Origin of the sequence: Brucella pseudogrignonensis, assembly GCF_002252525.1 — a bacterium.
GTDB classification, from domain to species: Bacteria; Pseudomonadota; Alphaproteobacteria; order Rhizobiales; family Rhizobiaceae; genus Brucella; species Brucella pseudogrignonensis.
Window position 1 is genome coordinate 227,753 of the sequence record NZ_NNRM01000022.1, and the last position, 57,671, is coordinate 285,423.

A 57,671-nucleotide genomic window follows, 5' to 3' on the forward strand; every position below is an offset into this window, starting at 1 on the left:
CTTGCGGCAAATGCTTCACTGTGACCAGCAAGCGTATCGCTTGTCTTGGTTGCGGTATCAGCAATGCTGCTTTCGATCTGCGACAGACGTTCTGCAATCGCATTTGCGCGTTCGCCGAGGCGTTCTTCAGTGCCGGAGAGGTTCGCGATGAGATCGGCGCTGAAGCTCTGACCAAAGCCGTCGAGAGCCTGACCAGCCTTCGCTGCTTCAGCGGAAAGCGTGCTGGCTGCTTCCGTGATCTTCTCACGCAGCGAGCCTGCGACGACACCAGCACTCTGTTCGAGTGCGCGACGAACATTGTCGACGCCAATCGAAAGCGCCTTTTCCATGGTCTGGGTGCGTTCTTCGATAATGCCGGTCTGGCCTTCGAAAGCGCGGCTGATCGCATCGCTGCTGTTCTCAATCGCGTTGTGCAGATTGGTCGTGCGCTGCGAAAGGATATCGCCATGATCCTGAAGGGTCTGGCTGAGCGACGCAGTGCTTTCAGTCAGAGTTTCGCGGATCGCAGCGGTGCGGCCTTCAATCGTCTGTTCATGCCCATCAAGGATATGGACGAGGGCGCTGTTGTGATCGTTGAGAACCGAGCGCAGTCCATTCGTGCGTTCTTCGACGTGCTGAACGTGATCATTGAACGTTGCTTCAAAGGCAGAACGGCTTGCGCCGATTGTTTGGCTAAGTGTCTGCGAGCGTTCGTCGAATACGCGTGCCAGCTCCTGCTGATTGTCAGCAATAAGAGACTGCAGCGAATTGACCCGTTCATCAAAAGTACGAGCGATCAGTTCACGATTTTCGTTGAAATTATCGCGCAATACGCTTGTACGTTCATCCATCAGCTGAGCAAGCATTGCCTGATTGCCAGCGATGACACCCTGCAGAGAGGCTGCACGCTCTTCCAGCGAACGCGAGTGATCTGCGAAGGTCGCATCGAGGCGCGAAGCGCTGTTTGCCATTTCTTCCTGAAGAACACTTGTTCTGTCAGCAAGAATAGCCGCGTGCCGCTCAGCAGCCGAATCCAGAGCCGAAGCGCTGTTGTTAATTGCGTTTTCGATATCGCTTGTGCGTGCGGCAAGCGTATCAGCATGGCCACGGATAACCGCTGAAACGCGTTCAGTTTCACCTTCAAGCGAAGACGCCAGAACATCGCGGCTTTCTGCAAGCTTGCCAGCAAAAGCCGAAGCTTTTTCGTTGAGAACGTTACCAACGCTTTCGCTGATCGAAGTCAGATCATCGCTGATCTTGGTCTTCGTTTCATCGATCATTGCGCTCAGTGCATTGCGGCCACCAGAGAAGGTTTCTGCAATTTCACGAGTACGTGCAATGAGATTTTCGTTGATCTGACGCGAACGGGTTTCAAGAGCCGCGTTCAGCTTTTCAGTGCTGCTATCAAGCGCATGGGCGCGTGTTTCAAACTCGGAAAGGAGCGAGCGGCCACGTTCGTTCAGCGTTGTGTCGAGCTGGGTCAGGCGTGCGTCGAACTCGCTGACCATCGACTGCGTGGCGCCGCCAAGCAGAGTTGCGATGCCAGCTGTACGCTCATCAAGCGCCGAGCTTACGCGTTCCGAAATTTCACGCGACTGCTGATCGAGCGTCGCAATACGTGTATCCAGTTCGCTTGCAAAAGCTTCGCCGGAAGTCGTGATGCGTGTTGCAATATCGCCGGTACGCTTTTCAATGGCGTCAGCAATTGCGCCGCCGCTTTCGTTGATGCTGCCGATCAGACGTTCGCCAGAATCGCCGAGAAGCGAGCTGAGCTGCTGAGATGCAGATACAACATTATCGCGTATGATATTGGCAGCGCTCGACAATTCTTCCTTGAGCTGCTCATGAGCGCCAGTAATGGAAGAGCGAACGCGTTCGGCATGGCTGACAACAGCTTCGCGCTCATTGCCCAGATCGCTGACAAGCGAGCGAATGCGCACTTCATTGTCGCTATAAGCGCGTTCAAGCTGATTAACTTCGGATTGAACGAGTGTTTCAAGTTCGACAGCGCGTGCGAGCGTGCGCTCGATGCCTTCGTTCATCGCTGCAACTTCGCGGCGAACAGCCTGGCTCAGCGTGGAAACGCGGTCGCCTGCAGCGGCTTCAGGCTGCAAAAGCTTGAGCGCTGCTTCCGACATGCTGCGTGCTGCAACGTGCATTTCCTGCGCACGACGCACCAGATGCGCGAAGCCCCAGAACATGATGACGGGCAGCGCGACGCCAGCTGTTACGCCGAGACCGGCAGGGGATGTGAAGAAGTCTTTTGTTGCCTGAAGGCTGGAGAATACATCAGGGCTGATTGCCTTGCTGATCGCAACGCCGCCGGCGGCCCAAAGGACGCTCATGGCAGTCGTTGTCCAGAAAAGCTTGGACGAGCGTTCGGTAATGCGACGCGGTGCTGCAGCAACGGCTCTGCCATTGCGCGAATCGTCGTTGGCAGGCGTAAGAGCGGCGGCAGGCGTGGCGGCTACAACGGATGGCGCAGGAGAAACAGGAGCTGTTGCAGCTTTTGGTGCTGCGTCCTGAACTGGCGCCTTGGCTTTGTTGACTGGCTTCGATGCAGTGTTAGCGGCTTCCGGCGTGGCGGATGGAAGCACTGCACTGACGACTGGAGGCACAGGTGGCGCAGCAGGGCTCGCAATGACTGAAACGGTAGAAATCGTTTCCGCCTTCGCTGTTCCTTCGGTGGTAATGTTTACAGGAGAGACTTTCGCGGCTTCGACCACTTTCGTGTTCTGCTCTGCGACCAGTTCTTCGGCCGCACGCGAAATCTGCTCTTCAAGGTCATCGACGGAGAATTCTTCGTCAATTGCACTCAGGTCCATATCAATATCGAAATCGTCACCGAAATCGATGTCGAGTGCCTGTTCAAGTGCCTGTTCAACCTCGTGGTCGAGCTTTTGCGCCTTGGATTTAGAAGCCATAGCCTTGCCTACCTCGTACTCATTACTGCGACGGCCGGATCAACATAGAGCCGTTACAAAACTTACTCCGCCATTTTTCATCGTATCGGCTCGGGCTTGTTAAGGAAATAGGTGCCCGCGCCGGATGTCTAAAACTTTAAATACAAGGTTAACAAAAAAGGGTTCAGTTTAAAAAAATCCCGGTTTTCCGGCGCTTTCAAGTTAACGATCATTCTGTGGAAATCAAACCGAAACGACAAACCACTATAATGCATCTGCTACAAATCGTTAACAAAAATGCACGTTAAAAGAGAGCTGTTATTTTTATTCTACCAATAGTTTGATTCATGCGGCAAAAAAATAACGCTACACGGACTGATAATTTCAACTTGATGATAATGCCTATATCACCCATGCAGCAAGAGCTCTCGTCCAAATAGGTGATCTAGGGCAGGAACGTTGAAAAGGAACGGCATTTTGGCGCAGTTTTCCGTCCAAAGCGCTGCAATGGTTGAACTTGAACCGATTACACCGTATCTGCCTCAGCAAGATATTCAAGAAGCCTGTTGTTTCCTTCAAGGAAGTCGGAACAAAAGCTATCAATAGCGCCGTGTAAGGTGCGCAGGAACTGACAATGACAAAAATTATCTTCGTGTCCGCTGACGGCGCTTCGCGAACTGAAGTCGAAGCCGATAATGGATCGAGCGTGATGGAAGCAGCCATTCGCAACGGCATTCCCGGCATTGATGCTGAATGCGGCGGTGCCTGCGCCTGCGCCACATGCCATGTCTATGTGGATGAAGACTGGACTGAAACTGTTGGCGGTCCGGATGCGATGGAAGAAGACATGCTGGATTTCGCTTATGAAGTGCAGCCAAACTCACGTCTTTCATGCCAGATCCGTGTAAGCGATGAGATCGACGGTCTAGTCGTTAAGGTGCCTGAGCGCCAGAACTAGAATAAAAGGAAAGAGCGGCGATACATTAGGGAGCGCAGATGGAAGTCGAACGTCATTCAGACATCGCTATCATCGGCACCGGGCCTGTCGCTCTTTTTTCAGTTTTTCAGCTGGGCCTGTTCGGCCTTACGTGCCGTTTGTTTGATTCAGCGAGCCGAGCAGGCGGTCAGTGTACTGCGCTTTATGCAGACAAGCCCATTTTTGATGTTCCAGCTTTTGCAAAGATCATGGGTGAAGAGCTTATTGAGCGGCTATTGACTCAAATAGAGCCTTACAAGCCTGCCTTTGAATTCGATCAGCTTGTGATCGACGTTTCAGCTAGTGAAAACGGTATTCAGCTCAAAACGGTCAGCGGAACATCATTCAGCTCAAAATGCCTGGTGATTGCTTCGGGGCTTGGGGCATTTACCTCAGAAGGCCAGATCGTTCGTCCAGATCCACTTGGCACATTTGATCTGCAGCGTTTCGGCAATTCAATTGTCGTGAATACTGAAACGTTTTGCACGTCGCAGCCAAAAATCTATGCGATTGGCGATGTTTGCCATTACCCCGGAAAACTGAAACTCATTCTTTCAGGTTTCCACGAGGCTGCCCTGATGACACAAGCCATCAGGAAAAATTTGCAACAAGCTAAATAGACCCTGGCGTTACTGGGTCATTTTCTCAAGTCGATAAGTCAAAAGACGCTCAAAGCGTCGTTCAAAGTTGATCGTCTCAACACGATCAAAACGCTCCTGCGCTTTATCATGCGCTGCCATAAGCCGTTCCGTCACCTTATCGATGTCTGCACGCAACGTGGCGCAGTCTGTTCGGCTCCGCAATGAGCGTATCTGACGTTCCATTTCACTCGCATGGCTGCGTGCGATAACGATATGGCTTTCCTCGTGACGACGAATATCCTGATACAAAGTATCCCAGATCAATGCGAGTTCAGGGCCAGCCTTGCGGCGCTGTTTCCAGCGCGGCAGCATGACCTTTGCATGAACATTCACATAAACGCCCTGAACCTTGCAGGCGCGATCACCCGTAGCACGCCCATAGCGTACCTTGGCATCGAAGCGGATTTCTGCAGCGCCAGGATGATGCTGACCGGTCTTCTTGAGAAACGGGCCACTGCGCGACAGTGCCTTGTCGAGATCTGCAGCTGTCTTCCCGTTGACATTATAATAGCTGAACGTCCGGAAAATGGAGGCAGCTTCTGCCTGTGGAGCAACAACAGCGAGGGCTAAGCCCAAAGCCAGAACTCGTTTTTTAAAGGACATGTTCTGGCACCTCTTCATAAAACCAGAAAGAAACTCGTACATTCACTGATGTGCAACATGGCATGCAATCGTCAAGAGAACTATAACGACCATCAATAAACGCCATATCGCCCGTTTGGCTGCATAAAGTCCGACAGAAAAGACAATTGGAATATTCTTCAATGATAAAACAATGGCAACTTGCCCATGGTCGTAACCTCCAATTGGGCGCAAAATCTGTCATTATGGGCATTTTAAACGTCACACCGGATTCATTTTCCGATGGTGGACATCACAATGATCTGGATAAGGCATTGATTGTTGCGAAAACCATGCTGGACGATGGCGCAACGATTATCGACGTCGGAGGGGAATCGACTCGCCCTGGTGCTGCTTTAGTTGATGCCGAAACAGAATCCGCACGTGTTGTTCCAGTCATACGTGCGCTTGCGAAAGAGTTTGGCTGCACAATCTCAATCGATACCTATCGCGCATCAACAGCTAGGCTTGCGGTAGAGGCGGGCGCCCATATCGTCAATGATGTATGGGGGCTTCAGCGAGAACCGGAAATCGCTCAGGTTGCGAAAGATACTGGTGCCGGACTGGTCATCATGCATACGAGCCGCGATAGAAATACCGACCCCGATGTGATTGCTGATCAGTTCGCCTTTCTCGATGTATCTCTGGAAATTGCGAGCAGGGCAGGTATTGATGCTGGCAGTATCGTGCTTGATCCGGGCTTTGGCTTTGGCAAAAACAAGGATGAAGACATCGCTTTGATGGCACGCATGGAAGAATTGCAGCGTTTCAGCTATCCTCTATTGGTGGGAACGTCGCGCAAACGTTTCATTGGTGCCATCACAGAACAGGCTGATCCATTGATGCGGGATATCGGAACGGCTGCGACGTCGGTTGCAATGCGATTGGCAGGAGCCGACATCTTCCGTGTTCACAATGTCGCTTTTAATAGGGACGCACTTGCAGTTGCCGATGCTATCCTGCAAAGCAGATTAAAGAATTAATAGGAAACAGGGCCGTGTACACCATCCGCATCATGAACTGCGCATTTTTCGCGCATCACGGCGTCTTTGACGAAGAACATAAACTTGGTCAGCGTTTCTACGTTGATGCGATCCTGGATGTCGATCCCGGTGACTCGCTTGAAAATGACGACATCGAAGGCACGGTCCATTATGGCATCGCCTTCACAGTCATTCAGGACATCATCACCGGCAGCCAGCGCTATCTCATTGAAACATTGGCACTTGATGTCGGCAAGGCACTGACTGCGCGTTTCCCGCAGATCAAACGTGCTGAAATCACCATTCGCAAGCCTAACGCACCAGTTCCAGGTGTGCTTGATCATGTTGAAGTAACGGTGGTTTATCCACGCTGATGAGCATTGCTTTGCCTTATCGCGCCTGGCTTGGGCTTGGCGGCAATATCGATGATCCTGTCGCTTCGATGGCCAAGGCGCTGAAACTCCTTGATGCGCGCACCGATACCAATGTTATCGCGGTTTCTCAGGTCTATCGCACACCGCCATGGGGAAAGACCGATCAGGCCTGGTTTCACAATGCCTGTGCGCAGATCGAAACCGCACTTGCACCGCTTCAGCTCATCGATACCTGTCTTGATGTAGAGCGTTCGCTCAAACGCGTTCGGCTGGAGCGATGGGGGCCGCGTATCATCGATATTGATATTCTCGCGATGCAGGATGATGCAGGCGAGGCGATTATCATGAACGAACCTGCACTGGAGCTTCCACACCCGCGTATTCAGGAGCGCGCATTTGTGCTCGTGCCGCTCAATGATATTGCGCCGTCACTTCAGATTGCGGGTAAAACTGTTTCGGAGTGGGAAAAGGCCTGTGCCACTTTTGAAATAGAAAAAGCCCGCACTGATGCGGGCTGGTGGCTGGATTAGATTGTAACCGCTCTAATCCCTATTTTTACACAGAGCCGCTTAATTTTTGGCGATGCTGCCAACAGCGATATTATCGATGCGCTTGAGGCTCATACCGATTACCGGAACAAGTTCCTTCTCAACGCGGACCGAAACAGTCACATTCATAGTGTTCTTGTCGGCAACGCGAGCAAGCATCGCGCCATTGAGCTCTTTACGGTTAAGACCGAGAACCACCTTGTTGCCGGTTACGGAGCCAGAGGTAACGTTGAGGCCTTTACCTTCAGCGCCGTCATTAAACTTGCCCGAATAGTTGGAGCCGACGCGCGTCACGGTTGCCTTCATAGGCTGCGAGAAAACACCAACGCGGCAAGAACCATCAAGCGTCATTCCAACCGCATTGTCAGGGGTAGTGCCTGCGAGCGTGCAGACAAATTTTGTGCCCTTGTATTTTCCGGCAACAATTTCGCCCGGACCGGACCATTGGCCTTCAATCGTCTGAAAAAACTGTTCATCCTTGTCTGCAGCCAGAGCTGGCGCAGCAAAAAGCGATGCGGGCAGTAGCGTAAGGCATGCAGCGATGTAGTTTTTCATATTCAGCTCTGTCCCGGAATCTCGACCGCTAGGCACCATTCCAATAGATGATCTACAAACACTCCGCAACCGAACGTCAGGGTGTTTTGTTGGCGCAAGGATCACAGATTCGAGCACCTGATAGTGAAGCTTATAATCGTTTCGAATGGTTAACGCTTCGTTTTCATGGCGGCTGAAGTCACAGAGATTATTGGGAAGAGCTCATTATTTTCGGTCAGTCGGCTTGTTGACCTTTTCACCATTGATGCGGGCAATATCACCAATAAAGTCGCCTACGCCGGGACGTTTTTCAGCATTGAACGGGAAGGGGCGTACAACATCCATCGCTGCAATCCCGATACGCGCAGTCATTAGGCCATTGACCACGCCTTCACCCAGTTTTGCGGAAAGACGCGATGCCAGACCATGACCTATCAGCTGCTGGATAACGCTATCTCCCATAGCAATCGTTCCGGTAACGGCCAAATGCGCTACGACACGTCGCGCAAGCTTGAGAAAGCCCAATGTGCCGGGACGGCCACCATAGAGCTGTGACAATCGGCGTATAAGGCGTGCAGATTCAAAGATCACATAGCCAATATCAACAAGAGCCCGCGGGCTGATAGCTGTTACGATGGAAACACGCTTGGAAGCATTGAGAATGAGTGCGCGTGCCTCGCGATCAAGTGGTTTCAGAATTTCCGTTTCGGCAAGACGAATAAGATTACGGCCATCGATGATTTCATCGGTCAGTCCATCAAGCATCTGACGGCCGCGAGCGGTTTCCGGCAAGCCGGCCGCTATTGTCCGTAATTCATCGACCGCCTTTCGCGCAGCGGCCATATCATCACGTTCCGCTGCATCGGCCGCGTCTTTGCGCAAATGTTGAACAGAGGCGAGCCGTCTTAATGCGATCAGCTCGCGCACGATGATGGCGACGAAAGAAGCAAGCGCAATCATTGCAACGCCAAGCGCCGTCCAGCCGAGCCAGTCTGCGCGCGTGAAGAGCGCCTGAATGAGATCTTCGGTCCAGATGCCGATCGCAAATGAAACAAGGATGCCCAACGCACCAAACAATATTTTGCTCAACGACCATCGCCGGCGAGGCGGAGCTTCAAATGAAGGGTCCAGAACTTCCAGCTCTGCAGCCTCTTCATCCGTCAGGGCGAAGACATCGACCTCGGGAATGACCTTCTCAAGATCGGTAACCGCACGCGGGCGGCGCGGCGCATCATTCGGTGCTCCAGAGGGCGAAATCGTATCCGTCGGCTTTTGAACGGTAAATGCTGCGGGTTTGCGTGGAGGCTGTTCACTCATGCCAGACGATCCCCGATTAGAAACTGCAATGCACGATCAAGCCGAATATGCGGCAACGAAAGCGTTATGCCTTCCGCCGTGCGCTCCAGCCGCGGAGGTCGGAAACGAACAAATCGAATGGCTGGTTCATCACTCGAAATCGATGGTTCGAATATTACATTAGGATTTTTTGGTAAATCACCGGGAAATATAGCTGTTTCTGTTTCACCGTCGAATATTTCAGCGTCGATACGCTCGCCTTCCAGCGGTGTTCCGATAATGACAGGCAAGGTATCCTTGCCTTCCTTTACTGTCGCCTCACGCGTGGCGCGGACAGCCGCCATAGCCAATACGTCGATATCGGCACCCGAAAAATCAGCGCGTTCAATCGCCCGCTCAACAAGACGGCGAACGATTGCCTGCAACCGGTCGTGGCTTTCGTGGTGAAGATGATCGGCCTTTGTAGCAGCAACCAGAATGCGTCCGATACGCCGCTGAATGAGCCCGGTCAGCAGATTTGCCCGCCCCGGACGGAAACAGGAGAGAATATCGGTCAGCGCACGCTCCAGATCGGCAACCACAGCGCCACCGGCATTCATGGCCTGCATGGCATCGATGAGGATAATCTGTCGATCAAGCCGCGCGATATGTTCCCGAAAAAATGGTTTGATCACATGCGTCTTATAGGCCTCGTAGCGACGCTCCATCATTGCGGCCAGACTGCCGGTTTTAAAATCGTCAGGTTTTAGGTCGGGTAGAGGGGCAAAAGTAAGCGCTGGCGAACCTTCAAGATCGCCAGGCATCAAAAAGCGCCCCGGAGGCAGAGTGGAGAGCGCACGCTCATCAGCTTTGCCTGCGCGCAGATAGGCAGTGAAGCTTTTGGCCAGCCTTTGCGCTGTCAGCTCATCTGCGTTTTCAGAGGGAACAATTGCTTTTGCTTCATTAATCCAAGCTTGAGCAAGATCGATATGCGTCGGCTCATGAGCCAGAGCGAAGGAGTCTGCACTGAACTCACCATAGGTTTTGCCCAGCAAGGGCAGATCAAGCAGCCATTCGCCGGGGTAGTCGACAATATCTACCGAAAGTCGCCCCGGTGATAGCCAGCGCCCCCAGACAGAAGCTGTTTCATATTCGATTGTCAGACGGAGTTGTGAAATGGCACGCGTAGAATCCGGCCAGATACGCTCGTCAAGCAGTGCCGAAAGATGCTCTTCATATTGAAAACGCGGAACTGCATCATCGGGCTGCGGCTCAAGCATGGAACGCGAGATGCGTCCCGACTTGTAAGCTTCAAACAGGGGCAGGCGACCGCCATGCACCATATTATGCACCAGAGCCGTGATGAAAACCGTTTTACCAGCGCGAGAAAGCCCTGTTACCCCCAATCTCAGCGACGGAGACATCAAGCCTGTGGCTCGGTCTGTCAGCGTGTCGAGCGCGATCCTTGCTTCATCGCCGAAACTGGTCAGTTTTGCCAATTGTTTCCTCGTGAAAATTACGTCCTGTCACAGCCATAGATAGGAATTCATGAGCCGTATCAACAAGGAGGCCGCAGATAGAATGATGAAGCGTCTTAACGCGGCAAAGGAAAATTCTCCAGAAAACCACGATCACGCGCGATTTCCGATAGCGGCCCATCGAAGGTTATTGTCGCAAGAGCAGCGGTAGGAAAGCCAGCTTCAAGACGCGAAAGGCTCGAAGGTTCACCGTCGCCACATAGCGCCAAAGCCAAATCTTCTATGCTGGGATTATGCCCAACAAGCATGAGTTGATCAGAGGCGGCATTGTTCTTGATGGCCTTCATGTATTCTCCTGCGCCACCGCTATAGATTGTTTCATCGACAACGGTTTCAACATCAATACCAAGCCGCTCAATAAGCCCAAACGCCGTTTCGCGTGTCCGACAGGAGGCGGAGAGCACAACCCTGTCAGGCAAAATACCAGACATCTTCATAGCTTGTGCCAACTGGTCCAGTGAGGAAATACCTTCCTCATCCAGCGGCCTGTCGAAGTCTTTCATCGCGGGCTTGGCCCAAATTGCCTTGGCATGACGGAGTAGAAAAAGGCGACTCATGAAAGGCTCCAAACAACATTTTGAGGCTTCTGAAGCGTAATCCATGCCACAATTTCTGCAAGATTGCTCCCACCACCTGCAGTTTCAGACGATTTTTCGACGAACACTCACAATATACACAGGTAGTTTTGCTGCAATAATGGGCAAAAACGAGAGCATAGGCTATGCTAATTCGGCAATTATATTTCTTAAGCAGCAACCGATCTAAAATATTGAAGTTTTTTACGAAAACAAAATTGAATTAATTATCTGTGTTTTAAAAAATGCTTATTTTTTCATCAAAATCACACAATTTTGATGAATTAAAAAGTAGTGAGACGCGTGTGTTTGATGTTGTGTCCTTGTTGCGATCGACTTATATAACCGCTCGCGTCTCCTAGATGTGGGGTGATTCAGAATGAGTGAATTGATCGACCTTGACTATAGGCCCACTGAAGACGAGCCGTTCATGAATGAACGGCAGAAGTCTTACTTTCGTGCAAAACTTGTTGCATGGAAGAATGATATTCTGCGCGAAGCGCGCGAAACATTAGAAGCGCTGCAGCAGGAAAATGCAAATCACCCGGACCTGGCGGATAGGGCATCCTCCGAAACGGATCGGGCAATTGAACTTCGCGCTCGCGACAGACAGCGCAAACTGATTTCCAAAATCGATGCAGCTCTCGGCCGTATTGACGAGGGGACCTATGGTTTTTGTGAGGAGACCGGCGATCCTATCAGTTTAAAACGACTTGATGCACGACCAATCGCAACGCTTTCTATTGAAGCACAAGAGCGCCACGAGCGCCGCGAAAAGGTCTATCGCGACGATTGATCTTCATCCAGTCGAATAAGAAATTTCAAGGCTGCGGTTTACCGCAGCCTTTTTTATTGGTTGGTTCTACTGCTGAAAAGAAAAAGTCACCGGTCTATTCGACGGATTGTCGTCATTCTTGAACCTAGCTCGGATGGCATCAATTAAGGCGCCAGCAGTGCTAACTGCTTTCCGATTTTACTTTTCATCATCGCTCACTTATCAGCCCTTACCCGTTCAATCTCTTCGGGAGAAAATACGGATTAATCCGGCAACTGCGCTTCGATTACTGAATAATACACGTCCCCGGCCAATCGCGGCATGATCGATTGGCACAGCCAGTAACGACAGCCGTAAACGCGATTAGGCAAATAAGGATTGTTATTCTTTTCATATATGCTGCCCCGCTAAATTCTCGTCGCTCCAACACAGATTTATATCAGGGATACGTGTAGATTGCCGGTGCTGAAAGCCGCATACGTTTTGAATAATACCAAGAGACCGAAGACGGGCCATCACAAAGCCTAAAACGACAAGCGTTCCCGCTAAGCCAGTTCTACCTTGCAAACTCTCAACATAGATACCACTCGCGATCAAAGTCGCCACTCGGGCTTAACCAAAAACTCCTGAGTCATGCTCAGGAGTTTGGTATTATCCGCAAATCAGAATTTGCGTGTTTCGTCCTTGGTCAGTTCACCAAGCAGCTTTTCCATTTCGTCCTCGATATCGTCGCTTGGCTTGCCACCGTTCGGCGAAATATCGAGAGATCCTAGAAGTTCTTCTTCAAAAATATCGACTTCCAGCATTTCCGGCTCTTTGTTGCCAGATGTGGCAGACGTATCGGTTTCGAGATCTGCCATGATCGCGTCATGCAGTGCTCCGCCCAGATCTTCGAGACCATCGTCTGTTTCTGTTTCTTGATCAGAAACAACAGCTACAGGTTCCAATTTCGGGGCTGCAGGCGTGAAATCAGGCGCTGATGAGGTTGTGACTGCAGGGCTCTGGAGAATGTCGCCAATCTCTGGTGCCGGGGTTTTCGCGCTTGGCGTCACTTCACGCTCAGGCGTCACGCTACCAAGATCAGCTGCAGCAACCGTTGCTGCTGCGGCTGCACTGGCACCAAGACCTGATGTCGAACTCAAAACACCACGCGAAACCTGGCTAAGCGGATAGGCAGGATGCAAACGCGGTGCCTGCGGCTGCTCTGCAGGGCGTGCAGCAGGAAGAACGGTGCGTGGCTGTGGGGGATAGTTCGGCGTTGGACGGGGCGGCTGCTGAGGACGGGCTGGCGCAACCGGCGTTTCAGAAACCTTTGGCGCCTGAGGCGTTACTGGAGGCACAGGAGGGCGCGGAGGCGCACGGAATTGCGGCGTTTCGGGTGCAGCCTGTTGCACAGGCGTTTCACGGACTGGCTCGGGCTTGCGTTGAACAGACGTATCAATTGGAGAATTGAGCTGAATGGCTTCGTCTTTTTGAATCGTCTGCTGGCTCTGCTGGGAAAGGGCCGGGCGCTCGCTTACCTCAGTTGTGATGCTGGCTTCGTGCTGGCGAAAACGTTCGATATGTTCCGGTTCGATACGTGACGCTTGCGACCGCGCGTTGGCGCGCGATTCCATAACGATGTTCTGTTCAACAACGACATCTGTCGGACCACCGATGAGTAGAAGGTGTTCAACATCGTCGCGACGAATAAGAACGAGTTTACGACGGCTGTCGACCGCCGCTGCATCCATCACTGAAAGTCTAGGCTGGCGTCCTGTTCGACCGTTCGTGGCAAAAGTCCCGCCTCCAAAGCGACGGATAATACTAAGAACAACGAAAATTCCGCCAAGAATGATCGCAAAAATAAGGATAAAGCCGACAATATTTGCGGCACTTTCTCCAACAAGACCGCTGAGCCATTCCTTCATGCGGGTAACCCTCTCATACTAAAAACGAATAATGTCCAGTCGATGAAGCCACACTTCCCCGCGCTCCATCTACTGCGACAACACATATCTCGCAGAACACTAGTTCAATTTGCCTGACTTGGGAATGTTCCATCAATTTACGAGAAACATATGATCCCCAGCCAAAACAGTGCAAAACACATTGGTTCATGCTGTTTTGAGGTCGGGATGCTTGTGCTGTCAGGCAATTAACGCATTCTGCGAATCGGATATACCCTGCAATATGCGTCAAAATCTGGCACAAGACATAAAGCAGGGAACGTGATTGGTTTTGCTTGATGAATAAGATAGCGCTTGAGCTGGAAGAAACGGCGAACGGACGGTTTATCGTCCATGCAGTTCAGCCAAATAGCATGAAAGGGCAGTGGGCCTGATGTCGCGACAGACGGACAATAATTATCCGAAACCGCTCGTCATGCCGAAGCGTGGCTCAAGTGCAGCTCTGCGGCTTTTGATTATCGGCGTCGTGTTGACGGTCGCAGCGCTCGTCTATTTTGTATTCCGCGACCAGCTTGGTGATGGCTTCGCCATCATACTCATGGGCATTCTGTCCATGATCGGCGTTTTCTATCTCTTTGGCGCAGCAACTGGGCTGATCCATTTCAGCCAGCGGCATGGTGAGCAGGATCTCGCACACACTTTCATGGATACGTTGCCTGAAGGCACTGTTATTTCGGATGCTCGCGGCCAGATCGTTTATGCAAACCACGCCTATGCGGGCATGACTGGTATTGCGAGCGCTGATGGTATTCGGTCGCTCGATAATATTCTGACCAGTGAGCCAGCCGCCTCTGACGCTATTTATCGCCTCACAAATGCAGTTCGCGACGGTCATTCGGCGCAGGAAGAAGTACGCATTTCCGGCGGCCTCTCGCGTGAAGGTCAAAGTTCAGCCGCGCCCGTCTGGTATCGGATCAAGGCGCGCCCTGTTGATGGCGGACAGGATTTTAAGGGACAACTCGTCGCCTGGCAGATTGCTGATATTTCCGATGAACGCGCCGAACAGGAGCGCTTTTTTCAGGAACTGCAGGAAGCGATCAACCACCTCGATCACGCACCAGCAGGCTTCTTCTCGGCTGATCCTTCAGGCCGGATCATCTATCTCAATGCGACGCTCGCCGAATGGCTTGGCGTTGACCTGACACAGTTCACACCCGGCTCGCTTACGCTCAATGACATTGTTGCGGGCAGTGGCATGGCATTGATCAAAGCCGTCAAAGCAGAGCCAGGCACCAGCCGTAACACAGTCATCGATCTTGATCTTATCAAGCGCAATGGCCAGAGCCTCGCTGTTCGCTTTTATCACCGCGTTCAGGCCGCTCGTGATGGCACGCGTGGCACAAGCCGTACAATCGTGCTGGATCGTGCCGAGGGCGAGGATTCATCGGCAGCATTGCGTTCCGCTGAAGTACGTTTCACGCGCTTCTTCAATTCGGCTCCAATGGCCATTGCAGCAGTGGATGCTGAAGGTCATACGCTGCGGACCAATGCGCGCTTCCTCGATATTTTCGCCCCTGTGGTTGATCGCGATGCGGTCGATAATCGCGTCAAGCTTGAAAATGTCGTTCATGAACGCGACCGCGAAACCTTCAATAAGGCACTGGCTGCAGCCTTTGCAGGGCAGGCCAGTATCTCGCCTGTCGACACGGTTCTGCCGGGTAATGAAGACCGTCACATTCGCTTCTATATGAGTGCTGTCACCGATCTTGGTGAAACAAGCGAAGAAGCAGCGATCATTTCTGCTGTCGAAACCACTGAGCAGAAGGCGCTTGAAAATCAGATGGCGCAGAGCCAGAAGATGCAGGCTGTCGGTCAGCTTGCTGGTGGTATCGCGCACGACTTCAACAATGTGCTGACCGCGATCATCATGTCTTCGGATTTGCTGCTGAGCAATTACCGCGCTTCCGATCCGTCCTTCCCGGACATCATGAACATCAAGCAGAACGCCAATCGTGCAGCCTCGCTCGTGCGGCAGCTGCTCGCGTTCTCGCGCCGTCAGACGCTCCGCCCGGAGGTTCTCGATCTTACAGACGTTCTGGCCGATCTGCGTATGCTTCTCGCGCGTCTTGTCGGCAAGGATATTGGCCTCAAGATCGAACACGGACGCGATGTCTGGCCTGTTAAGGCCGATCTTGGTCAATTCGAACAGGTTGCCGTCAATCTCGCTGTAAACGCCCGCGACGCGATGCCGGAGGGCGGCGAGATCACACTGCGCACACGCAATGTCAAAGCGAACGAAGCAGCAAAGCTCAACTATCGTGATCTGCCAGAAGCCGACTATGTAGTCTTTGAAGTTGAAGACACCGGCACGGGTATCCCAGCCGATGTGCTCGAAAAAATCTTCGAGCCATTCTTCACGACAAAGGAAGTCGGAAAGGGCACCGGTCTTGGTCTCTCGATGGTCTATGGCATCATCAAGCAGACCGGCGGCTTCATCTATTGCGATTCCGAGGTTGGAAAAGGCACGACGTTCAAAATCTTCCTGCCACGCCATATTGAAGAAAAGGGCGCAGACAATGCACCCGTGGCGGTCAAGGAAAAGAAGATCGAAAAGGCTGCCGATCTTTCCGGTTCCGCAACTGTGCTTCTCGTTGAAGACGAAGACGCGGTGCGCATGGGCGGCGTACGTGCGCTGCAATCTCGCGGCTATACCGTGCACGAAGCAGCATCCGGTGTTGAAGCACTCGAGGTGCTTGAAGAGCTGAACGGTCAGGTGGACATCGTCGTCTCCGACGTTGTGATGCCGGAAATGGACGGACCGACTCTGTTGCGCGAATTGCGCAAGACGCATCCAGACATCAAGTTCATCTTTGTTTCGGGCTATGCAGAAGACGCTTTTGCACGCAATCTGCCGGCCGATGCCAAGTTTGGATTCCTGCCAAAGCCTTTCTCTCTCAAGCAGTTAGCAACTGCTGTTAAAGAAATGCTGGAGAAAGAAGATTGATGTGTGAGTGCGGTGCAGACAGCGATGCGTGAGCGCGTGATTGCGATTTTCGGTGGCGGACCAGCAGGACTGTTCGCCGCCGAGCATTTGTCTGCGCTTGGATATTCGGTCACAATTTACGAGCAGACGCCGACGGTCGGACGCAAGTTTCTTCTGGCGGGAAAATCCGGTCTCAACATCACCCATTCAGAAGATTTTGCGCAATTTTCCCAGCGCTATGGTGCGAGCAATGATCGCCTCTGGCCTGCATTGCAGCAATTCACACCGCAGAATTTGCGCGACTGGGCGGATGCGCTTGGCGCTGAAACCTTTGTGGGTTCTTCAGGACGCGTGTTCCCCAAGGCCATGAAAGCATCACCGCTTCTTCGCGCATGGGTGCGAAAACTGGAAGCGCAGGGCGTCAAAATACTGACCCGTCATAAATGGATCGGATTTCAGTCCGGAAAGCCACTCATTGAATCTCCGGCGGGTATCGGGCCCATATCCTGCGATGCAGCATTGTTTGCGTTTGGTGGCGCAAGCTGGCCCAAGCTAGGCTCCAACAGTGCATGGCTTGAACCTTTCACCGAGCAGGGTATTCAGATTGCTCCTATGCGTCCGGCCAATTGCGGCTTTGATGTCAGCTGGAGCGAACTCTTTGCAGAACGTTTTGCGGGAGAACCGCTCAAGTCGGTAACGATCTCCAGCAAGGCTGGTGTAACGCAGGGCGAATTCGTCATCACGCGTGGCGGCGTGGAAGGCAGTCTTGTCTATGCACATTCAGCTGCTTTGCGTGATGACCTTGAACGCGATGGCCATGCCAACCTTATTCTCGATCTGGCACCGGGCCGTACGCTTGAACGATTGACACTTGATCTTTCGCGTCAGGATAAGAAGCTAAGTATTAGTAATCTCTTGCGAAAGGGTGCGGGCCTTACCGGTGTAAAGGCCGCACTTGTGCTCGAGTTTCAGCGCGAAAAAGACCCCGCCAAACTGGCGCAAACCATCAAGGCACTGGAAGTTCCGCTCCTTCGTCCACGCCCCATTCAGGAAGCTATATCTTCCGCAGGCGGCATAGAATGGAGCGAAATCGATGAGCATTATATGCTCACAAAGCTACCCGGCGTGTTTGTCGCTGGTGAAATGATTGACTGGGAAGCACCTACAGGCGGCTATCTTCTCACCGCATGTTTTGCGATTGCGAAGGCCGCAGCAGAAGGCATGGATTACTGGCTCTCGAGAGGCAGTTAGACGCCTCACTATTCAGGCTCATGGGAGGGAATATGATACGCTTTTTGAAAATTGCCGGTTCCATTGTCCTCTTAATCCTGTTGGGTGTCGTTTTGTGGCTCGGCTTTCGGCCACCGGAGCTTCTCAAAGTCGGCACCGGCTATGCCGCAAAGATCGTCTGCTCCAATGTATTTCTGGCAAACCGCAACCCGCAGGAGGTTCTGGCGCTTGATGTGCAGGCGCCGGGCCACCCGCTTTTAAAATTTGTCGATGTGTCAGTCGATAACGGAAGTGAAACAGTCACTGCGCATATCTTTGGCTTTTTCGCGCCAAGCAAAGCTGTCTATCGTCCGGGCCTTGGCTGCGCCAACGTACATGATGAAGATCTGCGTCCTCAACTGACGATGCCCATGGATGCAGCCGCTCTCATAGCAGACATCAATATCAACCCGGCCGTTCAAAACATCATCGAAACCCCAGCATTAGCAGGCCCCGGTATGCGAGCCGTGGCTGTGCTGAAAGACGGCCAGATCATAGCCGAAACCTATGCGCAGGGCTTTGACGCCGATACGCCTCTCTTGGGCTGGTCCATGACGAAATCGGTAATGGCAACACTGATCGGAATGCGCATTTCGGAAGCCAAAATGGACCTGCAGCGCGACCATCTTCTGCCAGAGTGGGAAGGTGACGACCGCTCGAAGATCAAGCTTGCCGATCTTCTTGGGATGCAAAGCGGCCTTAAATTCGATGAAGACTATGGCAATGTCACAGACGTTACCCGTATGCTTTTCCTCGAAAACAACATGACCGAATTTGCAGCTTCACTGCCACTGGAAGCTCAGCCAGGCACCAAATTCAACTATTCGAGCGGCACGGCCAATATCCTGTCAAAGCTCTATATGGAAAGCTTCGACACGCCTGAAGAAGCATTTACCTACGCGCAGAAAGTGCTCTTTGAACCATTGGGCATTGCAAGCGCCACGCTGGAAGCAGATGCGAGCGGCATATTCGTCGGCTCTTCTTATCTTTATGCCAATGCGCGCGACTGGCTCTCCATCGCCCGCCTTCTGCTCGATAAGGGGAAGGTCGGCGAAAAGCAGCTCTTGAACGAGGATTTTGTGCGTCTGATGCAGACGCCAGCCATAGCATCGCAGGGGCGTTACGGATCAGCTCAAACATGGCTGCAAAGTGCGGGCATTCAAGCGGGTACAGAAGGCATCCCGGCGGACGCCTTCTGGATGTCGGGACATGATGGCCAGAGCCTGATCATTGTACCTTCGATGAACCTGGCCATTATTCGCCTTGGTCTCACACCATCGCGGACGGGTTACAAGGTTCCCGAACTTCAGACCGCTATCATCAAGGCTTTGCAGTGACGGCAGGCAAATCCGCAAGACTTAGCTTGCGGAAATCACCGCCGCTTGGATTCTGGAACGGATAGAGGCCGAATTCCGGCATCACTGCATAGAGATGGTCGAAAATATCGGACTGGATCTGTTCATAAGACGCCCAGACGGTCGTATTGGTGAAGCAATAGATTTCGAGCGGTAGACCATCCGGTGTCGGGTCCATCTGGCGCACGAGAAGCGTCATGCCCTTGTGAACGCCAGGATGGTTTCGCAAATAGGTTTCTACATAGGCGCGGAACGTTCCGATATTGGTGAAGCGGCGCGTATTGACCGGGTTCTTTGCCTTGTCGCCAAGCTTTGCATTCCAGTCGGCGATTTCCTTTTCCTTCTTTGAAAGATAGCCTGTGAGCTGATCGATCGAGGCAAGGCTCTGGAGTTCATTTTCGTTCAGAAAGCGGATTGTCGCCTGATCGATAAACAGCGCGCGTTTAATGCGTCGGCCACCGGATTGCTGCATTCCGCGATAATTTTTCATAGGCTCGGTGATGAGCTTGCGGATCGGAATCGTGGTGATTGTCTTATCGAAATTCTGCACCTTGACCGTATAAAGCGCGATCTCGACCACATCGCCATTGGCGTCGAGATTTTTCATCTCGATCCAGTCGCCGACGCGAACCATGTTCGATGAAGCAATCTGCATACTGGCAACGAGCGAGAGCAGCGTATCCTGAAACACCAGAATAAGAACCGCAGCCATGGCACCCACACCAGACAGCAGGATCACAGGTGATCGATCAAGAAGCGTCGCGATGATCAACACGATCGCAATAATGTAGATTACGAGCTTGCTGACCTGAATATAACCTTTGATCGGGCGATCTTTGGACTCTTCGCGGCGGCTGTAAAGCGTATCAACCACGCTCAGAACAGCGCTTACCGTGAAAGCCAGTGTCAGAATAATAAATGCCGTCGCCACATTGCTGATTACTGTCAGTGCCGTCTGTGGCAGTTCAGGTACAGCGGCGATGCCCGACGAAATAATCAATGCCGGAACGATATTAGCGAGATGGCCAATTACGCCATTCTGCTTGAGCTCTTCATCCTGACCAAATGCCGTCCGTTGAACGATCCTGTCGAGAACCTTCAGTAGTATCGCTTTGATAAGGAAGTTTGCGACAAACGCCGCAAGAAAAAGACCGCCAAGGGATGCAACCGTTTGCGCCCAGGGATGGGCAATGAAGAATTCCGACAATAGACTTTCCCGAATAAACTAAGCCAAATGATCTGGTGATTGTGAAACACTGGTACGTGGATGAGTTTCTGAAATCAACCTTCGAGCCTCATTTCAAATAAAAGCCCCGGCCAAAGGCCAGGACTTTTACCATACAGGACACAAGGATTTTTAAGTTACTGCGCGGGGGCAGGTGTGGCTGGTGCGGGTGCTGGGTCAGCTGCTGGCGTATCTGCGGCCGGCGCATTGGTTTCGCCAGTCGCTGTTTTATCAGCAACACCGTCCGCAAAGAGGGCGGATCGATCAAAAGCCGGAGCTTCTGTCAGCTGTTCCTTTGAAGCCTTGATGACAAGCCACTTTTTACCATCACTACGCGTTGCAAGCTGAAGCTGATCTGGGCTTACCGCGACATCCTTTTCACCAACGCCTAGGAAACCACCGACGCCGATCACGGCTGCTTCAATCTCACCTTCTGGACTTGCAATCAGATCGTTCAACTTACCGACTGAGGCTGCGTCAGGTGCATCACTCTCATAAACACTCTGTCCGATGAAGCTCGAAACGAGCATCTGTCCATCCTTGGCTTCCATAAAGCCAACCTGATCGGCATTTTCCGCTGGCGGGCTGCCAAACATATTCTGGGACGAAACCGGCATTTCCGGTGCTGCGGCGGGCGCATCTGTGGGGGCGGGTGTCGCAGTCTGCGCGAAGGCTGTGCCACCAATAAACAATGCACACGTCGTTGTCAGAAGCGCTGTTCTAAGCATAATTATCTCCTTTATACGCTCGGTTGCATTAGTTGAACGTAGAGAAGACAATTGAGTTCCAATATTTTTAATTTTCTTCTTACAAAGAACACTGACTAATTTAACTGATATCCGGCTAATAATCTCTAATATAAAATAAGACAGGCCGGAAAAACCCGGCCTGTCTTTTATATCATCTCTAATCTTTAAAGTATTTCCAGCAAATGTTCATATCGGTTTTGCGTAGAATAATAAGAATAGACGAATAATTAGAGCGTTACCTATGATTCAATCGAAACAGGTGCATAGGCACCCAAAATCAGCACGACGCCCCATTGAATTTATTGGATAATTTCGATGCCGTACATAGTGAATATTGCGGCATTGAAGGGAAAAACCTGCACATTTTTGATATGGCGTGTTGGCGCTTTTTTCCGGCCAAACGCAAAAAAACCGCGGCCTTTTCGACCGCGGCAGTGCTTGGATTTAATAGAGCTGTTTAAAGTGTGTCAGGTATTTGGGCGCGCCGGTAAACTTTCAAGCCCAGTGCTTCGGCTGCCGCAATGGGGGTAACTCCAGCTGCTTTGAGTGATTTTTTTGCCCTGAGAAAATGAACCTGGTGTTCAGTCGATATCTGAGTAATCGTCGCATAAGTCTTCTGAAACTCGATCAGTTCGGCTGACGGAATTACAAGAATCGGACACCGGTTGAGAGGGTTGATTATGGTCGTACGAGAAAGTAGGCCTGCATTGACAATCTTTGCCATTGTATTGCTGGACACGCCGATTTTTTCGGCAGCTCTCTGTAGCGTCAAGCCTTCTGAGCGGGGCAATTGCGTCAGCCGTTTAATTTCGTCGACGTTGACAAGAATGGATTTATACCCGGTCGTTGATAAGTCGCGGCCAATCCATTCGAGTTTCTTGCCGAGAATCAAATCCAAGACTTCTTTCGATGAGCAACATGCCCGTTTTGCCGCATAACCGATCCACGATTGATCAGGTTCAGGCTGATCAATCGGCATTGATCCTTCGAGAAGGCGGTTAAAGAAGGCCTCGGCCTCGCTTCGCGGAAAGTAATGGTTTAGACCTTTATCTTTGCCGCGTCGCAAAAACAGAGGGGTCAAGTAATCCATAACAAACTGATCGTGCGGCCTCGGTACGTTAAATTCGCGTATGAGGTCGGTTCGGGAGAGACTGGATGACATGCTCTCCAATATCGCCGCACTATTTTCGCGTACGACAGATACGTCAAGTTCGGTAATTTCCGCGCCGTCTCCCGGCAGGTGGTTTGCCTCGCGCAACGCTTTACGTGCGGTGAGGGGATGTAAGCCATGGGCCACAGCAATTGCAGAAATAGAGTTAGGTATGCGCTTTCCGCTCTTAATTTCGTCGTGACTTAGGCCATACGTGTCTTGGATGTATGACGAAAATGAAGCGCGTAACAGTGAATAGTCGGTTTGATCGGTGTCCGCATATAGCCAGCGGTACAGCGGTCCAAAATCTGATCGAGGTGATTTGTTCTGTCCTCGCCGAGAAAACCTGCACCGAGCATCATCCAGGCTGGCGTGCAGATGAGGTTCGCCGCACGACAAAGTCCGATAGCCTTCGGACGTGGCAATCCGAAGCTCATAATTGGACCTCGGCATAACAAAGCGGCGACCGCCGCATAGATATGCACCAATCATCTCAGAGGCGCGAACCACCTCAAAGAACGCGAAGTTATCAAGCCAGTTGCCGCTTAATTTTCCCTCAATTCTTTCAAATAGGTACATTTCGAATTGAGTGGGCGTTTGCGGCCTAACCTTGGGGGTGAGCGTAGTCGCATCGATGTTCCGGCCAAAAAGGATCGCGGAAAAGTCATGCGGGCGCTCACCAGCCTTCACTTCGCCGACCCGGACGAGGGCCGTATGGTGTCGGATACAGGTTTCAATTGGCTTGATGGTCCAGATTGCGCGGCCGAACATCGCGATGTCCGCGGGCAGATTTGAACCGGTAACGTCGTCGCACAGGCAAAGTGGGCACACTCTTATATTGGCGCGGCAAAGCTGGTTCTTTTCAAGCCTCTGCCCACGGTAATCGTATCTTGTACCGCGCGGTTGAATGCGATGCTCGAGCAATGCTCGGGAATCTACGCCGGCGATATCGGCGAGGCGTTCGATGATCGCCAAGTCGCCCGCGATAATCCTCGAAAAAGGGATTTGTATATCGGAACCAAAGTGTTCTGCATTTACGGTGCCATTTCTCGCCGCAACGCGAGACATAAACGACGTCGCAGATTCGCCATCACCTATCGGAACTGTCAATTTCAATTTTATCATCTGTCCGCCCTTCTAACCTTGGCGCGCTTTGGTCGGCCAGAACGGGGGACTACCCTTTCGTCGACATGCGTTTCGTGGTGAATGGTTGTCATATTGTCGTTCAGTCGACGCCAATCATGGATCAAGAAAGGATTGGCTGTCACTTCTGCATCGGTAACAGCTTGATAGACATCGGCAAAATGACAGGGCGCCAAAGATTGTGCACCTTCACGGCGAGCATGAAACGCCGCCGCTTTTGCCGTTTCAAGCGTTAAACCCAGCGAATGTCCGGCGGCATGGATCAGCCGCCTCGCGAGATCGTCGATCAGGTCCGTGACGATGGGGACGCCACAGACGGCAGCGTATTTCTGGATCATTTCCCCGATCATGACAGGGTCTTCACCATGCGGTTCCAGTGGTGAAAAATTGACGTACTGGTTACGGCGCAACAACTGTCCGTCCTGTTCTATCAATCGTTTGGATCGGGGCAGCCCCACCAATAGTAGGTTTGTAGTGCGGTTCGGCCCGACCAGAATGGACTTAAGGCGGTCCTGCAGGCGGGCGATCTCCATCTCGACTGTCGATGTCGGCCCCTTCAGTATAATGTCTGCATGCTGGATTTCGTCGATGATAATGAGTGCCGGATTTTGTACAGCCAATTGTGCATCGACGCGTTCCCAGACTGCAGTCACAGTTAGGTCCCTCAGTAAAGGATATCCCAATGCCGCGAGCAAACAGCGGCCGAGACCCTTGAGCGAAAACGGAACGGGTGCAACGATACGCAAAACACGGCCGGCGGCAGCAAATCCTCCCGGATCCCGTGTTAACAGTCGATCGACCGCCATGGTCTTGCCTGCACCGGTTGTCCCGGTCACCGTTAACAGGCGACCTTCCGGCTCTTGACCGGGCAGAGTGCCACTGAAGCGCCCATTCATAAGCTCGCGGTAGGCCAGCTCGAGGTCGTGGTCACGTCCAGTCGCCAGATATTGTGAGCGGAGTTTTTTACGAATCTCGGTCAGGGGCCCGACATCGCCATCTATAAAGGTAGACAGGACGTTACTCATCGTCGCCCTCCGAAATCCAGGTTTTGCGGACCGGTGCGCGCACCTGCGGTTCCGGGACAGACGAAGGGGCAGGGACGTCCGGCGCAGGCAATGCTAAACTGGCGCGTTCGAGAATGGCACCGAGGACATCGTCGGCGTCGAGGTCTTCGGGCGATACGTCACCCATAGTGAAGCCTATAGTTAATCCATCTTCGATGCGGTCAATCTCTTCCTGTGTTGGCGCGAGGTGAATGATGCCGGATTGTTCGCGGGCTGCCTGAGAAATATCTTGAATACGTTTGCGAACGTCGTTGAGAATATCCTTATGCGCCTCTTGACGAGCCTTCATCCGGCGCTGGATTTCACGGCTCATCAACTTGATACCGTCTATGGACGCGCCTTCGAACCGCCTGTGTGTCGGCACAATAATCCACTCATTGTCGGTGTGTGCGGAAAGTCGACCAAGGTTCTGTGGATCAACCCGGACCTCGATTTTCTTGTCTCCGTGTCGTCGACGCCATGCTTGCAGCGCCGTCGAATTGTAGTAGAGACCCATAAAATAGATGCCTGACGAGCTTAAGGTGCGAATATATGTTGCGCCAAACACTGCTCGGGAATCATCATAATCAAGACTTTCAGCTGGCTCACCATAAAGATCCACAAGCCGTTGCCATTCTTCGGCGGGCGTATATCCGCCCAGTGCCTCCAGCGCCATATTATGATAGCCATCGACTACGTAGCTGAAAAAAGCGATCAGAAAGTTCTGGAGAGAAACAGACGCGCGTGCTTGTGCAGGGTAATCGCCCTTGTCCACGACATTGCTAAAGGTTCGACCAGTGAAATCCTGTAAGAAATCGCGGGCAAATTTTTTAAAAGCGCCCTCAATTCGCGACCTTAACCAAGGAATACCACCAACGGTAACCGCATAGCTGATACGACAATCAGCAAGTGCACGTCGGAAGACCGTGTCAATAAATGCTGATCCATTATCAAAAACGAGTAGCTCTGGTTTGCCGTTCATGTGCCAGAGACTTGCAGCCCCGACTGAGCACGCAAGTTTGCTTTTGTCCTGCATGATCATTCTGAACGACTGCATGGCTGCGTTGGCGTTTTCGGTGAGAGATGGCCAAAGCGAAACGATACACTGAGATCGATAATCAATCGCCGCAATGACACAGACGCGTGCCGCTTTGATCGCTTCCTGAAGGTCTTCAGGTAGCTCATTCCACTCGGGCTCTTTTTGGAGAAGAACATGCAGTTGAACTTGCCAACCGTCCATCTCCACGCGTTGAAGCGCACGTGTGATGGTATCATCCAGGCCATTGCCAATCATTCGATATTTGCGACGCGCTGCATCGAGCGTGTGGCGCGACGCATACGTTATGAATTGATCAAGTTTGCTGATATCCGCTCGGAAACGCGTTAATGAAGGGTAGCTTAAAGCGTACTCACCCCTGCTGGCACGCTCGGCGTTCAAGGTATCGACGTCATTTTTCAAATCTTTATAGAGATGGCTCGCGCTGGGCCTATTCTCGTTTTGGAAAAAGCGTGCGTGCCTGGCGAGCAACTCGCATATCTCCTGGGATATCTTTGGTCCATGGCCTGACCGAAAGCGTCCATCCCTTAGAGAGATCGGGTTATAGTTTCCTTTCCTCAATGTACGAAGCCATCGTCGTACCGCGCCAAGTGTTGTCTTCTCACTCGTCACGATTGGCGTGCCACCCTGCCTCTTACGCGAAAATGATTTCTGGAGGTCGCGTTCTTCGACCGGCTTCATTGTCTTGCGTTCGTTGCTATTAGCTTTGGCCCAGTTTAGGCCGATCGATGTTCCCTCAAGTTCTTGCTGGATATCGTCGACAATTTGTTGCAGACAACGACTGCCTTTCTTTTTCTTCGCCTGCATAAATTTCTGACAGACGGTGAACTTGTATTCGATCTTTGCCTGGTCAGATTCCGACAACTCAAAGAGATGATCGACCTTCGATTTTGTGCGAGCGAACGTTTCTTCTATCGTATAGTAATCTTTCCTCACCGAGAGTTTTCCACGGGAGTGAAGCGCAGCGATCTCCTCGTGGCTGAAGAATTTATGTTCGCCGGTCGATAACAACCGAAGAATATGCCCCAAGGGTGTTGGCTCAAAGATCGTGTGATGGCGGCCATTGATCGTAATCTGATCGAAAGGTCCGAACTTAAACTGGCGTACTGGGGTGTCTGTCTTGGTCATCACACCGCCTCCGAAGCAGAAACGGACACAAGTGAAGTCGGTTCAATCCGGCCCTTTTCGAGCGGGAACAGTTTGCGTAATGCAATAAACCTGACCACTGTTCGAAACGCTATGCGCGCGCCGCCACACATTTCTGCAAGGTCCTTGATTGCGATTGCAGACTTTAGCGTTGAACAGATTTGATCAAGTTGCGCCTCGACATCGGGCTTGTTGCTGTTCAGGCCAGCTTGAAGCAACTCCGCATTATGTAGCGCCACCGGATTGATATCGCGATCTGTGACAAGCAGAATCCCGTCCGCGTCACGTTGATCCAGTTGTTCAGTCATCAACTTGAGAATTGATTGAAGGCTGCGCTTTTGCACGATCGCCCACGGTTTTACATAAAGGTAAAAGCGACGCCCATCGTTGAAGGTCACCAAAAAATCGAAAGTGTGGGCAAAGGATTTCCCGCTAGCGTCGATAAAGCTGCGCGCTGGCGGTTGCTCGGCCAAGTCGGCGACATTGGCCGAAGCCAGAAAGGTCAATGCGACCTTATATTCCAGGTGAGACTCCAATCGTATAACGCGATCAAACCTGTGAGCGATAATCTCCCCACGATTGCTGAAAGTGCTCCGGCTATGAAAATTACGGGTAGAGACGGAGTTTTGGGGCGGACGGAATGTGACACCAGCCTTTTCTCGGCCCTGCAGGAACATCTCCTGCAGCGAAGCGAACACGTTTTTGGTTGTAGGTCGCAAACTTGGGGCAGGGTTGTGTGAAGGGGGTAGTGAGGATCCGTCCGGTGTTATGCCGGGATTGTACTGTGTTTTCGCGCCGTTTTTGGGGAATTGATCATGAGATATTCGGTCAGAGCTTGGCATACAGTTCTCCTGCAGCCGCACGCACCGAAAATTTGGTCGTGACTCTTGACGAAGAGTCATGGGAGACCATATACTTCAGAGCGTAGCGACAGTTGTGGCTACTTTGTCCTTCCCCGCTTATTCTGGAGAGGTCGGACGATGGGTTTTTGAAGGACGCTGAGGTTGCCGCCTCAGCGTCTTTCTGTTTTTGGCGAACGCAGTTGCGTCCAGAACATCATTTGCGCTGCACCCACATCTGGGCGTAACGAAGTAAATGCGGACAACCGATCAGATTTCCAAACAAAATAAGTCGCTTGGCTGTATTTCCTGATCGCGGCGTCTCCAAAAAAGATAGCGATTTATTTCCCGATTTTGGAGTCCCTGGCTGTTGCAAAATTGCAAATCGCAGGAAATTTTTGACGTCTGCCTCTTGAAATGGCAAAATTGCGACGATAATTAAAGAATCGATAATTTGAAGATGGGGCCCTTCTAGGGCCCTTTCGATTCTTGGGGGTGGTCGTTTTTTTGACATTGGCCTATTTGCATTTTTTTTGTAATGGCCGTGAAAATGTGTGGCTTTGACTGTCGAAAGCCGATTTTGATGCGAACGCTCACAGAAAAATCGACACAATAGACATAAGTTTGAATGCTTCTCGTCGCCCACATATCGGCACGTGCGCGGCAGTAATTGGCCCATCTGCTCGCGCACGGCGACCGGTCTACGAATGGGCCAAAATTTTCTCACATATTGATATTGTGGCGGCTTATTAAAGAGAAATATCGGCTGCCGAACCATTGTATCAAACGACCCTGTTGTTGCGCAGTGGAGAGCTCCGAGTTGATCAGAACTTTAGATTCGGGCAGTTGCACTGATGCACAAGCGCAATTTTAACTTGTGAACGAACTTCACAAGGGGAAAAGAAGCCGCCAAACGCAACTCTAACTAGAACACCGAGCGAATCTGTGTAAGTTTTCTTGCGGGTAAGGAAAACGTGGCAGCTTCTAAAGTCAGCATAGCGTTCTCCGTTGTGACGTGGGCGCAGAACAGATGATAAGTACTCTTGGCCTGAACCTCATTGCAGAACTAATGCAATGGGATAATGATGAAGCAACTTCGGAATATGGCTGGCTACAGCTGATGTCATCTGTCAAATATGACGGCTATGCGGACTTTAGAGCTGGTGTAAGGTTTTTTGAGAGTCTAGCTACCTGGCTTCGTCAGTTCGCCCAGGCCGATCGCAAAACTGCTTATGATTTTGTACGCCGACGCCTCGTCTACATTTCAGCAGCGGAGATGCAGCGCGTTATTGAGATATTCGTCCCAGAGACTGTTACGCCATTTCTGCGCAGGGCCGCCGCGATCGATGCCGGTATCAAGCCCTATGAAGTTTGGGGACGTAAAGAAGGGGTTGAAGCTTTCAACAGGGTACTGCGGCGGTCTCTGTTCATCGGTCTCAGCGATGGTAGCCGCATCGATGTCTTGCGCAGGGCTAACGCCGGTCGTCTGTCACAAGAACAAATCGTTCCAATGATGAACATCAGTCGAGAGAAGTGGGAGGATCTTGGCAAGGAACTGCGCAATGAGCAGGGGGATGAGGCCCGCTTCGATAATGTCTATTTGATCGACGATTTTACGGCGTCGGGTACCACCTTTATTCGTGAAGTCAATGGTAAGTGGAAAGGTAAGCTCAAAAAGTTCAATGACATGATCTGTGAAGCACGAAAGCACGAAAGTTTCCCGATTGCCGAGGGCTATAAGCTTCACATCCACCACTATGTCTCGACAGATCAGGCGCGCGCCGCGTTAACAGAGCGCGTAGCACATGCCAGCACGAACTGGGACGAAAAGTCCTTTGCAGATGTCGATATTACGGAAGGATGTCTGCTGCCGACCCAGTTAAAGCTCACTCACCCTGCTGATACATCGATGCTCAAATTGTGTGAAAGCTATTACGACGATCAGCTGTACAATCGACTTAAGAAACACTGTGATGAAGCCGGACAGAGTCACATGAAATTCGGATACGCTGATTGCGCTATTCCACTTGTGCTTGAGCACAACACGCCCAACAATAGTCTTTCCATTCTATGGGCCGAGACAAGTGGCAGGCATGGGCATCCGATGGAGCCCTTATTCCGACGTAGGGACCGTCACGGATAAAAAATGGCAAATCCCTTTCTTCGCAGAGCCACGGAATATGTACGCGATGACGCTTCTTTTCTAGCGATCGTCAGTCCAGCACCTCTGACGACTTTTCTTGCCAAAAGTGAGCATAAGGACGCGATGTTCGAACTTCCGGTACGTATCATCGGCGAACCGGGCAGCGGCAAGACGATGCTGGCAACGTTAGCAGAATTCAAAATGGTGGAGACGGTCATGCGCGATTTGTCCACCGAAAACCATCGCGGATTGGCTACTGCTCTAGCGGACGCCGGCTTCCTGCGAGACGGAAAACCACGTGTTGCCGCTGTTCGCATTCCAATGGAATCCGACTATCGCGACTTTTGGGAACTGCCTTACGAGCCCGCCATCAAAACTAAGCTCGCGCTTTGGCTCGTGCAGGCTCGCGCTATGCTCGGCCTATTGCGCAACTTAACCGCTAACCGGCGTCGGGGTCTGCACGACATTCGCTTTATTGCTCGCGAATCTTCCGAAGCGCAGATCGAACAGATCGGTGGTCTCACGGCGCAAGGCATTCGCGACCGCGCATTAGAAGTTCAAAAGGCGATATACGCAATTTCCGCCGGTTTGAGGCCGCCCGCGTTCGAAAATCTGCCGATTGAAGCGACTTCACCTTATCAGCCCTTCGAAGCCATCCGGGCAATCGAGATTGATTGGCGGGGAGAGGTCTTGTCACTTAGTCCGCTCGTTATGCTCGATGACGTTCATGCGCTGCACCCCGATCAGCGTGATGACATGTTTGCAGCTCTATCGCGGCGCGAAATTCGGTTTGGACGCTGGCTTATGATGCGGCTTGACGCACTGAGCCCGGGGGCAGTGCTTGGGGCTCCAGGTAGCCAGGAGACACACAATCTGACAACGGGCCGAGACTTCGTTGATATTCGCATGCAGGGCCATTCGGAGCGGGGTACCGAGCGACGCCAGTTCCGTAGTATGGCACTCGACATGGCCAACAGGTATCTACCGCTCGTCCAGTCGCTTAAAAACCGCAATGCGGATTTCGCAGCGTTGTTGCCTAGTGAGCCCCCTATACTTTCACCTGGACGTTTAACAGAGCTTACATCACAGATAGAGCGCGAGCAGGCCAAGCTTGGTATCACGCCCGCCAGACGTCGAGAGATCGAGACAATCGTCTCAGAACATCTTTCAGGATCGCAGTCTTACGACAAGCGTGCAGAGGTCCATCTTTCAATGGTACGCATCCTGATGCATCGATATGCAAATCGCGTCCAGCATATGACACCGTCCCTCTTTGAGGATTTCGACCCGGATCCGAAATCACCGTTGAAAGCTGATTCCGGCGTTTCTGAGGCCGCCCGCTTTCATCTAAGCGACAATTGGAAGCGGGCCTATCACTATGGCATCTCGGACCTTTGTGATGCGAGTAATGAAAATGCCGAGCTGTTTCTTCAATTTGCGGGCGCGCTCGTCGCGCGCATGGAAACGCGAGTGATTCGTGGCAAGAATCCGGGCCTCAACGCCGCAGCACAAGAAAACGTTTTGGTGGAAAAGGCAAGGTCGATCATGGACGGGTGGTCTTTTGCCTTTGCAAGACGCGTACGTCTTTTTGTCGACGCAATTGCAAGAGAATGCCTTGAAGTATCGCGCTCACCGAACGCTCGGCTAGGCGCCGGTGCCAATGCGATCGGGATTCCGGAAGAGGAAATCCAAGAACTGCTGCGTGGTGAAAGCGAACTCGCTTTCGTGTTGAAACATGCGCTCGCCAACGGTGCGATCATCGTCCGTCGAAATTACGGCCAGGGCGGCCGATCATGGTGTTTAATCGAGCTTTCGGGCACGGTTTGTCTCGCACATGGGCTAACCTTCAAGCGCGGAGGCTTCCTTGAGAAGCGGATCAGTTATCTTCTGGAAGCGAGTAATTGAATGAGACGCCACTGGAGTAACTGCATCACGCATTTTGACACTGAGGTAGAAGGCTTCATTCAATCCTATTTCGGGGAACAGGAGCGCCAATGCCTACTCGTCGCTGCGGCCGGTTTCGATCCCAGATCGCAGCGTATTGCAACGATGCTTGCTAATGTACTTGGGCCAAGACTGAGCGGGATTTTTATCCGCGAAGAGCGTGGACAACCCGACCCGGCACTGCGTGATCGGGCGAACGACAATGCCAAGGCACTCAAAGCATTGGTTCCGAATTGTGAAATTCTTGATGTAGAGGTGTTTGGTGACGATGGCGCGGCAATCGGTGGGCCACGCATTGCCGCCACGCTCGGCGCTTTACTCATTGATCCAAAGATTACAGATATCGTCCTCGACATGAGTGCGCTTTCGATTGGAATCGGCTTTCCAGCCGCTAAGTTGCTACTTTCAGAATGCGAAACTGTTGGCCGCTCGTTCCATCTCCTGATAGTCTCCAATCCCGAACTTGACGACAACATTGTAAGTGAACCAGCAGATCGGCCAATGCCCGTCAAGGGATTCTCCGGTTCGGTGGCTCTGGACGGTTTGCTAGATCCCGCACGAATTTGGATCCCCCAGCTTGCGAAGGGTCGCAAGGCGGCGTTAACGAAAATCGGCCTCTCCGTCGGAGAATGTTATAAAATCTGTCCAGTAGTTCCTTTTCCCGCTCGTGATCCGAGGCGCGCAGACGGCCTCATCAGTGAATATGAGAACGAGCTCGTAAATGAATGGCAGGTCGATCCGCGCGATCTAGTCTATGTTTCGGAGCGCAATCCCCTCGATTGTTATCGCACTCTCTCAACACTCAAGCAGCGCTACGACAAGACGGTTAGTGGCAGTTTCGAACCACGTGTTATACTCTCTCCCATTGGCAGTAAGGTTATGGCGGCAGGCGCATTAATGGCTGCAATCGAGCATGATTTAACAGTTCAGTATCTTGAAACGGTGCGATACGAATTTAATGCGCCGGACGATTCGGATCAGGAGAAGGAGGACATGATGGTGCATGTGCTTCTATCGGGGCCCGCTTACGGCGACTACGATGCGTTGGTTCGAACGGAAGAGATATGAGAAGTCGTTTCAGCGAGAAGCTTGATCGGATCGGCGACACTGTGGCGCTAGGCGTCGAAGGCGACGCAAGGGCGTTGGCAAAAGCTCTGGACGAAGGCCGCGCAAGGCCTACGATTGCCGTTGGATCGGGTGGTTCGGCTATTGCCGCGGAGTATTTCGCACGCTGCAGGGAAACGCTGTTTTCAGTCCGTACCTCCGTAGAAACCCCAATGCAGTTCGTGCTTGGAGCTTCAGGCATTGCCGACTGCGATGTGTGGATTTTTTCGGCAAGCAGCGACAACGCAGATATCGTGGCTGCGGTGGAAACTGCCGTGAGGAGGCGGGCGCATTCTATTCAACTTGTCACCCGCAACCCAGGCGGTCAGGCCGCTACAAAAGTAAGTATCGCGGGTGGCCAAATCCACACTGTATCTGTGGTCGACCTGAAAGATGGGTATCTGGCAACGCATTCACTCGTCGCGATGACGACTACGCTCTTATTTGCAAGCGACCTTGTTTGCGGCGAGCCGGTTGGACCAGAACTTGCAGTTAACTACCTCGCGAGCGTTCAGGAGAGACTGGCGCTGGGAGCCCGTGGTGGTCAACAAGACCGTTTCCGTTCGCTGAATAATGGCGATACATTGCTTGTGCTCGCCGATCCCCAGGCTAAGCCGGTCGCAACGCTAATCGACACGTCGCTTTGGGAATCTGGTATTTGCCCAGTTCAGACGACTGACTTTCGCAATTTCGCTCATGGGCGCCATGCGTGGATCCATCAACGTAGCTCGTCATCGATAGTTCTTGCGTTGGTCAGTCAGGATAGCCATGCCGTATGGCGGGCGTTGAAGAAAAATCTGCCCGGAGACTTGCGCGTAGTCGAGATTGATCTTGGCCTCTCCGGCCGGCTCGCTAATGCGCTGGGGGTGATTGATGCACTTGTACTGGTCGAGGCCATGGGGGCAGCGGTCAATATCGATCCGGGCCGCCCGCCGATCGGGTCCTATGCCAAGAGTATATATGAGGACCAGGCGTTATTGTCGCTTTCGGCGGAACTTTCTCCACCAGTTGAACACAAAAGAGCGGCCGTTCTCAGGTATGATGATCTCTCATCACAACATCTGCTTTTGGTCGAAGCTCAAAGGAATTGGCTTGCCGGCATTTCGGATGCTGTGTTTGGCGGGCTTGTTCTCGATTACGACGGAACCATCGTTCGAACGACTGAACGCTTTTCTCCTCCCGCAAATGACCTGATTGACGAACTCGAACGGCTATTGTCTCAAGGGCTGAAGATCGTGATCGCGACAGGTCGAGGCAGCTCTGCTGGTAAGGATCTGAGAGAGGTACTTCGGCCGGAACTCCATGCCAGTGTAGTCGTTTCCTACTACAATGGTGGCTATTCCCGCACACTCGACGTCGATACGAACGTTGAACGACCTTCTGCCGATCCGGCAATTGACGAATCTATCGCTTGGCTTCGGGCCAACAACGGCCTCTTCGCAAGCGAATGTTCATTCGAACCAGGGATTCAGGTGACAATCCAAAAGGACGACCTGAAAAATGCGGCGACGTTTTTGGCAGATGTAGGAACGTGCCCTCCGATTGTCGACGGGCGCGTTCGATTGACGTCGTCGGCCCATAGTTTTGATCTTATACCATCCACGACTTCCAAACTTGCTGCAGTCAAAGCGATCAAAGCAGAGATCAATGAGGGAGCCTCGGTGCTTTGTATAGGGGATAGCGGCTCGCGGAACGGCAACGACTATGCGATTTTGGCAACGCCTCATGGTATAAGTGTGGGAGACGTATGCGGCATGGCCAATGGATGCTGGTCTTTTTTTGGAGATCATCTATTAGGACCTGACGCACTTCTGGAACTGTTGCGTGCTTTGAAGCCTTACGGATCCAAAGGGATGAAGATTGATGTTGCAGCACTCGCATTCGACAGGAACTGGGCCAAGACTTGAGACGCGTTTTGGCGCCAACCCGCAGCGTCGAGCAGACGTTGTTGGCACCGGCTTCACCGTTCTCGACAGATTATACCAGGATGGCCAATTTTTTGACGAAAGCCTTGGGGGCTCGTGCGGAAACATTCTCGTTTCGCTTGCAATGCTCCATAGGGCCGTCGCACCAGTCCTGCGGTTAGGACTCGACCTCGCAGGCGAAAGGCTGATGACAGAGTTCTGCGAGGCCGGCGCTATCATCGAACATATTCACCGCAGACCTGAACTACGCTCTCCTATACTTGCTGAGAAACTCGACACTGCTTCAGGCATCCACCGTTTTTCGTTCACATGCCCGGAAACCGATACCGATCTTCCCCGTTATGAACCAATCGGTGAATCCGAGCTAAATGAAGCGCTTCCTCTCCTCCAGACGTGTTCAATTTTTTATGCCGACCGCCTGTCGGATAGCATTCTGGGAGCCATGCGCGTTGCACGGGCCGGAGGTGCCGTAGTATTTTTTGAACCCTCGGAGATTGGCGACAAAGAGTTGTTTCAGCGAGCGCTCAGGCTTTCGACGATACTTAAGTATTCCAGTGATCGACTCGATGACGATCTTGACGGAATTTCCGTCGAATGTATCAAGATCGTCACTCATGGCTCGTCAGGTCTGGAGGTTCATGACGGGACGTTGAGAATCTGGTGCAGTGCTATTGACGCCGACGATGTAATCGACACCTGCGGCTCGGGCGATATGGTGAGTGTCGGAGTTATCGATTGGCTGCTTACCGAAGAACTTACCGTTCACGAATTGAATGGTCGCCTTCTTGTTGCTGGCGTTGTCGCCGGGCAAAGGCTGGCTGCAGCCAACTGCGCCTATGCGGGCGCACGCGGACTTTTTAAAAATCGTGGTGCGTCCCACGCCCGATCACTCCTGCATACAGAGTGATTTGTTGATCATTCGGCAGCGACCAAGCAGGTTTCTGCGGCTTCCTTTCGGAGCTTCTCTCGAAGCTCCATTAGGAATACGCCGAGCATGTTCTTGCCAACACCGTTGACTTCACCCCAAAGACGATTGACTGGGTTATCTACAGTTGCTGTCTCTACGAGACGGGCGTTTCCCGTCGACAGAAGAAGAGCTTTAAGATCTTCATGCTGGGTAAACTTGGCATAGAGAACCGCTCGCATTCTGTCGAACTTCATATTTGCCCACCCAGGACTAATATCCCAATAATAAAGACCATGAGCTGCCATCGCGAGGAGCGCCGGGCTTGGGGCTTCCATAAGCCATTTACGAACGGCGGGCTTTCGCGCTTTTCCGGCCTGATAAGCATGTTCCGACGTTACGAAGATTTCGCCCTCAAACGAAATGTTTCGACGATAGAGATTGCTCAGTGGCCCGAATGGCTTTTCATTGGCCCGATAAAATCGAATTTCCATTTGGTCAACCATGTGGTCATCTTCCTTGAAAAAACCTACGATTTAGTATATGTAATTTTGCATGAAACTCAATCCCAAAGAGCTTAAGAGACTCGTTGCCGCCATTGAGATGCGTCGGGTAGAGGAGGGACTTTCTGTGTCCGCACTCGCAGAAGCTTCTGGGGTTGAGCAAAGTCAGACGAGCCGGATTTGCACAGGCCAGTTTGCGTCGATTGGCTCGAATGTTATGCAAATTTGCATAACTCTTGGACTTCATCCGCAACCAAACGGCGTCTTACTCAGCAACGCACTTGCCGTAGGGCTAGCCTCACTTTGGGACGGAAGCAAAGAAGATGAAGAAAGGCTCCTTAACCTCTTGAAGGCGATAGCAATGATCAAGGCAGGATGACACAAAAAGAATAAGTCGAGTTTGGTCGTTAGACTCGGTTCAGGAGGGCCTCTTGAAGATTGCTCCAAAATGAGCACTAATTGTTGAGTTTCAGCTGAGTGTAAACCATTCTTCCAGCTCGCGTTGAACCTTCAGTGAAGTATAATCTATTTTTTCAAAGACTTGAGATACTTCTTTGGATCACTACCGAATGGAAAACTGGCCGATTTCATGCTCCAAATCAACACTTAGTAGCTTCATTCTATCTTGCGCTACTGGTTTGTCGGCTGTCCAGCCTTGCTCACCGAGATTCTGGAAACGCTCAATCGTTTCATTAATAATAGAGATGCTTAAACATTCTGCATCCACGATCATTTCCAGACCTATCCCATATTGATAGTTTGGCATGATTTCAAAATACTCAAAAATTGACGGCGGTTTATCCTCCGCGATTTCTGTCATGGTTTTATCTACGTATTCGAGATAGCTCAGGTCGCCGAGTGCTTGATGCCGCTTTTCTTTTTGGCCGATCACCGCATAAGCTTTGATATTACCTGGTTTGCGAATTTCCCTCCATTCCCAGTCAACCAGGCGCTCCTTTTCCGGCAACAGCTTGCTTGCCCGCTCCATGGCCAGATTTTCAACTTCTTCATAGAAGCTCATGTTTGCCGTTTGGATCGTAGCATTCCAGATAGTGCGCCCGTTTAGGCCGAGAAAGTAAAAATCCATCCACTGGCCGGCACATCCATCCTCGTCGACCGAATGGTCTGAAATAAACATTCCGCCGTAATAATGCTGCTCGCGCCTGATCGCACATCGGAGTTTGATATATTCGTCTCGCTGACGTCGAGCTGATAGCTGAGCAAATGGCTTGTATTTTTTTGCAATTCGTCTCGCCATTACGCGCTCCTTCTCAATCTAACGTTGAATATATAGTTTGTATCAATTCCTTCGGAGCTCATTCTTCAGACCCAGACTTGGCCGCAAGACGGTGTCGCACCGCCGCCACCATTGCAGCGCTCGCGAAAACATCAATCCACATTTGCTGTTCAACCCTCAGTATCGTGATCGAAGTCGTGATATGCTTCTGGTGGCACAGGTGTGCGATTAGACCAGAATGACAACCCTCGTTTCTCCAGGATTCTCTGAGCGGTAGCGCGCGGACGTTCTTCCTGCATTCGCTTCCGGATTGCCTCTCGAAGTGCAGAAATCACTGCGTTTGTGATGGTGGTACGATCTATTCGGGCCAGTTCTCTTGCCAGACGGTCGGCTTCTTGGTTCCGGATATGCAGAGGCATCTGAGTATCTCCATACATGCAGCCCAAAAATCTGGTGTCGCTCACTGAAAGCGTACGGTGAGGCAGATGTCCGCTCTATTTTGGTTGACAAAGTTGCAGTTAGCGCCATTTTGATTCAAACGAGGTAATCAAGCCATGCCAGATATCCATAAGATAGAGATTAGGGCAAACGAGCTCATCGCGCTGGAAAATGCTAATCTGCCTGACGATACAAAGCTCGAAATCACGTTTCCAGACAAGGAAATTTTAAAAATAGCAGAGAAAGAACTCAAATCCTTTCGAGAGCACCGAGGGCAGCCGGACCGTAAATTCCGCCTAAAAGGATGCGCAAAACGGCGGGCTACTAGAAGTAAGCGGCATACGCAAGAAAAGCACTTTGGCATACCGCAACATGCTTATCATCCCAATGCGTTCGCCATGGCAACATTGCGCGGAAAGCAGATTGCAGCGGCAGACCTTGAGATATCTGGCGGCGCATATTCGCTTGAACAAGTCCAGGAGCTGATGAATGGCATTTCCAGACAAGCAATTGACAAACGCGTACAGGAAGGCTCGCTTTTTACAGTTCCGGGGCCCAATAATCGCAAACACTACCCTGTCATTCAGTTCAATCCTGATGGCCAACCCGTCAAAGGACTGAAAGACGTTATCAAGGCTCTACCATCCGACAGCTCCTGGGATATTCTAAATTTTCTCGCCAACGTTGATCACATGCTTGATGATCGAAAACCGATAGACGTTCTCAAAAGTGGCGATATCGAGAAGGTGCTGTTCTCGGCTTCGCGTATAGGCGAAATGGGAAACTAATGCCTTTTCCAAGCACCTAGTGCGCCTTATGGAAACGGCTTCTTTCCCATGTGCAAGGCGCGCTTAAACTTGGCAAATGCGGGCGAAATGGGTCTCAAAACGACTTCGCGCTCCTCGGTTTTACGGTTTGCTGCCGCGATCGGGCTGGTTGTTGATTTCCACGCAGAGTGAGCCAAATCAACATGGGTTCAATTAGTTGCAGTTTTGACGCCGTGCTGCTGAACTATTTTCCGTATCTGCGTGCATACCGGGCCGAGCCTAGCAGGCAAGTCTTTAACTTCGCCTGGAAGATAGGACGCGGGTGTTAGCCCATGCAGGTCGGAGGGAAGTGCTAATCCCTTTAAATTGGGATACACTAGGATGCTTCTTCTCCGTCCGAGCCGTCCCATGAACATGCCGAGTTCGAATAGGACGTTGTCACGGATTGTGGGTTTGCGATCTCCACGACCTGTTTCGACGATGTCTTCGAAGAGTGCGACTGCGACCCCGAAATCGCTTTCTGCGACCGCCGTTTCCAAAGACTCTAAGGGGTATCCACCGGCCCAAAACACGCCATTCGGCCAGACTGTCGCCATAACGTCGTGTTGCAAGCCCGCCTGGATTTCGTGGGCCACATCCAACCCTTCCACTGAGGACATTATGAACATGCGCGGTTTTTCGTTTGGAGCAACCATATGCCTATTTCGATCATAAAGCCGACGAGAAAGTTCTTGCGCAACCGAGCGCCATATCAATGGGGGAAATCTGTCTGCCAACTTCATGAAAGCGGCCCCTGTCATCTTCACGGCTACAACCGTTTCGGCCGCAATGACAGAAGCAGCGCGCCGTTGCGAGGGTTCGATCGCAGCCATTTCTCCAACATGGTCGCCACTTTTGAGCTGACGAACCTCCTGTCCCTTCACAACGACAGATACCTGACCGGAAACAAGGAAGAAAACATCGTTATCCTCCGCGCCTTCGTCAATCAACGCATCGCCCGCTTTAAACTCGATGAGTTCACCTCCAGAGGCGATTGATTCTGCGACATCCGTGTCTCCGCTATCAAACTGGCGCTTCAGGCTGCTGATCAATGCTGCGCGATTCTGACCTTCAAAACGTTCCTTCATTACGGCTCCATACGAAGAATTAGATGTTTGCTGAAAGCAATGCGTGTGTGCGGGATTTCAGGTTGGTTTTTTCCAGTGGTTCGAGCGATAGACCGTCTCTGTTTCGTCGCTAAAGACGAAGGACTGGGCCTGCCACATGTTCTTTCCGTCGTCGTCAAATTTTGCTTCGTTGCTCAACTTGTTGTAGGTACGGCTTGAAACATACGTGCAGTAGCCGCCATCTCGCACATCCGACAATTTCGCTGAAAAGCTCGCTGCTTTGCCGATCCAGATCAGATCGTTGCTATCTCGTACTCCCGAGCGGACAGCTCGGACTTCACCGACATCGATGCCTGAACAGTTACGAATTTCGATGCCATTGTCGGAGATGGACGTGAACCTCTTTGCTGCTGCAGGTTGGATGATCTTACGGACACTCCAATGGATTTCGCGCCCGCAAATCGAAGCGTTGCTATTCTTTGAGTCGCCAATGAATACGCCCATCACGCGATCACCATCGAAGCTGCGAACATGCCCACCATGCTTTATGATGAGACGGGAGGAGCAATCTAGAAATGCTCGGATGATCTTCGCAGTAGTTGACCAAGGACATGACTTGGACAGTTTTGCTGAGCCAGCGAGATCTGAGTAGAGAAATGCAGCCTCGATTTTGACGGCTCCGTTTTTCAGAACCACGTCGCCAGTGGCTGGAACAACTCGTCCATCTCGCTGTTCGAAGTTAGTGCCAAACAATGTGTCGACGCGGTCTTTTAGAAATGTTTCTGTTGTCATCGTAGTTCAAGCCTCTCCCACCATGGTTGGCAATGATCGCTGTGATGTGGGATTGACGAGCGAGGGCTCTTCCGGATCGGGTTCGCGTAAGCCGCAAGTCAACATGGATCCGCAGCATTTCTCTCCAAGAATCCTTGCGAGTGCGTAGTAGGCATCGATTTTCTCGCGGCGGAGCTTCTCCTCAGTCACTAGTTTCGCGACGAGGTCTGCTCGACAACACGCGGATCGTTGAAGTTGAACGCCATGTTGCCGACATCCGACTGGGCAGGGAAGAGAGCCATGCTCGAGTCTATTCTCGCTATCAAGCTCTAAGGCCTGATCTGAGAACCATGCGGGCTCGCCGTTGAGCATTGCCATATATTCGTGCTCGATGCCTAACTGCCTGGCAGCGTCGATGGCGGCAAGTTGATGGTAACCTGCGCTGCCATGCGCTATCTCCTGCTGTGGCGGCCATCGTTTCGTTCTTTCAGCAACGCGCTGGAGCTTGAGGAAATGCTTCAGCTGTCCCCACCAAACGACTGCATGATCCATTGAGACGATGCCGTGGCCGGCATTGAAACCTATGCAGAAGTGTTGATCTGATTGCAGGTGACGCTCGTGACAGGTTGCAGGATAGTGGGTACCTGGAACCTGCTCCTGAACTGCGACGATACAATCTTGAGTGCGAACACGAAGATCCACTTCGATAACACCGATCGCGTTATCGAAGTGGAGTTTGGTCGTACCGAGTATCTCTGACTCAGTTGAGCTGGTGATTTCGAACCAGTCGGGCACCGTCGCCAGAACGTAATGCAGCGACACTCAATTTTCTCCGGCGTACGGCGCTGCGATGGCACTGACCCCACCACTCGTGACAGTCGGAGGTGCGCTAAGATGTTCTACGATCGAATCGGCATCAAGCCCCCATGCCACGCCGCCTTCAAACAGTCTCCGAATACTGGCCGGGGCATGTTCGTATGCAGTCGGGCCTAAGGCTGTCTGTTCTCCATTGCAATTGCTCTGCAGGCTCTCGGATCTCGATACAGCACGGCTAACAGAGCATCGGACGCTCCGATCGCCTCTGATGCCTATGCGCGTAATAGGAGTTTCTCCGTACTCCAATCCAATCGCGATCCCGAGTAAACCGATGCCGTCGAGTTCTTCTTGACAGAGCTCGAAACTTGACCGCATACCGCCAGCAGCGTTTACTGCGGCAACCACGGAAGCCGCTTCATCGGTCTGGTGGGGTGTGCCAGCAGCGATAAGCCCGTGGATGCAGTCCCCAATGAAACGGACCTTGCGACCGAAATAATCCTCAGACAATGTCGCCGCGAGTTCGCTCCGGATGACGTGCAGATTGGACACCATTTCTTCGATTCGGTGTCCGGCGATGCATTCATCCACATAATTCGTGAAGCCAGCAATGTCGCCGAAGAGAGACATTAGGCCCATCCTGATCGAATTCGAAGGCATCAATAGTGAAAAGTCGATGGTCTTCAAAGGCGGAATGTGTCTGTGAAAACAGAAGTTGGCGTCCGTTCCGACATCAAGCACGAAGCGGCTGCGTGCTCTTGAGGCAGCCGCTTCGATAGTCGTGTCGGATAACCGCTTGGATCGCATGCCGGTTCGCTCGAGGAGACCACCAAAACCACTGTTCTGAGCGGGATTGCTGCGTTCGGCAAACAGTTCGTCGAGGCTGAACAGCGTTTGGATGCCGAGATCCTTCCGGACCCGATTAGAAATGAATACGCCTTCCTCATCACCTTCCGCCAGTTTCGCGGCGTAATTGGCTGGTGCCCCTAGAAAGAGCGGCTCCCGTTCGTCCTTCGTACCGGAGTTTAGTGCAACGGCAGCGCCGCTGTCCAAACCGATCCGGATGCGTGTCGAGTAACGCCCACCTTCTGTTGTTCGTCCGACCTCTTCGATCGCGCGCCTAGTGGCATCCGCAAAAGCCAACGCACGCTCGGCACGTTCCTTCGCATTTTCGGGGCCGGGCGGAGAAACAATGACCGCGTGCATGCGGGATCCGTGAAAGTCGACCCGCTGGGCTTCGAATTCCTCGGCTACCTGATCACAGGCAGCGTAGTTCAGATGCAACATGGAAAGGACTCGGCGATGGCTCGCTTCTGTCTCGCGGTCGCGATCCATCATCGCATTGGCGAAGTCCAACATCTGGATGTAGACATGAACGCCGTCCACCCGAATGGCGGTGCTGGGTGGTAAGTCGAAGATCAGCGGCTCGCGCTTGCCACCCAGCCGGACACGTTCATCAACTACAATGCGACGTTCGTTGATAAAGGTCTGATCGAACGTTTTGAGGCTGATCGCTCCGGCGGGCGCTTTTGTACGGAATTCACGGATCCGCTGCCGACTCTTTTGTTGAGACCAACTCATTACAACTTCCCTCTCGTTCGCCATGCGGCAGATATGAATGCTGAATGCTTACTGGTTGTATGCTCGTTGACGCGCCTACCAACGCGATTGTTTCACTGTTTGTTCTGCAATCCAATCTTCCGGGCACTCTTGAGTGCCCGGAAGATTGGATTGTGGGTTTGGCCAGTAACTGAATTGGCTTCTTGGCTCGCAAAACAAGCTCAGAAGAACCAATCTAGTTAAGCCGTCGCATCCATTTGGTTGAGCGCGCTGGCCTTTCACCTGTTTTCTCTCAAAAGTCCCTTTGCGGAAGAACTTTGGGGTAATTGAGAAACAACCACGGTTTCCCCGTCAACGATAAAGGACGCGCAATGGCTGCGCGCGCCCCATATTCGTTAAATGTGCTAGATATTCGCGAAAACGGACACTTTCTCCGTAGCTTTTCAACAGGTAGCGCTCTAAAGATCAGCTGCAGCCGCTTGTCGCGCCGCAGGTGTCGCACTTAAGGCAGGTGCCATTGCGAACCATCGTGAAGTTCTGACACTCCGTGCAGCTGTCGCCGGTATAGCCCTGCATCATCGACTTGATGCGACGGTCAGCTTCAAGCTTCTTCGCAGCATTAGCAGTTTCTGCACGGGCAGATGCCGCATCAGACGCCGCCTTATCCGAGAACAGTTCAGTCGCAGCAACATTGTCCTGCTGTGGCGCTGCTGCTGGCTGCTCTTCAAACTCGCGCTTGAATGCAGTTGCACCATCCGTCACGAGACCGACAGTCGCCGGGCGAGGAGACGAAGACTTGAGTGTCGTTACATTCGAAACCGATGGAGCCGTTTGTGCCGAACCCTTGGATTCGTTACCCGAAGGGCTGTTTGAAACCAGCGTTGGCTTGTAGCCACGGGTCCAGCCAGTGGAAACGAGGTTGGTCTTGCCTTCCTTGATGCCCTTACCGAGTGCCGTGTTGGAGAAATCGCTCGTATCAACATGAGCGAGATCGTTGCGGCCAAGGTAAGACACTGCCAGTTCGCGGAATACATAGTCGATGATCGACGTTGCCGTCTTGATGGCATCGTTGCCGATAACCATGCCTGCAGGCTCGAACTTCGTGAAGGTGAAAGCCTCGACATATTCTTCGAGCGGCACACCATATTGCAGGCCGAGCGACACAGCGATGGCGAAGTTGTTCATCATCGCACGGAAAGCAGCGCCTTCCTTGTGCATATCGATGAAGATTTCGCCGAGACGACCATCACCAAATTCACCAGTGCGCAGGTAAACCTTGTGGCCACCAACGACTGCCTTCTGCGTGTAACCCTGACGACGGTTCGGCAGTTTTTCGCGCTCGTGAACGATCTTTTCAATGACCTTCTCGACAACGCGTTCAGTAATCTGAACGGCGCGCGCTGCAGCAGGTGCTTCGATCAGCGCTTCGACTGCATCATCTTCGTCTTCATCGTCAGAGATGAGCGACGCATTGAGCGGCTGCGAAAGCTTGGAACCATCGCGATAAAGTGCATTCGCCTTGAGGGCCAGCTTCCAGGAAAGGAGGTAAGCGCTCTTGCAATCTTCAACCGTTGCTTCGTTCGGCATGTTGATCGTCTTGGAGATCGCACCCGAAATAAACGGCTGGGCAGCGGCCATCATGCGGATGTGGCTGTCGACCGAGAGGTAACGCTTGCCGATCTTGCCGCAAGGATTGGCGCAATCGAACACTGCATAATGCTCTTCCTTCAGGAAAGGCGCACCTTCAAGGGTCATTGCACCGCAAACGTGAACGTTGGCTGCTTCGATGTCCTTCTTGGCAAAGCCAAGTGCTGGCAGCATTTCAAACGAGAAGTCGTTGAGCTGCTCATCGGTAAGCTTCAACACGTCCTTGCAGAAATCTTCGCCCAGCGTCCACTTGTTGAAAGCAAACTTGATGTCGAATGCGCTCTTCAGAGCAGCATTCAGCGCTTCAATCTTCTCATCGGTAAAGCCCTTCGACTTCAGCGATGATGGATTGACGCCTGGAGCCTGATTGATGTTGCCGTGACCGACTGCATAAGCTTCGATTTCAGCGATCTGGCTTTCAGCGTAACCAAGTGTGCGAAGCGCTTCAGGAACTGCGCGGTTGATGATCTTGAAGTAACCACCGCCGGCAAGCTTCTTGAACTTTACCAGCGCGAAATCTGGTTCAATACCGGTTGTGTCGCAATCCATGACAAGGCCGATCGTGCCGGTTGGCGCGATAACGGTTGCCTGTGCATTGCGGTAGCCGTGCTTTTCACCGAGCTCCAGTGCCTTGTCCCATGCAGCGCGTGCGTGGGTAATCATGTCCTGATCTGGGCAATCCTCAGCAATCAGTGCAACCGGATTGACGGCAAGGCCTTCGTAACCTTCGGTTTCGCCATGAGCGGCGCGACGATGGTTGCGGATAACGCGCAGCATATGCTCAGCGTTTGGCTCATAGCTTGGGAACGCGCCAAGTTCACGCGCCATTTCAGCTGACGTGGCATAGGCAACACCGGTCATGATCGCGGTGAGGGCGCCGCCGATGGCGCGACCTTCATCGGAGTCATAAGGAATACCATTGGTCATCAGCAGGCCGCCAATATTGGCATAGCCGAGGCCGAGCGTACGGCATTCGTAGGAGAGACGAGCAATTTCCTTCGAAGGGAACTGCGCCATCATCACCGAGATTTCAAGAACCATCGTCCACAGACGAGCAGTATGCTCATATGCGTTAATGTCGAACGAGCCGTCCTTATTGCGATAGGTCAGCAGGTTGATCGATGCCAGATTACAAGCCGTGTCATCAAGGAACATGTATTCCGAGCACGGATTGGACGCACGGATTGGGCCTGCGGTCGGGCAGGTGTGCCAATCATTCATCGTGGTGTTGAAGTGCAGGCCCGGATCAGCCGAAGCCCAGGCAGCATAACCAATCTTTTCCCAAAGATCGCGCGCCTTGAGCGTCTTCATGACGCGACCATCGCGGCGTGCAGTCAGGTTCCAGTCGCCATCTTCTTCAACGGCGCGCAGGAATTCATCCTTGAGCGATACCGAATTGTTCGAATTCTGACCTGCGACTGTCAGATAGGCTTCCGAATCCCAGTCGGTGTCATAGGTCTTGAACTGAATGTCCGTGTAGCCCTGACGTGCGAACTGGATAACACGCTTGATGTAGTTTTCAGGAACCTGGTTCTTCTTGGCAGCACGAACTTCGCGCTTGAGGGCAGGGTTCTTTGATGGATCGAAGCAATCATCCCGGGTTTCTGCCGAGCCGGCTTCGCAATTGACGCAAGCCTTCATGATGGCAGCCAGATGCTGCTTGACGATCTTGGAACCCGTTACGAGAGCAGCAACCTTCTGCTCTTCCTTTACCTTCCAGTCGATATACTCTTCGATATCTGGATGATCGACGTCGACGACAACCATCTTGGCCGCGCGACGGGTCGTGCCGCCGGACTTGATCGCGCCCGCTGCACGATCGCCGATCTTGAGGAAGCTCATCAGACCTGACGACTTGCCGCCGCCCGAAAGCTTTTCACCTTCGCCACGTAGATAGGAGAAATTAGAGCCAGTGCCCGAGCCGTATTTAAAAAGTCGTGCTTCACGAACCCAGAGATCCATAATGCCGCCTTCATTGACGAGATCATCGCCAACGGACTGAATGAAGCAGGCATGTGGCTGCGGATGTTCGTAAGCGGACTTTGATTTCGTCAGCTTGCCGGTCTGCCAGTCAACATAGAAGTGGCCCTGACCAGGACCGTCGATACCATAGGCCCAATGCAGGCCGGTGTTGAACCATTGCGGGCTGTTTGGCGCCACGCGCTGCGTCGCCAGCATGTATGCGAGTTCATCGCGGAAAGCACTCGCATCTTCTTCCGTATCGAAATAGCCGCCCTTCCAGCCCCAATAGGTCCAGGTGCCGGCGAGACGATCAAAAACCTGACGCGCATCCATTTCGGAACCGAAGCGCTCACCTTCAGGGAGCTTCGCAAGCTTGTCTTCGTCCGCTACCGAACGCCAAAGCCAGGAAGGAACGTCGTTTTCCTCAACCTTCTTGAGATTGGCGGGAACGCCAGCCTTGCGGAAATACTTCTGCGCGAGAATATCAGCAGCAACCTGGCTGAACTGCGCAGGAACATGGATGTTCTCAAGGCGGAACACCACAGAGCCATCGGGATTCTTGATCTCGCTGGTCGCTGTGCGGAACTCAATATCGGCATAGGCCGACTGATTCTCTTTCGTGAAACGGCGTTCGATCTTCATCTGTCCATCCAAACGTTCTATATATAGTGGCCAGACCGATAAATTTCAGCCTCGGCCTGCCAGCCACGGTACGCATCGCGTCGATTTGTTTCGAACGTCCTCCCAACAGATGAGAGGGCAATCGTATTGAGGAGCGAACTCCTCGGAAATTCATCTGGCCAAACATCCTCATGAGAGGCGTATCAGCACTCCGGCCAGTGGCCGAACTTATTCGAAGTCGAGCAAGCTTTCAGATCAGGATTTCCCCATCTGGTATGTTACCATGATTGAAAATACTAAATCTAGTATTAATGCGACGCCGCCATCAATAAATCCAGCTTTCCGTCACACCTAGTCGGCCTGAGTTTCAGACGCAAAAAACCCCGCGCGATACACGTCTTTTCGACGCAACGCCCGCTAGGAATTCAACTAGTTTGAAGAAAAGACCGACTAAATTGACTACGCTCGGCCACGCCACTCACGCAACGACAGGCTCATAAAAAACGACTCGGACATGAGCGTCAAGCATTGGTTTACCATAAGGCCGCAGACGCTAGATATTGTGGGAAAGCTCTGGGGGCAAATGTGGATAACGGGGAGAATGACGGTTATGTGAAAGACAAAAAATTAGCCGGAAAAACAAAATGCAGAACACCGGACACCGCAAAAGCCACTCACGACTGATGCATAAAGGCTCAAAAATCGTTTATAAGCAGAAGGTTACTCTGCAGCAATCGCGATAGGAGAGCCGCCAAAGTCGAGAAGAATGCGTTTCAGGTCAACTTCATCCACACGCGCAGCTGCTTCACGGGGTGAAACCCATTCGCAAACGCGTTGTTCGCGTTCCGGCCAATCTTTCGCGCGTTCGACAAAGTGCAACGCATAGACTGCAACCGTAAACTGGTTGATGCACTCAGGTGGCAGGTCATTTTTACAATAATCAAAGCTGCCGATTGGCTGAGACGATATCTCACCGCGAACGCCAGCTTCTTCATAAGCTTCACGAGCGGCAGTATCTGCAAGAGTGCGACCGACCTGCGGCCATCCCTTTGGGATAATCCAGCGACCCGTTCCACGACTGGTGATCACAAGTATCTGTAATTCATGAGCTTCATAGCGGTACACCAGTGCCGCAACTTGTTGCAAACGACCAGAAGGCGTCAAAATACGCTTCTCTGTCGCAACAAATTTTTTGGCCTGTGTTTTCACCGCGAAAGTCCCACCATTTTCCAAACAGAATGGATTGATTCGCCAAAATGACAATGGATTTGTTTAACAGGGCCTCAGAATAAGAAGCTGAAAATGCTTTTATTTTTAAGGTTTTGCTGAAATTAGCAGCCACATCGCTTTAACTCAAAAGCTTGGTGACATGCCTCCATCTCATTTCGGCTGACTTTCAATATAGTGCGATTGCGGCGAATTTACCACCGCAATCGTCTTTCATTTATTTTCGTTTATCCGCGTTTTCCGCCAGCGATCGGTTCCTGATATGTGAAGCCCATATCCCATGGGAAGTAGATCCAGGTGTCCTGAGAGACTTCCGTTACGAATGTATCGACCAGCGGACGGCCTTTTGGCTTTGCATAAACAGTTGCAAAATGTGCCTTTGGCATCATTTCACGAACGATGGCTGCGGTTTTGCCAGTATCGGTCAGATCATCGACCACGATTACGCCTTCGCCGCCATTTTCGAGAAGCGGAGCGCTAATTCCCTTCAGAATTTCCATTTCGCCCTGCGATGTATAATCGTGATAGGACGCAACGCAGACCGTTTCGATGAGGCGGATGCCGAGTTCACGGCAAACAATGGCCGCAGGAACCAGACCACCGCGGGTGATTGCAACGATGGCACGCCATTCGCGGTCCATATCTGCAATACGCCAGGCAAGCGCGCGGGCATCACGGTGGAACTGATCCCAGGAAACGGGAAAGGCTTTATCGGGCAACGACATCGAAACGCTCCATGGAGAGTCCGGTCGAGATATGCCGGACCTATCAAACCAAAAATGCGCGATGACGGGTGCCATTCGCGCTGAACTGTTTAGGCTTTCTTTATTCGCGCACAGTGAAGTTTTCACATGCAGCACAATGCAGAAAGGCTTTATCCCGGCACAGTCAGCGCCGGGTGATGCTGATAACCGCAAAAATGCCTATTGTGCAAGAGCGGCGTGAGATCGCACACCTATAGATCGCTAAATTAGAAGCAAAAAAATGATACGCCGATCAAAATCGGCGTATCAAGCATCTGTTCAGAGCATTTCCAGCAAAAGTGCGAAGCGGTTTTGCGTGGGATAATGCGATAAAACAAAAAATAGAACGGCTCCAATGATTCAATATTAACTGGAACCGCTCTAACGCGAGAAAAGCGTGAGGATAGGGAGGTCATTGAGCATAGCGCGGGTAACACCGCCGAAAACCAGCTCACGGAGCCTTGAGTGGCTATAGGCGCCCATGACCAACAGGTCGGCACGCTGCGCTATGATGTGTTCTCGCAAGACATCCTGCGCATAACGATTATGAGATGCCAGTGGCGTTACGCTTACGGCAAGTCCATGACGAGAAATGGATTCAGCTAGATCGCTACCTGCAAGTGCTTCATCCTCACCTTCGCGCTCAGGCGGATCAATCCAGACAATTTCAGTTCGGCTTGCATTCCTCATCAAAGGAAGCGCGTCGAAAGTGGCGCGTGCCGCCTCGCGTTTGCCATTAAATGCCACAACAATGCGGTCCAGCGCTTCCATTGCAATAACGGGTGTGTGCGGAACGAGAAGAACCGGGCAGCTGGAATTAAACACCAGCGTATCCGCCGTTTCGTCATTGGTTGCCGCATCTTCAGGATCTGGCTGCCCAGCCACAAGAAGTTCCGCACCAAGGCAGGATGTGAGAACACCATCAGCTGCCGTTCCGGTTTCCGAACGGGTTACGCGGAACTCATGATTTGCACCCTGACGGCGCATTTCTTCCTCAAAGCGTTCTTGTAGCCTCTCGGAGATTTCCTTGTGCTGCTTGTCGTGCAGCTCAAACATGCCCGGATCGATAAATCCGTTCGGGTCCGCATACACAATAGGAGAGGGAATAGAGTAAAGTCCGATGACGTGAATGTCGGGAAACTTTCGCATCAAAAGCCCAACTGCAGACAGAACCCGCTTCAACTCGGCTTCACTGCGGGAATAGGCTACCACCGTCTTGTAGGACATATCAGATCTCCTTCCGGCTATACTTCTATTTTAGCATATAATGCGATTGCGCGAGCAGGCAAAACCACCCGATTTCAAGCGGCTCCCTGATTTTGCAATGTTGTAATCATCGCTTCGATTGCAGCAACAGCAATATCGATTTTGGCGACATCACTTCCGCGCACCACCAGTTCCGTACTGAACCGGCCATTTTCAAACTTCGGATAAGACCCGATGATCGTTTCAGGATTCTCTTTCTGGATCGCGGTGAGCGGTGCTCCAATAACGCCTTCACCAAACGGGCAGCGCACGGCCTTCGACAAAAGCTTGCGTCCTGTTTTCAAGGTTGGGAGAACATTGTCGAGCATCGCCTGAAACACAGATGGCACGCCAGCCATCACATAGACATTGCCGATATGAAAGCCGGGCGCAGCGGATACCGGATTGTCGATATGTTCCGAGCCCTGCGGCATACGCGCCATGCGCTTGCGTGAGTCCGTAAACTCCAGATCACGCTTGGCGTAATTGTCACCCAGCAGCTTCATCGCCTTTTCATCATAAATGCATGGCACTTCAAAAGCGCGTGATACGGCGTCTGCAGTGATGTCATCATGGGTTGGACCGATGCCGCCGGAGGTGAATACATAGTCATAGCCCGGCCGCAACGCATTGAGTGCAGAAACGATCGAATCTTCGTCGTCAGGCACAATCCGGACCTCTTTGAGATCAATGCCGGCAGCTGTCAAAACATCAGCCAAGTGACCGATATTCTTGTCTTTCGTTCGTCCTGAGAGAAGTTCATCGCCGATGGCAAGCATTGCAGCCGTAACGGCCTGCTGCGGGGTATTCGTCATGCCCAGACTCCATTCTGTGTATGCACAGTTAATCCCCGGCAGAAGAATGCTGCAACTGGTTTTCTGTGTTTTTCAAACTGGAGACCCCGCATGCGACTGATTGTTTTCACTATAACTTTCATTCTCCGAAATCGTTGCGGGTAATTTGTTGAATATTTTTGGCGGCACTCTCGCGACAATTTCCACTGTCATTAAATCCAGTTGTTAAAACGCCGGAAACAGCTTGAATTTGCTTCACAAATCATGACATAGAATTCCTCAGCTGCGGTCGTGGCGAAATTGGTATACGCAACGGACTTAAAATCCGTCGCCTTTTAGGCTTGCGGGTTCAAGTCCCGCCGACCGCACCACCCATTCTCCTAGATAAAACATTACAATTTTACTCAAGTTTATCGTTTCAAGCTTGTTTGCGCTCTCAAAGCCATGTAGCCATGCGCAAATATTGTTATGAATGCAGAAAGCTGACCGATGAACGCCTTCGTTAAAGCCGTAGCTCAAGCTGAAACTGCCATGCGTGCGCTCTTTCCAGAGACGCCTTTGCAGCTCAATGACTATCTTTCACGGAAATACGGCGCGGAAATTTGGCTCAAGCGCGAAGATCTGACGCCAGTTCGCTCTTATAAGATACGTGGCGCCTTCAACTTCATTTCGCGCGCGGTAAAAACTGCTGACGAAAATGCGGTCTTCGTTTGCGCATCGGCTGGCAATCACGCGCAGGGTTTTGCCTTCGCCTGCCGCCACTTTGGTCGCAAGGGTGTGGTGTTCATGCCTGTTACAACGCCACAGCAGAAAATCGACAAGACCCGTGCTTTCGGTGCGGAATTTATCGAGATCAAACTCGTCGGCGATATTTTCGATGTTTGCTATGCTGCATCGCAAGAATATGCAGAGGCAAATAAAGGCGTGATGGTGCCGCCATTTGACCATGCAGGCATTATCGAAGGGCAGGCGACTGTTGCACTCGAAATCGAGCGCCAGCTGCCGGATGGCAAGAAGCCGGATTTTGTCTTCCTTCCAGTTGGCGGTGGCGGCCTCTCGGGCGGCGTGACGCAATACTTCACCGCTCTTGGCTGGAAGACTGCCTATCGCTTCATTGAGCCACAGGGCGCTGCAAGCCTCAAGGGCAGCCTTGAAGCAGGCAAACGTATCAAACTTAGCCAAGTCGATAATTTTGTCGATGGCGCAGCCGTCGCAGAGATCGGCAAGGAAAACTTCAAGCTTCTCAAAGGCTTCGACAAAAATATTGTCATCACGGTTCCGGAAAATCGCCTCTGTTCAACCATCGTCGAGATGCTGAATATTGAGGGCGTCGTCCTTGAGCCTGCCGGTGCGCTCGGCATTGATGCGCTCAAGGATTTCAAGAAAAGCGAACTCAAAGGCAAGCGCATTGTCATCGTCGTATCCGGCGGCAATTTCGATTTTGAACGTCTGCCAGACGTTAAAGAACGTGCGCTTCGCTATGAAGGTCTAAAGAAATATTTCATTTTCCGCTTCCCGCAGCGTCCCGGTGCGCTGCGCTCATTCCTTGATCTGCTCGGTCCGGAAGATGACGTTGCACGCTTTGAATATCTGAAGAAATCTGCACGCAATTTCGGTTCTGTGCTGATCGGTATTGAAACCAAGGACGCTGCAAACTTCAAAATCCTTGAAAAGAAATTTGCGGAAGCAGGCTGGGCTTATCAGGATATTACCGACAATCAGGTGCTGGCAGACTTCATTATCTGATAGAACTAAAGGCAAAATTCATTTGCTTTTTAGGGGATAATACCCCATATGGCGGCTTAGGCGCATGGGCTGAACAATTTCAGCCTTCCCGGAATCGGACTTGTTGCGTCTCGCCTCTTGCAGTCAGAATGGTCTGATAGCAGGGGAGACCCGACTGGTTTCGGGCACGGCAGCGCAAGTCGACCGGAGTATTCCGGCGTCCCGTCGTACATCCAAGATATTCCCGTTCGGCAAGTTGCGCTTGTCCGAAGTTTTAAAGCGGACCGCAACTTTGCGGTGCCGCCGAAAGAGTTTAAATTGACTACTGAGAATATTGAACACACTGGCGGCTTTGCCGCTCTTGGCGTTACCGGCGTGCTGCTCAAAGGCGTTGAAGCTGCTGGCATGACCGAGCCAAAGCCGATCCAGACACAGGCTATTCCGCACCAGCTGGAAGGTCGCGACATTCTGGGTATCGCACAGACCGGCTCTGGCAAAACCGCTGCATTCAGCTTGCCGATCCTGCAGAAAATCATCGCACTTGGTGACAAGCGCAAGGGCAAGACCGCACGCGCGCTGATCCTCGCACCAACTCGTGAATTGGCCGTGCAGATTGAAGAAACAATCCGCACCGTTGCCAAGCAGGCCCATATCTCCACCGCACTTGTTCTCGGCGGCGTGTCACGTCTGAGCCAGATCAAGCGTATGCAGGGTGGCGTGGACGTTCTTATTGCAACGCCGGGTCGTCTGACCGATCTGGTCCGCGAAAACTGCGTTGACCTGTCGGAAACCCGCTGGCTGGTTCTCGATGAAGCCGACCGTATGCTCGACATGGGCTTCATCAACGATGTGAAGCGCATTGCCAAGGGCACGCACAAGAACCGTCAGACAGCACTTTTCTCGGCAACCATGCCAAAGGAAATCGCGGCACTCGCTCAGAGCCTGCTGCGCGATCCAGTTCGCGTTGAAGTTGCTCCACAGGGTACGACAGCCGCTGAAATCACACAGGTTGTGCATCCTGTTCCAACCAAGGAAAAACGCCGTCTGCTCTCCGGCCTTCTGGGCGACAAGGGCATGAAGTCGGTCATCGTCTTCACCCGCACCAAGCATGGCGCAGATGCGGTCGTGCGTCATCTCGAACGTGATGGCTTTGACGTTGCTGCGATCCACGGCAATAAATCGCAGAATGCTCGTCAGCGCGCGCTGAACGGCTTCCGCGATGGCACATTGCGCATTCTGGTTGCAACCGACATCGCCGCACGCGGTATTGACGTTCCGGGCATCAGCCATGTCGTCAACTACGATCTGCCGGATGAGCCTGAAACCTACGTACACCGTATTGGCCGTACTGGTCGTAACGGCGCAAGCGGTGCTTCGATCACGCTTTACGATGCAGCAACAGAAGATTCGAAGCTGCGCGCGGTTGAACGCGTTACGCGTAACAAGCTGACCATCAAGGAAGCTCCGGTTAAGCTTGCACCAGCACCGGCTCCAAAGTTCGATGATGCAGAAGACCGGCCACGTTCGGACCGCAAGCCAGGTTCGCATTCCGTGCCGCAGAAGCATCGCCGTCCGGCGAACAAGATGGCGAAGTCTGGTGAACATCGTTCGGGCCAGGGTTCCCAAGGTTCAAAGCCTGCAGGTGCAGAAGGCGCAGCAAAGCCAAAGCGTCCATTCCATCGCAAGCGTCGTCCAGGTGGCGGCGGTGGCGGCCAACGCGCTGCTTAATCGCAGCACTACTTTTTCTAAAAGCCGCCCTTAACGGGGCGGTTTTTTCGTTTTAGCTGGATTGGTGAGTTAGTCCTTGCAATTTCAATTGGAAAATTATTCCCCGCTTGCTTGAAGAACGTCGTGCTTCCACATAGTTTCCTGTCAACCAGAAGGAACGGAAGCCATGCTCAATTCGGCACTCGATGCAATCGGCAATACACCACTGATCCGCTTGAAGAAGGCTTCTGAAATCACTGGTTGCGAAATCTACGGCAAGGCCGAATTTCTCAATCCCGGACAGTCGGTCAAGGACCGCGCAGCGCTTTACATTATCCGTGATGCCGAAAAACGCGGACTGCTCAAGCCCGGCGGCGTTATCGTTGAAGGTACAGCAGGAAACACCGGCATCGGCCTTACTTTTGTTGCCAAGGCGCTTGGCTATCGCACTGTGATTGTTATTCCGGAAACCCAAAGCCAGGAGAAGAAGGATGCGCTGCGTCTTCTTGGTGCTGAACTGATTGAGGTTCCTGCCGCGCCTTATCGCAATCCGAATAATTATGTGCGTCTTTCCGGGCGTCTGGCCGAGCAACTGGCCAAAAGCGAACCCAACGGCGCAATCTGGGCCAATCAGTTCGATAATGTTGCCAATCGTATCGCGCATATTGAAACCACCGCGCAGGAAATCTGGCGTGATACCGATGGCAAGGTCGATGGTTTCGTCTCGGCTGTAGGTTCAGGTGGCACGCTCGCAGGTACGGCGTTTGGCCTCAAGGATAAGAATGCGGATATCAAGATCGCTCTCGCTGATCCGCATGGTGCAGCGCTTCATTCCTTTTACACGACAGGCGAATTGAAATCAGAAGGTGATTCCATCACTGAAGGTATCGGGCAGGGGCGCATCACGGCCAATCTCGAAGGCTTTACACCCGATTTTTCCTACCGTGTTGGCGATGCGGACGCACTCGATATTCTGTTTGATTTGGTGCAGGAGGAAGGACTCTGCTTGGGCGGTTCTTCGGGCATCAATATTGCCGGTGCAATCCGCCTTGCAAAAGATCTCGGGCCGGGCCACACAATCGTGACCGTGCTTTGCGACTATGGTAATCGTTACCAGTCCAAGCTGTTCAATCCTGCGTTCCTGCGCGGCAAAGATCTGCCTGTGCCGGGTTGGTTGGAAACGAAAACTGATGTTCACATACCGTACGAGGGATAATCATGGCATACGAGACCGAAGCTCTGTTCCGCGAAGATGCATATCTTTCAACCGCGGAGGGTTCGGTCATTGCCCTGACAGATACCGGCGGGATTATTCTTAATCAGACAAATTTTTATGCCACTTCCGGCGGTCAGCCGGGAGATACCGGCTTTTTTGAGCGTGCCGATGGCTCTCGTATTGAAATTGTGGCAACCGTTACCGGCGAAAGCAAAAACGAAATCGTCCATGTGCCAGCCGAAGGGCAAGCAGTTCCTAAAATCGGCGAGAAGCTGGTTCTGCATATCAATTGGGAGCGCCGCTACAAGCTGATGCGTATGCATACAGCCTGCCATCTTCTTTCTGTCGCTTGCCCGTTTCCAATTACCGGTGCTGCGGTTGGTGAAGACGAAAGCCGCGTCGATTTCGATCTTCCAGATGCGAGCTACACCAAAGAATCCGTTACGCAAAAACTCATGGAAATGGTGAAAGCCAATGATCCAGTTACACTTCACTGGATCAGTGACGAAGAGTTTCTGGCCAATCCGGATATTGTGAAGTCGAAGAACGTGCGCCCACCTGTGGGTGCAGGCCGTCTTCGTCTGGTGGTTATCGGCGAAAATGGTTCGGTGGATTCGCAACCTTGCGGCGGAACACACGTTTCTGAAACGCAGGAAGTGGGTGAAATCCACATCGGCAAAATCGAAAAGAAGGGCAAGGAAAACCGCCGCTTCCGCATTCGATTTGGCAATGCACCATTAGTTTAAGTTCAGGAGCAATCATGTCCGACAAAAGCGCATTTGTTATCTCCCGCGATGATCTGAAAGCTCGTCTGGGCGAGCCGGGTCTCGCAATCGTGGATGCATCCTGGTATTTGCCCGCAGCCGGTCGCAATGGGCGCGATGAATATGATGCAGCGCACATTCCGGGCGCAGTCTTCTTTGATCAGGATGTGATTGCAGATAAGGATTCGGGTCTCCCGCATACTTTGCCATCGCCGGAGCTTTTTGCGCGCCATGTAGGTGCAATGGGCATTACGGCGGATGAAACCATTGTGGTCTATGATGGCCCCGGCATGTTCTCCGCACCGCGTGTCTGGTGGATGTTTCGCGTGATGGGCGTGAAGAACGTTCTGGTTCTCGACGGCGGTTTTGATGGTTGGAAGGCAGCAAACTTCCCCGTCACCGATGAAGTTACAAAAATCGCCGCAACGCTTTTCACGCCTTCATTCAATGCGGCAAAGGTTGTTGATTTTGCCGAAATGAGCAAAATCGTGGACGGACGCAGCTCTCAGATTGCTGATGCGCGTGCGGCTGGCCGTTTCACAGGCCGCGATGCAGAACCGCGTGAAGGCATGCGTTCCGGCCACATGCCGGGCGCTCGCAACGTTCCGGTCGGTTCTCTGTCTGAAAACGGTCAGCTAAAAAGCCTCGACAGCCTTCGCGAAATCTTCGCAAGTGCTGGTGTAGACCTCAATAAACCAGTCGTCACCAGCTGCGGTTCCGGCGTGACCGCTGCCGTTATCACACTGGCATTGACCTCGCTTGGCCATGAAGACAATCGGCTTTATGATGGCTCATGGAGCGAATGGGGCAGCAGGCAGGATACGCCTGTAGTGACCGGCGAAGCAGAATAAGCATGACTGAAAAAATGATGGCCAGAGTGACCCATCTGGAAATGACAGCGCGTCCTGCGCTGTCGGTTCCGGTTCCCTCCAGCCTGCGCCTTGCCATAATGCGCTCGACCGAAATGCCGGTGCATTTTTATCGCTATCTCTACGAACAGGTTGGGCGCCAGCATCACTGGATGATGCGTCGCGTGCAGAGCGATGCGGAAGTGGCCGAAGCCATTCACGCTGAAACTGCCGAGATTCACGTTCTCTACGCCGATGGCAACCCGGCTGGCCTTCTTGAACTGGACCTGTCTGCATTACCTGAAACGGCTGAAATTCTCTATTTCGGCCTGATTCCCGACTATCAGGGCAGGGGATTGGGCAAATTTTTCCTCAATGAAGCAATTT

Annotated in this window: 45 protein-coding genes, 1 tRNA gene and 2 pseudogenes (2 of these 48 running past the window's edge); 23 read left to right on the top strand and 25 right to left on the bottom strand. The window is 52.2% G+C overall.

Annotated features, from left to right (window positions below):
- A pseudogene (locus CEV34_RS14085) lies at window positions 1-2,426 on the bottom strand (apolipoprotein A-IV repeat region-like domain-containing protein); its annotated part reaches 1,969 nt to the left of the window's first position; the annotation flags it as partial.
- Window positions 2,427-3,516: 1,090 nt separating this feature from the next.
- Here CEV34_RS14085 and CEV34_RS14090 point away from each other — a divergent pair.
- The gene (locus CEV34_RS14090) at window positions 3,517-3,840 is read left to right on the top strand and encodes a 2Fe-2S iron-sulfur cluster-binding protein (protein ID WP_007874958.1); all 324 of its coding nucleotides are present in this window, start codon (window positions 3,517-3,519) and stop codon (window positions 3,838-3,840) included.
- Window positions 3,841-3,878: 38 nt separating this feature from the next.
- Window positions 3,879-4,478: an NAD(P)/FAD-dependent oxidoreductase gene (locus CEV34_RS14095; RefSeq protein ID WP_007874960.1), complete on the top strand. Its 600-nt coding sequence runs from the start codon at window positions 3,879-3,881 to the stop codon at window positions 4,476-4,478.
- 9 nt (window positions 4,479-4,487) lie between these two features.
- On the opposite strand, the gene CEV34_RS14100 is transcribed toward CEV34_RS14095, so the two are convergent.
- Window positions 4,488-5,102 (bottom strand): DUF922 domain-containing Zn-dependent protease, encoded by a 615-nt coding sequence (locus CEV34_RS14100; RefSeq protein ID WP_007874962.1) that lies wholly within the window; start codon window positions 5,100-5,102, stop codon window positions 4,488-4,490.
- Between the two features lie 161 nt (window positions 5,103-5,263).
- Between CEV34_RS14100 and folP the strand changes: the two genes are divergently transcribed.
- The 3 genes from folP to folK are packed head-to-tail and all read left to right on the top strand — an operon-like array spanning window position 5,264 to window position 7,007.
- On the top strand, window positions 5,264-6,103 hold the full coding sequence (gene folP / locus CEV34_RS14105) for a dihydropteroate synthase (RefSeq protein WP_007874964.1): 840 nt from the start codon (window positions 5,264-5,266) through the stop codon (window positions 6,101-6,103).
- 14 nt (window positions 6,104-6,117) lie between these two features.
- Window positions 6,118-6,477 (top strand): dihydroneopterin aldolase, encoded by a 360-nt coding sequence (gene folB / locus CEV34_RS14110; protein WP_007874966.1) that lies wholly within the window; start codon window positions 6,118-6,120, stop codon window positions 6,475-6,477.
- Entirely contained in the window at window positions 6,477-7,007 is a 531-nt protein-coding gene (gene folK, locus CEV34_RS14115) for a 2-amino-4-hydroxy-6-hydroxymethyldihydropteridine diphosphokinase (protein ID WP_007874967.1), read from the top strand. Before folB ends, folK begins: the two co-directional genes overlap by 1 nt.
- A 39-nt stretch (window positions 7,008-7,046) precedes the next feature.
- On the opposite strand, the gene CEV34_RS14120 is transcribed toward folK, so the two are convergent.
- The 4 genes from CEV34_RS14120 to CEV34_RS14135 form a co-directional block, all read right to left on the bottom strand.
- A complete protein-coding gene (locus tag CEV34_RS14120; protein WP_007874968.1) occupies window positions 7,047-7,580 on the bottom strand; it encodes a hypothetical protein in 534 nt (177 codons plus the stop codon).
- A gap of 204 nt (window positions 7,581-7,784) precedes the next feature.
- Window positions 7,785-8,876, bottom strand: coding sequence for a YcjF family protein (locus CEV34_RS14125; protein ID WP_007874970.1), 1,092 nt, complete (start codon window positions 8,874-8,876; stop codon window positions 7,785-7,787).
- The gene (locus CEV34_RS14130) at window positions 8,873-10,333 is read right to left on the bottom strand and encodes a YcjX family GTP-binding protein (RefSeq protein ID WP_094543776.1); all 1,461 of its coding nucleotides are present in this window, start codon (window positions 10,331-10,333) and stop codon (window positions 8,873-8,875) included. The genes CEV34_RS14125 and CEV34_RS14130 overlap by 4 nt, the downstream gene beginning before the upstream one ends.
- A 95-nt stretch (window positions 10,334-10,428) precedes the next feature.
- Complete coding sequence (locus CEV34_RS14135) at window positions 10,429-10,929, bottom strand: SixA phosphatase family protein (protein WP_007874974.1); 501 nt, start codon at window positions 10,927-10,929, stop codon at window positions 10,429-10,431.
- Between the two features lie 397 nt (window positions 10,930-11,326).
- Here CEV34_RS14135 and dksA point away from each other — a divergent pair, with 397 nt between their 5' ends.
- Complete coding sequence (gene dksA / locus CEV34_RS14140) at window positions 11,327-11,743, top strand: RNA polymerase-binding protein DksA (protein ID WP_007874975.1); 417 nt, start codon at window positions 11,327-11,329, stop codon at window positions 11,741-11,743.
- Between the two features lie 641 nt (window positions 11,744-12,384).
- On the opposite strand, the gene CEV34_RS14145 is transcribed toward dksA, so the two are convergent.
- Window positions 12,385-13,632, bottom strand: a complete 1,248-nt coding sequence (locus CEV34_RS14145) for a flagellar biosynthetic protein FliO (RefSeq protein WP_007874977.1) — start codon at window positions 13,630-13,632, stop codon at window positions 12,385-12,387.
- Between the two features lie 412 nt (window positions 13,633-14,044).
- On the opposite strand from CEV34_RS14145, the gene cckA reads away from it, so the two are divergent.
- The 3 genes from cckA to CEV34_RS14160 are packed head-to-tail and all read left to right on the top strand — an operon-like array spanning window position 14,045 to window position 19,200.
- Window positions 14,045-16,615, top strand: coding sequence for a cell cycle histidine kinase CckA (gene cckA / locus CEV34_RS14150; RefSeq protein ID WP_007874979.1), 2,571 nt, complete (start codon window positions 14,045-14,047; stop codon window positions 16,613-16,615).
- Window positions 16,616-16,639: 24 nt separating this feature from the next.
- Complete coding sequence (locus CEV34_RS14155; protein ID WP_094543777.1) at window positions 16,640-17,845, top strand: TIGR03862 family flavoprotein; 1,206 nt, start codon at window positions 16,640-16,642, stop codon at window positions 17,843-17,845.
- A 32-nt stretch (window positions 17,846-17,877) separates the two neighbouring features.
- The gene (locus CEV34_RS14160; RefSeq protein WP_007874984.1) at window positions 17,878-19,200 is read left to right on the top strand and encodes a serine hydrolase domain-containing protein; all 1,323 of its coding nucleotides are present in this window, start codon (window positions 17,878-17,880) and stop codon (window positions 19,198-19,200) included.
- On the opposite strand, the gene CEV34_RS14165 is transcribed toward CEV34_RS14160, so the two are convergent.
- The 6 genes from CEV34_RS14165 to CEV34_RS26740 all read right to left on the bottom strand — a co-directional run bounded on the left by CEV34_RS14165 (window position 19,184) and on the right by CEV34_RS26740 (window position 27,573).
- The gene (locus CEV34_RS14165) at window positions 19,184-20,425 is read right to left on the bottom strand and encodes a mechanosensitive ion channel family protein (protein WP_007874985.1); all 1,242 of its coding nucleotides are present in this window, start codon (window positions 20,423-20,425) and stop codon (window positions 19,184-19,186) included. The genes CEV34_RS14160 and CEV34_RS14165 overlap by 17 nt on opposite strands.
- Window positions 20,426-20,580: 155 nt before the next feature.
- A complete protein-coding gene (locus tag CEV34_RS14170; protein WP_007874986.1) occupies window positions 20,581-21,171 on the bottom strand; it encodes a PRC-barrel domain-containing protein in 591 nt (196 codons plus the stop codon).
- A 478-nt stretch (window positions 21,172-21,649) separates the two neighbouring features.
- Window positions 21,650-23,467, bottom strand: a complete 1,818-nt coding sequence (locus CEV34_RS14175) for a TniQ family protein (RefSeq protein WP_007874987.1) — start codon at window positions 23,465-23,467, stop codon at window positions 21,650-21,652.
- Window positions 23,464-24,510: an AAA family ATPase gene (locus CEV34_RS14180; RefSeq protein ID WP_007874989.1), complete on the bottom strand. Its 1,047-nt coding sequence runs from the start codon at window positions 24,508-24,510 to the stop codon at window positions 23,464-23,466. The genes CEV34_RS14175 and CEV34_RS14180 overlap by 4 nt, the downstream gene beginning before the upstream one ends.
- Window positions 24,503-26,713, bottom strand: a complete 2,211-nt coding sequence (locus CEV34_RS14185) for a Mu transposase C-terminal domain-containing protein (RefSeq protein ID WP_094543778.1) — start codon at window positions 26,711-26,713, stop codon at window positions 24,503-24,505. Before CEV34_RS14185 ends, CEV34_RS14180 begins: the two co-directional genes overlap by 8 nt.
- Window positions 26,713-27,573 carry a PDDEXK family nuclease gene (locus CEV34_RS26740; RefSeq protein ID WP_143853371.1) on the bottom strand — a complete coding sequence of 287 codons (861 nt, stop codon included), beginning with the start codon at window positions 27,571-27,573 and terminating at the stop codon, window positions 26,713-26,715. The genes CEV34_RS14185 and CEV34_RS26740 overlap by 1 nt, the downstream gene beginning before the upstream one ends.
- Window positions 27,574-28,600: 1,027 nt before the next feature.
- Between CEV34_RS26740 and CEV34_RS14195 the strand changes: the two genes are divergently transcribed.
- The 5 genes from CEV34_RS14195 (at window position 28,601) to CEV34_RS14215 (ending at window position 35,593) form a co-directional block, all read left to right on the top strand.
- Window positions 28,601-29,713 (top strand): phosphoribosyltransferase-like protein, encoded by a 1,113-nt coding sequence (locus tag CEV34_RS14195; protein WP_094543780.1) that lies wholly within the window; start codon window positions 28,601-28,603, stop codon window positions 29,711-29,713.
- Between the two features lie 3 nt (window positions 29,714-29,716).
- The gene (locus tag CEV34_RS14200) at window positions 29,717-31,618 is read left to right on the top strand and encodes a hypothetical protein (RefSeq protein ID WP_094543781.1); all 1,902 of its coding nucleotides are present in this window, start codon (window positions 29,717-29,719) and stop codon (window positions 31,616-31,618) included.
- Window positions 31,619-32,725, top strand: coding sequence for a hypothetical protein (locus tag CEV34_RS14205; RefSeq protein WP_094543782.1), 1,107 nt, complete (start codon window positions 31,619-31,621; stop codon window positions 32,723-32,725). It begins immediately after the preceding gene.
- 74 nt (window positions 32,726-32,799) lie between these two features.
- A complete protein-coding gene (locus CEV34_RS14210) occupies window positions 32,800-34,668 on the top strand; it encodes an HAD hydrolase family protein (protein WP_171380046.1) in 1,869 nt (622 codons plus the stop codon).
- Window positions 34,625-35,593, top strand: a complete 969-nt coding sequence (locus CEV34_RS14215) for a PfkB family carbohydrate kinase (protein WP_094543784.1) — start codon at window positions 34,625-34,627, stop codon at window positions 35,591-35,593. Before CEV34_RS14210 ends, CEV34_RS14215 begins: the two co-directional genes overlap by 44 nt.
- Before the next feature lie 8 nt (window positions 35,594-35,601).
- On the opposite strand, the gene CEV34_RS14220 is transcribed toward CEV34_RS14215, so the two are convergent.
- Window positions 35,602-36,096: an NADAR family protein gene (locus CEV34_RS14220; RefSeq protein ID WP_094543785.1), complete on the bottom strand. Its 495-nt coding sequence runs from the start codon at window positions 36,094-36,096 to the stop codon at window positions 35,602-35,604.
- A 49-nt stretch (window positions 36,097-36,145) separates the two neighbouring features.
- On the opposite strand from CEV34_RS14220, the gene CEV34_RS14225 reads away from it, so the two are divergent.
- Entirely contained in the window at window positions 36,146-36,472 is a 327-nt protein-coding gene (locus tag CEV34_RS14225) for a helix-turn-helix domain-containing protein (RefSeq protein ID WP_094543786.1), read from the top strand.
- Between the two features lie 183 nt (window positions 36,473-36,655).
- Here CEV34_RS14225 and CEV34_RS14230 read toward each other — a convergent pair whose 3' ends face one another.
- Both CEV34_RS14230 and CEV34_RS27720 read right to left on the bottom strand, forming a co-directional pair.
- Window positions 36,656-37,351 carry a hypothetical protein gene (locus tag CEV34_RS14230; protein WP_094543787.1) on the bottom strand — a complete coding sequence of 232 codons (696 nt, stop codon included), beginning with the start codon at window positions 37,349-37,351 and terminating at the stop codon, window positions 36,656-36,658.
- Window positions 37,352-37,500: 149 nt separating this feature from the next.
- The gene (locus tag CEV34_RS27720) at window positions 37,501-37,767 is read right to left on the bottom strand and encodes a type II toxin-antitoxin system VapB family antitoxin (protein WP_374891583.1); all 267 of its coding nucleotides are present in this window, start codon (window positions 37,765-37,767) and stop codon (window positions 37,501-37,503) included.
- Window positions 37,768-37,884: 117 nt separating this feature from the next.
- On the opposite strand from CEV34_RS27720, the gene CEV34_RS14240 reads away from it, so the two are divergent.
- Window positions 37,885-38,556 carry a hypothetical protein gene (locus CEV34_RS14240; protein WP_094543788.1) on the top strand — a complete coding sequence of 224 codons (672 nt, stop codon included), beginning with the start codon at window positions 37,885-37,887 and terminating at the stop codon, window positions 38,554-38,556.
- Between the two features lie 188 nt (window positions 38,557-38,744).
- Here CEV34_RS14240 and CEV34_RS14245 read toward each other — a convergent pair whose 3' ends face one another.
- The 9 genes from CEV34_RS14245 to CEV34_RS14290 all read right to left on the bottom strand — a co-directional run bounded on the left by CEV34_RS14245 (window position 38,745) and on the right by CEV34_RS14290 (window position 51,045).
- Window positions 38,745-39,662, bottom strand: coding sequence for a TIR domain-containing protein (locus tag CEV34_RS14245; RefSeq protein WP_094543789.1), 918 nt, complete (start codon window positions 39,660-39,662; stop codon window positions 38,745-38,747).
- 57 nt (window positions 39,663-39,719) lie between these two features.
- Window positions 39,720-40,433 (bottom strand): adenylate/guanylate cyclase domain-containing protein, encoded by a 714-nt coding sequence (locus CEV34_RS14250; protein WP_094543790.1) that lies wholly within the window; start codon window positions 40,431-40,433, stop codon window positions 39,720-39,722.
- Between the two features lie 6 nt (window positions 40,434-40,439).
- Window positions 40,440-41,234 (bottom strand): E2 domain-containing protein, encoded by a 795-nt coding sequence (locus CEV34_RS14255; RefSeq protein WP_094543791.1) that lies wholly within the window; start codon window positions 41,232-41,234, stop codon window positions 40,440-40,442.
- Window positions 41,235-42,806 (bottom strand): adenylate/guanylate cyclase domain-containing protein, encoded by a 1,572-nt coding sequence (locus CEV34_RS14260; protein ID WP_179253525.1) that lies wholly within the window; start codon window positions 42,804-42,806, stop codon window positions 41,235-41,237.
- A gap of 444 nt (window positions 42,807-43,250) precedes the next feature.
- Window positions 43,251-47,036, bottom strand: coding sequence for a vitamin B12-dependent ribonucleotide reductase (locus CEV34_RS14265; protein WP_094543793.1), 3,786 nt, complete (start codon window positions 47,034-47,036; stop codon window positions 43,251-43,253).
- 699 nt (window positions 47,037-47,735) lie between these two features.
- Window positions 47,736-48,224, bottom strand: coding sequence for an NUDIX hydrolase (locus tag CEV34_RS14270; RefSeq protein ID WP_007875000.1), 489 nt, complete (start codon window positions 48,222-48,224; stop codon window positions 47,736-47,738).
- Between the two features lie 245 nt (window positions 48,225-48,469).
- On the bottom strand, window positions 48,470-48,967 hold the full coding sequence (gene gpt / locus CEV34_RS14275) for a xanthine phosphoribosyltransferase (protein WP_007875001.1): 498 nt from the start codon (window positions 48,965-48,967) through the stop codon (window positions 48,470-48,472).
- 399 nt (window positions 48,968-49,366) lie between these two features.
- Window positions 49,367-50,212 carry a universal stress protein gene (locus tag CEV34_RS14285; RefSeq protein WP_007875005.1) on the bottom strand — a complete coding sequence of 282 codons (846 nt, stop codon included), beginning with the start codon at window positions 50,210-50,212 and terminating at the stop codon, window positions 49,367-49,369.
- 74 nt (window positions 50,213-50,286) lie between these two features.
- Window positions 50,287-51,045: a competence/damage-inducible protein A gene (locus CEV34_RS14290; RefSeq protein ID WP_007875006.1), complete on the bottom strand. Its 759-nt coding sequence runs from the start codon at window positions 51,043-51,045 to the stop codon at window positions 50,287-50,289.
- 264 nt (window positions 51,046-51,309) lie between these two features.
- Between CEV34_RS14290 and CEV34_RS14295 the strand changes: the two genes are divergently transcribed.
- The 7 genes and pseudogenes from CEV34_RS14295 to CEV34_RS14325 all read left to right on the top strand — a co-directional run.
- Window positions 51,310-51,395: transfer RNA gene (locus tag CEV34_RS14295), tRNA-Leu, on the top strand.
- 118 nt (window positions 51,396-51,513) lie between these two features.
- On the top strand, window positions 51,514-52,770 hold the full coding sequence (gene ilvA, locus CEV34_RS14300; RefSeq protein ID WP_007875007.1) for a threonine ammonia-lyase IlvA: 1,257 nt from the start codon (window positions 51,514-51,516) through the stop codon (window positions 52,768-52,770).
- Window positions 52,771-52,839: 69 nt separating this feature from the next.
- Window positions 52,840-54,477, top strand: a pseudogene (locus CEV34_RS14305) (DEAD/DEAH box helicase).
- Between the two features lie 166 nt (window positions 54,478-54,643).
- Window positions 54,644-55,672: a cysteine synthase A gene (locus CEV34_RS14310; RefSeq protein ID WP_007875009.1), complete on the top strand. Its 1,029-nt coding sequence runs from the start codon at window positions 54,644-54,646 to the stop codon at window positions 55,670-55,672.
- A 2-nt stretch (window positions 55,673-55,674) separates the two neighbouring features.
- Complete coding sequence (locus CEV34_RS14315; RefSeq protein ID WP_007875010.1) at window positions 55,675-56,418, top strand: alanyl-tRNA editing protein; 744 nt, start codon at window positions 55,675-55,677, stop codon at window positions 56,416-56,418.
- A 14-nt stretch (window positions 56,419-56,432) separates the two neighbouring features.
- Complete coding sequence (gene sseA, locus CEV34_RS14320) at window positions 56,433-57,287, top strand: 3-mercaptopyruvate sulfurtransferase (protein ID WP_007875011.1); 855 nt, start codon at window positions 56,433-56,435, stop codon at window positions 57,285-57,287.
- A 2-nt stretch (window positions 57,288-57,289) separates the two neighbouring features.
- Window positions 57,290-57,671, top strand: partial view of a GNAT family N-acetyltransferase gene (locus tag CEV34_RS14325; protein ID WP_007875012.1) — the 5' portion only. 140 nt of this gene lie beyond the right edge of the window; only the first 382 of its 522 coding nucleotides appear in the window; it begins with the start codon at window positions 57,290-57,292; the stop codon falls past the right edge of the window.

Excerpts from the sequence above, each read along its gene's own strand:
- CEV34_RS26740 (WP_143853371.1), bottom strand. The coding sequence starts at position 27,573 with ATGCCAAGCTCTGACCGAATATCTCATGATCAATTCCCCAAAAACGGC.
- gpt (WP_007875001.1), bottom strand. The coding sequence starts at position 48,967 with ATGTCGTTGCCCGATAAAGCCTTTCCCGTTTCCTGGGATCAGTTCCAC.
- CEV34_RS14180 (WP_007874989.1), bottom strand. The coding sequence starts at position 24,510 with ATGAGTAACGTCCTGTCTACCTTTATAGATGGCGATGTCGGGCCCCTG.
- CEV34_RS14175 (WP_007874987.1), bottom strand. The coding sequence starts at position 23,467 with ATGATAAAATTGAAATTGACAGTTCCGATAGGTGATGGCGAATCTGCG.
- CEV34_RS14195 (WP_094543780.1), top strand. The coding sequence starts at position 28,601 with ATGATAAGTACTCTTGGCCTGAACCTCATTGCAGAACTAATGCAATGG.
- CEV34_RS14315 (WP_007875010.1), top strand. The coding sequence starts at position 55,675 with ATGGCATACGAGACCGAAGCTCTGTTCCGCGAAGATGCATATCTTTCA.
- CEV34_RS14265 (WP_094543793.1), bottom strand. The coding sequence starts at position 47,036 with ATGAAGATCGAACGCCGTTTCACGAAAGAGAATCAGTCGGCCTATGCC.
- ilvA (WP_007875007.1), top strand. The coding sequence starts at position 51,514 with ATGAACGCCTTCGTTAAAGCCGTAGCTCAAGCTGAAACTGCCATGCGT.
- CEV34_RS14185 (WP_094543778.1), bottom strand. The coding sequence starts at position 26,713 with ATGACCAAGACAGACACCCCAGTACGCCAGTTTAAGTTCGGACCTTTC.
- CEV34_RS14095 (WP_007874960.1), top strand. The coding sequence starts at position 3,879 with ATGGAAGTCGAACGTCATTCAGACATCGCTATCATCGGCACCGGGCCT.
- CEV34_RS14260 (WP_179253525.1), bottom strand. The coding sequence starts at position 42,806 with ATGAGTTGGTCTCAACAAAAGAGTCGGCAGCGGATCCGTGAATTCCGT.
- CEV34_RS14285 (WP_007875005.1), bottom strand. The coding sequence starts at position 50,212 with ATGTCCTACAAGACGGTGGTAGCCTATTCCCGCAGTGAAGCCGAGTTG.
- CEV34_RS14205 (WP_094543782.1), top strand. The coding sequence starts at position 31,619 with ATGAGACGCCACTGGAGTAACTGCATCACGCATTTTGACACTGAGGTA.
- CEV34_RS14090 (WP_007874958.1), top strand. The coding sequence starts at position 3,517 with ATGACAAAAATTATCTTCGTGTCCGCTGACGGCGCTTCGCGAACTGAA.
- folP (WP_007874964.1), top strand. The coding sequence starts at position 5,264 with ATGATAAAACAATGGCAACTTGCCCATGGTCGTAACCTCCAATTGGGC.
- CEV34_RS14220 (WP_094543785.1), bottom strand. The coding sequence starts at position 36,096 with ATGGTTGACCAAATGGAAATTCGATTTTATCGGGCCAATGAAAAGCCA.
- CEV34_RS14310 (WP_007875009.1), top strand. The coding sequence starts at position 54,644 with ATGCTCAATTCGGCACTCGATGCAATCGGCAATACACCACTGATCCGC.
- CEV34_RS14240 (WP_094543788.1), top strand. The coding sequence starts at position 37,885 with ATGCCAGATATCCATAAGATAGAGATTAGGGCAAACGAGCTCATCGCG.
- CEV34_RS14230 (WP_094543787.1), bottom strand. The coding sequence starts at position 37,351 with ATGGCGAGACGAATTGCAAAAAAATACAAGCCATTTGCTCAGCTATCA.
- CEV34_RS14225 (WP_094543786.1), top strand. The coding sequence starts at position 36,146 with ATGAAACTCAATCCCAAAGAGCTTAAGAGACTCGTTGCCGCCATTGAG.
- CEV34_RS14145 (WP_007874977.1), bottom strand. The coding sequence starts at position 13,632 with ATGAAGGAATGGCTCAGCGGTCTTGTTGGAGAAAGTGCCGCAAATATT.
- CEV34_RS14135 (WP_007874974.1), bottom strand. The coding sequence starts at position 10,929 with ATGAGTCGCCTTTTTCTACTCCGTCATGCCAAGGCAATTTGGGCCAAG.
- CEV34_RS27720 (WP_374891583.1), bottom strand. The coding sequence starts at position 37,767 with ATGTATGGAGATACTCAGATGCCTCTGCATATCCGGAACCAAGAAGCC.
- CEV34_RS14100 (WP_007874962.1), bottom strand. The coding sequence starts at position 5,102 with ATGTCCTTTAAAAAACGAGTTCTGGCTTTGGGCTTAGCCCTCGCTGTT.
- CEV34_RS14170 (WP_007874986.1), bottom strand. The coding sequence starts at position 21,171 with ATGCTTAGAACAGCGCTTCTGACAACGACGTGTGCATTGTTTATTGGT.
- folK (WP_007874967.1), top strand. The coding sequence starts at position 6,477 with ATGAGCATTGCTTTGCCTTATCGCGCCTGGCTTGGGCTTGGCGGCAAT.
- CEV34_RS14250 (WP_094543790.1), bottom strand. The coding sequence starts at position 40,433 with ATGACAACAGAAACATTTCTAAAAGACCGCGTCGACACATTGTTTGGC.
- CEV34_RS14215 (WP_094543784.1), top strand. The coding sequence starts at position 34,625 with ATGTTGCAGCACTCGCATTCGACAGGAACTGGGCCAAGACTTGAGACG.
- CEV34_RS14290 (WP_007875006.1), bottom strand. The coding sequence starts at position 51,045 with ATGACGAATACCCCGCAGCAGGCCGTTACGGCTGCAATGCTTGCCATC.
- CEV34_RS14160 (WP_007874984.1), top strand. The coding sequence starts at position 17,878 with ATGATACGCTTTTTGAAAATTGCCGGTTCCATTGTCCTCTTAATCCTG.
- CEV34_RS14120 (WP_007874968.1), bottom strand. The coding sequence starts at position 7,580 with ATGAAAAACTACATCGCTGCATGCCTTACGCTACTGCCCGCATCGCTT.
- CEV34_RS14200 (WP_094543781.1), top strand. The coding sequence starts at position 29,717 with ATGGCAAATCCCTTTCTTCGCAGAGCCACGGAATATGTACGCGATGAC.
- CEV34_RS14125 (WP_007874970.1), bottom strand. The coding sequence starts at position 8,876 with ATGAGTGAACAGCCTCCACGCAAACCCGCAGCATTTACCGTTCAAAAG.
- sseA (WP_007875011.1), top strand. The coding sequence starts at position 56,433 with ATGTCCGACAAAAGCGCATTTGTTATCTCCCGCGATGATCTGAAAGCT.
- cckA (WP_007874979.1), top strand. The coding sequence starts at position 14,045 with ATGTCGCGACAGACGGACAATAATTATCCGAAACCGCTCGTCATGCCG.
- dksA (WP_007874975.1), top strand. The coding sequence starts at position 11,327 with ATGAGTGAATTGATCGACCTTGACTATAGGCCCACTGAAGACGAGCCG.
- CEV34_RS14155 (WP_094543777.1), top strand. The coding sequence starts at position 16,640 with ATGCGTGAGCGCGTGATTGCGATTTTCGGTGGCGGACCAGCAGGACTG.
- CEV34_RS14245 (WP_094543789.1), bottom strand. The coding sequence starts at position 39,662 with ATGAAGGAACGTTTTGAAGGTCAGAATCGCGCAGCATTGATCAGCAGC.